Below are 56543 nucleotides of genomic sequence, written 5' to 3' on the forward strand. Positions count from 1 at the left end.
CGCCGTGCAACCGGCGCTCGTTAACAGCCCTGGTCTGCACGCCAATCCCGTAGCAGAGTCAGATGCAAGGCAAAAACTCGCATACCGCCCTCTCAGTTGTCGTCCGGTGTCCGCATGACCTGGGGCTTCTGAGTGTTGTCCAGGTTTCTTGTCGGGGGTTCGTCCGGGCGAGCTATCGGATTCTTCAGGAAGTTGATGTCGCCGAGGGCGTCCGTGGTTCAGACGCGCCAGCCACCGGTGGGCTGTGAAGGGTTCGCGTAGCGAGTCTTGGGACCAAGGCGGACATTCGGTACGCGGGCTGTCTCGTTCGCTGCGCAGGTAGTAACTGCGAGCTGAGTGCGGTTTCAGCCAAGAGGTGAGGAGGCGAGCCCCCGGCGATGGCGGGTGCGGTGTAGCTCGCAAGTTGATGACAAGTCACTTGGAAAACGACATCTCTATTCGGAACCTACAGGTGCCGTTCAGACGACTCGGCGGGCCGCGAGAATCTGCGACTTCCAGGACGCGAGCGTCGCGATACGCACCACGTCACCGGTGTGCGGGGCGTTGACGATCAGGCCCTGGCCGATGAACATTCCGACGTGCTCGGGGACTTCGGCCGTTCCCTCGGTGAAGACGAGGTCACCCGGCTTGAGGGCATCGGCCGACGTCGCCTTGCCCTCCTTGACCTGCGTGTACGTGGTGCGCGTCAGGGTGACTCCGGCGGCCTTGTACGCCTGCTGCATGAGAGAGGAGCAGTCGCACCGGCCCATGGGGCCGGGCCCATGGGAGTCGGTGCAGCTCCCGCCCCACTGGTACGGCGTCTTGAGCTGGCCGAGGGCCCAGCGAATCGCCGTCTGGACCTTCGCCGGGGCATCCGCTGGGATCTTGTACTCCGCCGGCACCGCGCGCGGCGGGATTGTTCCGAAGTCGGTTCCGTCCCCGCCGGCCGTACAACCGCCCGCGATATCGGATGGAGCGGTCTCGGTGTCAGCAGAGCCAGACGGAGACGGGCTCGGCGACCCGCCGCCGGACTTCGACAGCAGGGGCGCGATGGCCTTCTGCAGGGCGGTGGCCAGCGGCTCCCACTTGGCATACGCCTCCGGGAACCCCGACCGCTGTACGGCCTGAGCAGCCTGGGTGACGGACAGGGACTCCCAGCCCGAGACCTTCTGCAGCCCCTCGTAGAACTTGGTCGAGGAGTGCACCGGATCGAGGATCTCGTTCGCCGTGCCCCATCCCTGCGACGGCCGCTGCTGGAACAGTCCCAGCGAATCACGGTCGCCGTAGGTCAGGTTCCGCAGGCCACTTTCCTGCAGCGCGGTAGCCAGGGCCACGACTTGCCCACGGGCCGGAATGTTCATCGCGACGCCGGTGGCCTGGATCGTCTTGGCGTTGGGGACCTGGTCGGCAGGGTCATCAAGCCCCGCGACGGAGACCGCGCCCTTGTCGCCACCGTCCAGGATGGCCTTCACCTGTGAAGCAACGGCAGCGGTATCCACAGACTGTGCACCGCCGGTCGAGCAGGAGGCCGAAGCCGAACCCGCACCGATGGCGAGGATGGGAACGGCCAGCAGCAGCGGGCCGGATGCGAAGAGACCGACGACGGCTCCGGTGGTCTTCTTCATCGCCGCTGCCGTTCACCGGTTCGGCGGTGGCCGACGGACAGCGGTGTTGGGTCGGGGCGTGGGGGTGTCAGGGCATGCTGCATCGCAGCGGCTCCTCGTGGTTCGTAGGAGGCGCGGTGCCGACTTCTCGTGCAAAGCCGTCGGCACCGCGCCGATGTGAATCCGCCTCTCAGGGCGAGCCCGGTGCAGGGAGTTCGTAGCTCCCGGACACCGGTTTTGGGCCATGCGCGGCAGCCAGCCGCGCTCGTAATCTCAGGCGGTACACCGGATCTCCTCACGGCTGTTCGGACGGGGCGCGAATGTTCCTATCGCGCCGGTCATTTGGACGAGACAGCACGGATAAACACAGCTCAGCAGGGGTGGAGCGCTGCTCTGCCCCGGTGATATGGCGAGATAGTAAACCGGGAATCCGGCCGCACCAAACGACCTCGGCAGCGGCCTCGGCCAGCGACACGGGTCGTTAGGTGCGGCCGGAATTCGCCGTTAACGTCCGGCCCAACCCTGCGCGACGTGACCGCTGTTGAGTGACGTCCGGAACGGGTCCAGTCCCGCCGTGCCCTGAAAGAGGCCCCGCACATGAGCTACACGCTGCACCGAGGCGATGCCCTCACCGTGCTGAAGACCCTGCCGGACGAGAGCGTCAACGCCGTGATTACCGACCCGCCGTACAACTCGGGCGGACGTACCAGCTCGGACCGCACTGGTCGTACTGCACGAGCCAAGTACGTCACCAGCAACTCGGCACACGACCTGCAGAACTTCCCCGGAGAGAACCGCGACCAGAGGAGCTATCGGAGCTGGCTGACGGCGCTGCTTACCGAGGCGTACCGGGCTTCCACCGAGCACTCGGTCGCCATCGTCTTCTCCGACTGGCGCCAGGAGCCGACTACCTCCGACGCCCTGCAGATGGCGGGCTGGACCTGGAGCGGCACGATCCCGTGGATCAAGCCCGCCAGCCGGCCCCGCAAGGGAGGATTCAAGCAGTCGGCCGAGTTCATCGCCTGGGGCGTCAAGGGAAGCCTGGCGAAGGACCGGGACCTTTACCTGCCCGGCCATTTCATCGCCTCGCAGCCGCGCAAGGATCGGGTGCACATCACACAGAAGCCGGTCGAGATCATGCAGCAGCTCGTGCAGATCTGCCCCGAGGGCGGGACCGTCCTCGACCCCTTCACCGGCAGCGGTTCCACTGGGATTGCGGCCCTCCGCGAGGGACGCCGGTTCGTAGGGGTCGAGCTGTCCTCGCACTACGCCGACGTGGCGGAGCAGCGGCTCCGTGCGGAGCTGAGGCAGGACGACTTCGTCCTGGCGGGACCGGAGGAGTGATCATGAGAGCGGAGAGCCCGGGGCCCGGGGACCACAGACGCCAAAGGGCGGCTGGCGCATCGAGTAACCGATGCACCAGCCGCCCTTCTGCCTGCGTCAGGCCGCCTCGAACGCTCGCCTGATTAGAGGGGCCGCCTTCTCCAGGTCGGCCGCCGAGGCGAGGCGGACCTCCAGGTCTCCGGTCCCGAGGTGCCCGATGCCGCGCATGTCGCGGGTGAAGCCTTGCTCCAGGGCGACCGTGTCCGGGTCGAGTCTGAGGTAGACGAGGATCGCCGCGTGCTTCGGACGGAAGATCACGGAGGCGACATTCACCAGCAGCCGGTAGGCGATGTAGTGCCTGAGCAGCGCCACCTCGACCTCGCCCCACGCCGTGAGTGCGTCGTCCAACTCCGAGTACAGGTCCCGCAAGCACGCCGGGACGAGACCCGCGCCCGACGGTGTGGAAGGCACCGGGACTGACGGCACGCTGACGGCCGCCGTGTCCCGCTCCCGGTTTCGCCGAGACGAAGCGGCATTCGCCGAGCCGGGCGAGGAGTCCACGAGCAACAGGCTCAGCAGATCACCATCGAAGACGCGGTAGCGCACCAGGTCGATCCGCTCGGGGAGCCGCTGGACGGCCACACGGTCGTGGTAGGAGAAGCCGGCCGCGATGCAGACCATCCGCGGTCGACGCCAGTCGACCGACTCGGCGGCCTCCGCGCCCAGCACTCCCCGCACGAGCGCCTCGAACTCGTGGTGCGCCGACTCCAGCCAGGAGAGGTAGGAGACGGCCTGCGACAGCACCCCGCTGTCGTAGCCCTTCTTGAACTCGATCACTACCGGGGTGCCGTTCTCGTCTAGCCCGAGCGTGTCGATCCGGCCCCGGTGCCACGGACCGGTCGGGTACTCCGTCGCCAAGAACCGGATGCCGAGCATCGCGTCCAGGCCGGCCTCCACCCGCCGCTGCAGTTCGACCTCCAGCGCCACCGTCGAACCGGGCAGCTCGACGTCCCGCCCGCCTGCCTCTCGCCGGAACAACATCAGCTCGGCCATCACCGTCCCCCTCCCGTGATCGGTACAGGAGAAGCAAGCGAAACGGGCGGATGGAAATTCCAGACGGGGAGGAGCCGCCTGTCAATCCCCTGGTTTCGTAGAGTCCTCTTCCTATGCGGCCTGGCAACTCTGGCCGCTCTGGTTGCGTGCTTCGGTGATGATCCGTTCGAACTCTTCCGGCGGGAGTCCGTCGGCCGCGCTGTGCCTTCGTCTTGGGTTGTAGAACCCGGTGATCCAGGTGGCGATCTTCAGTCGGGCCTCGGTCCGGGTGGCGAACCAGTGGCGGTGGATGTACTCGACCTTGGTCAGCGAGTTGAACGATTCCGCGGCGGCGTTGTCCAAGGCCGATCCCACCCGCCCCATGGACTGCACCACGCCCAGGCGGTCACACAGGGTGTTGTACGCCTCTGATGTGTACTCACTTCCCCTGTCGCTGTGGAAGATCGTCCCGTCGACCTGGCCGCCCCGTGTCGCCGCCGCCATCTTCAACGACGCTCCGACCAGGACCGCGTCATGATGCTCGCCCATGGCGTAGCCGAGGCAGCGGCGTGAGAACGCGTCGATGACCGTGGCCAGGAAAATCTTGCCTTCGCCGGTCTCGATCTCCGTCATGTCGCCGTACCAGAGCAGGTCCGGAGCGACCGCGTCGAACCGGCGATGCACCAGGTCAGGCGCGGCCTTCCGCTTGCCCTGCCGGGTCAGCGACCGGCGCCTCTTCGGCGGCTTGCGGCCCTGCAGGCCGAGCTCGGCCATGACCTCCGCGACCGTGTTCACCGACACCTGCCAGCCCTCCGCCCACAGATCCTGCGTGATCCTCGGCGAGCCGTAAGTGCGACCGGACTCACCGAAGAAATGCAGGATCCGCTCCTCCAGCCGAGCCCGCCTGACCTCGCGTTTCGTCGGCTCGTCCGGACGCCGGCGCCACTTGTAGAACCACGCCTCGCTCACTCCGACCACCCGGCAGGACAACCGGTGCGGGACGCCGTGCTCGACCCTCTGGTTACCGATGAAGACGACCACCGCCTCCGGAGCGTTCTCGGTCACTTCACCCAGAGGGCCATGCATCGCTTGAAGACATCACGCTCCATCTCCAGCTCCCGGATCCCCTTGTTCTTCTCGCCCATCTCCCGCCGCAACCGCTCCAGCTCGGCCCGCTCGGCCTCCCGCACCCGCCCGCCGCCACCGGCAGCAGCAGCCGGTTGTACGGGCCGGTCCGAGGACGTCGTCCCGTTACGGCGCCACCGCGACACCCAGCTGTGGAGCGTGCCCGGGTTGAAGCCGAGCTCCTCGGCCACGTCCCCGACCTGCTTCCCGGTCTCGACCACGATGCGCACGGCGCCCTCACGGAACTCGGCATCGTACGGCGGCTTCTTCTTCGACCCCATGAAACCCAACTTCCCCTGCAATCACGGACTCCACGCTACGAGGGGATAGTCAGTGACGATCCGCGAGGTCAAGGCGGTGCCGGACCAAGCCGGTCGATTCCAATTCGTCAAGGACGAGGACGAGCTTGCACTTGTCGACCGAGACAGCTTGGGCGAGGACGAGCTTGCTCCTCGTGAGCGCGTCGACGATCGCCATCAGGACCTGTAGCCCCGCAGGGACAAGGCGTGCTCACGCATGGCCGAGGTCTCTGCGGCGGCGAGGCCCTGCTTGAGCCGGGCGAACAGCCCGTGCAGATAGCTGCCTGTGCACTTGAGCCGGACCACGACTGGCGGCATGCGACAGCGGGTATCTGCTGGCATGTCCCTTACCACTCCCGCCGACAACCAAGCGTCGGGCAGCCGGGACGCACGGCCGGCACGGCCACGGCACGTTCCTCTGGCGGGGCCAGTGCCCGCTTAGTCGACCGTTCCCGCTATTCGACGTGTTCAAAGGCACGTTGAAACACACGTCACGGCTCATGTAGCGTGTGAGAAATGCTAGATGGCGCGTGTCACTCACACCATTCGGCCGAAATGACCAACAACCGCATCGAGCCCGACGAGCGCTTCCGCCGAGTCTCCCCGGTTCGTTCGCTTGACCTGGGTGAGCACCGCCTGACCTATCTCCCAGATGGCTTCGTGCAGCTAATCCCACGCGCCTGGTTCCCGAAGACCACCGCCGAGACCTGGAAGCGACATTCCGGCCATCTCGACGATGCGGGCTACCTTGTGGCGTCCGTCGGCGGACTGCTCGTTGAGTACCGAGACCGGGCCTTGCTGATCGACACCGGCTACGGGGAGCGCCAGACTGCTCCGGCTGACAGTTACCCCTTCCTCGGTGCTGAGGAAGGGGGTCTGTTCCCCGCCAATCTCGCTGCGCACGGCGTGACTCCCGACGCAATTGACACCGTCGCCTTCACTCACCTGCACGAGGACCACGTGGGCTGGGCCTTCAGCTCGGCGCGCAACCTGCCACAGCCTTTCTTTGCGAACGCACGCCTCGTCACATCCGCCATCGAATGGGCGGGTTGGCGCGAGGGCGGCTCGCCTGCGGCCGCTCGGGTACTTCAGGATCGGACCGTCGACGCCGCGGATGGCCAGGAGGTGTTCCCAGGCGTCACCGCTTGGATCACTCCGGGCCATACAGCCGGTCACACCTCGTATACCATCACTTCTGGGGGCCGCCGACTGGTAGTCATCGGCGACGCCATGCACAGTGCCGTCCAGGTCGAGCACCCGGAATGGCAGGTGCTCGTCGACTCCCGCCAGGACATGGCCGTAAAGACTCGGCTGCGGATTATCGATGAGCTGGCCAGGCCGGACACCTTGGGATTCAGCGGCCACTTCGCTGACGTCCTCTTCGGACAGGTTTCCACGGAGGGTTGCCGGCATCGCTGGGAGCCCCTCACACTGGGCGATGGCGCTTCCAGCTCCTGACATTATCTCTGGTTAATCTCGCGCAGCGCCGCGCAAAGTCCGTAGCAGACCTGGATGTGATCCGGTCGATCACGTTTACGGGTCGGGGACTCAACGACGCGACCCCGCTCTGACGCTCTGACGAGCATGCCTCTTCGGCCAGGCGGAGGCATGCCTGATGAACGTTCATGCCCTGATCGGTCATCACCGCCGCAGGTCACAGCGACCCAGTGGTAACCAGAGGTTCAAAAATCACTTAACTAGTGGACACATGCACGCATATAATTGAGCGCGCGACGATCGAGATGCGGAGGGCGGAACGCCCTGTAACCCGCTGGACCGGAGCTCGTAGGTACAAAAGGGGGACAAGTCAGGCCATGAAAATACCAATATGCAGTGTTTGCTCACCAGAGATCACAAACGGAATTATCGCCACATACTCCGACGCACTTCGGGCGTCGGGAAACATGCTGACCCTCGACGAGACCGTCTGGTCGGAGTGCGAACAGCAGGCACGGAACATTGTGGCGGACTGTCAGCGTGCCATCCACGAGGCCTGCACGGAGCTCCCGGCAAGCCAACTGGACGCGGAGTTCGCGTCGATGGAGCTGGGGGCGCGGCGCGCGCTCGCTCACATCCCTGCGGCTGATTCGCTCCGGGCGGCCCGCATCTTGAAAAACGTGGTGCTCGATGCGGTGCCGGGAATGCTCGCCGGTATGCCCGCCGAGCTTGCACTTCCTCGCATGTACGCCGCAGTCAAGGCCTTACACCACGCCATCGACACCAGGGTAGAAGCAGCGGTGATCGGGTATGACGCCTTCCTGATGCGTGGGGTCAACAGGATCACAACCGCTCAGGGCAGCCGCCTGGCTCGCGATATCCACGATCGGATCGGCAGCAGCCTCAGTCTGGCGCTGCGATACCTGGAACTCCATGAGCTGGAACAGGGACGACCGGAGCACGCCCCGGACCGAGTGGCCTCCGCCCGGAGCTCCCTCTTCGACACCTTCGGATTCGTCCGGGACCTCGTCAGCGGGCTGCGGGCGCCCCAGATGACCGCCAGTCTTCATGCCCAGCTTGAGGACTACACGGCGGTATGCTGCCCTGCCGGAACCGAGGTGGACATTCAGGTGCGTGGAGATATAAAGCGGCTGACGTCGTTCCACCGTGACGAGGTCTTCCTGGTGGCCCGGGAATGCCTGCGCAACGCCTTCACCCATGCCAACGCCTCGGCCGTCCGTGTACTCGTCACCGTTGCCACTCACGTCCTGGATGTCCGCATTACTGACAACGGCAAGGGCATCTGTGGCTCGAAAGCGGGCCTGCCCCAGGGCAACGGTCTGACAGCGATGCGCGAGCGGATCGATGCGCTGGGTGGCACGCTGGCGATCACAAGCCCAGGCGGCCGGGGCACATCCGTGCGGTTTCGCATCCCTCTCAGTACCGCCGGGTATGCGGCCAGGGTCGGCGTGTGAGCGACGCACCCATAAGGATTCTCGCCGCCGACGATCACACCCTGCTTCGTTCCGCCCTGTGCACCATGCTCGCCAAGGAATCCGACCTGGCGATCGTAGGTCAGGCAGTTGATGGGCCCAGCACCGTGCGCTTGGCCAGTGACATCCAGCCCGACGTTATCTTGCTCGACCTGGAGATGCCGGGCCCAGGCCCGTTGGCCACCCTTCGGCAGATACGGGCCCTAGCACCCGGAGCCCGCGTCGTCGTGCTGACCATGCACGACGACAACGATTTGATCCAATCCCTACTGGCTGAGGGTGCGTTTGGCTACCTCCACAAGTCGGCCAGCCGCGAAATGCTCCTCTCCGCCATTCACAGCACGGTCGCGGGGGGCACCACGGTGTTTACCTCTCAGCGTCCTGCCACCAGAGCTGATGTACGCGTCAGCCCGGAACCTCCAATTTCCCTCACCTCGCGAGAACGCGAAGTGCTCGAATGTGTTGCCGAGGCCTTGAGTAACCGACAAATCGGCCGACGGCTCGGCATTACGGAAGGCACGGTAAAACGCCACCTGCGCAATATCTTCGCCAAACTGGAGGCGTCCACCCGGCTCGACGCTGTCAACAAGGCGCTGGCCGCCCGCGTGATCGGCAGGTAATTGGCAGTCCCGCATCAGTTCGCCAGCAGGCCGAGCGCAAGGCCCGCGTTGGCCGAATACTGCGTGATCATGAACGCGTGATACGGAGCACGAACCCTGCTCGGGGAAGGCCGTAGGCACCGTAGCGCCACCCACCCGGCACCCAGTGCCAGCGGCACAGCCCCCGTGAGCACCACTGAGTCGCCCAGTAGCGCAAGACCGAGCCCGGCTGCTCCCAAGACTGGGGCAGAGACAGCCACGAAGAGTCTGGCGGCCCGCTCACCGCGTACCACGGCGAAAGTACGACGGCCGGCCGCCTCGTCGCCGTGGGTGTCGCTGAGGTCTTTGGTGACGGCGCCGACGAACCCCATCCACAGTGCCAGCACGGCGCAGAAGAGGAGAGGCACGGTCGCCGCGCCGCCTCCGGCCGCAGCGACACCCGCCAGGTAGGTGACGAACCCCGTACACATCACCACGGCGGCGCTGGCTGTCGTCCAGCGCTTGGCGGCCACCGGCGGCACCGAGTAGACGCAACCCAGCAGCAGGATGAGACCGACGAGCCAGATCCCGACGGGGACGAAAGAGGCAGTCAGGAGTGCAATGACGGCAAGCACTCCCGCCACCTTCATAGCCGCCCGGGCCGACAGCACCCCGCTCGCGATGGGGCGCTGCGAGCCGTTGATCCGGTCCTCGGCAACATCCATCACGCCGTTGACCAGATACGAGGCCATCACCGCGCAGAGCAACGACACACTTCCAAGCATCACGTCCCGTGCTGATCCGCTGCGGCTGCTGGCCTCGACGCACAAGACGCCGACCAAGAACCGCAGCAGGAAAACCAGCTGGACCACGGGCCGGGACTCGGCGAGGCAGTGGCAGGCAAGAGAGAAGATGACGCGAGCGCGTGAGCGCCATGAGACTCCGACGCCAGTCATGCGCCGGCGGACACTGCGCGGGGCACTGTTTCGGCGCTCTTCTTTCCAAGTCCCACGGCCGTCAGCCGTGAGGCTCCGGACTTCGCAGCTCATCCAACAGGCCCTACGGTCCAGGTGTCGTTGCCCGTGAGCAGGGAGCTGAGGTCGCCCTTGCCGTTCTGCTCGATGGCGGTGTCCAGCTGGTCGGACATCAGGGTGTCGTAGACCGGCCTGACGACGCTGCGCAGCACCCCGATGGGGGTGTGGTGCAGGGTGTCGGCGTCGGCGAGCCGGGAGAGGGCGAAGGCCGTGGCCGGTGGCGCGGCGTGCGCGTCGTGGACCAGGACCTGCGACTTGTTCTCCTCGGTGACCGCGACCACTTCGAGCTCGCCGGTGACCGAGTCCCGCACGACGCCCTTGGAACCCTCGGCGCCGAAGAGGATCTGCTCGCCGTGCTCCAGCCGTATCACGGCCTCCTGCGCCTGGTCCTTGTCCTTCAGGACCTCGAACGCGCCGTCGTTGAAGATGTTGCAGTTCTGGTAGATCTCCACCAGCGCCGTGCCCGGGTGGTCGGCCGCCGCGCGCAGCACGCTCGTGAGGTGCTTGCGGTCGGAGTCGACGGTGCGCGCGACGAAGGACGCCTCCGCGCCGATCGCCAGCGACACCGGGTTGAAGGGCGCGTCGAGCGAGCCCATCGGCGTCGACTTGGTGATCTTGCCGACCTCGGACGTGGGGCTGTACTGGCCCTTCGTCAGCCCGTAGATCCGGTTGTTGAACAGCAGGATCTTGAGGTTGACGTTGCGCCGCAGCGCGTGGATCAGGTGGTTGCCGCCGATGGACAGCGCGTCGCCGTCACCGGTGACGACCCAGACCGACAGGTCGCGCCGCGAGGTGGCGAGCCCGGTCGCGATGGACGGGGCGCGGCCGTGGATGGAGTGCATCCCGTACGTGTTCATGTAGTACGGGAAGCGGGAGGAGCAGCCGATGCCGGAGACGAAGGTGATGTTCTCCTTCGCCAGGCCCAGCTCGGGCATGAAGCCCTGGACGGCGGCGAGGACCGCGTAGTCACCGCAGCCCGGGCACCAGCGCACTTCCTGGTCGGACTTGAAGTCCTTCATGGACTGCTTCGCCTCGGCCTTGGGCACCAGCTGGATAAGCTCGTTGGTGTCAGGCATCGATGGCCTCCTTGAGAGCTGTGGCGAGCTGCTCGGCCTTGAACGGCATTCCGTTGACCTGGTTGAAACTCTGGGCGTCGACCAGGTACTTCGCCCGGAGCAGCATCGCCAGCTGACCGAGGTTCATCTCCGGGACGACGACCTTGTCGTACCGCTTCAGCACCTCGCCGAGGTTCTTCGGGAAGGGGTTGAGGTGACGTAGGTGGGCCTGGGCGATCGGCGCCCCGGCCGCCCGCAGCCGGCGTACGGCGGCGGTGATCGGGCCGTACGTCGAACCCCAGCCGAGCACCAGGGTCCTGGCGCCCGCGGGGTCGTCGACCTCCAGGTCGGGGACCTCGATGCCGTCGATCTTGGCCTGGCGGGTGCGGACCATGAAGTCGTGGTTGGCCGGGTCGTAGGAGATGTTGCCCGTGCCGTCCTGCTTCTCGATGCCGCCGATGCGGTGTTCGAGACCGGGCATGCCGGGTACGGCCCAGGGGCGGGCCAGGGTCTCCGGGTCGCGCTTGTACGGCCAGAACACCTCGGTGCCGTCGGCGAGTTCGTGGTTGGGCCCGGCGGCGAACTGCACCCGCAGGTCGGGGAGCTGGTCGGTCTCGGGGATGCGCCACGGCTCGGAACCGTTGGCGAGGTAGCCGTCGGAGAGCAGGAAGACCGGGGTGCGGTAGCGCAATGCGATCCGCGCCGCGTCGATCACGGCGTCGAAGCAGTCGGCCGGGGTCATCGGCGCCACGATCGGCACCGGGGCCTCGCCGTTGCGGCCGAACATGGCCTGGAGCAGGTCGGCCTGCTCGGTCTTGGTGGGCAGCCCCGTGGAGGGGCCACCGCGCTGGATGTCGATGATGAGCAGCGGCAGTTCGAGCGAGACCGCGAGCCCGATGGCCTCGGACTTGAGCGCCACACCCGGACCGGACGTGGTCGTCACCGCGAGCGAACCGCCGAACGCGGCGCCGATCGCGGCGCCGATGCCCGCGATCTCGTCCTCGGCCTGGAAGGTTCGCACGCCGAAGTTCTTGTGCTTGCTCAGCTCGTGCAGGATGTCCGAGGCCGGGGTGATCGGGTACGACCCCAGATACAGCGGCAGATCGGCCTGCTTACCTGCGGCGACGAGCCCGTAGGAGAGGGCGAGGTTGCCGGAGATGTTGCGGTACGTGCCCGTGGGGAACGCCTCCGACGCGGGTGCCACCTCGTAGCTCACCGCGAAGTCCTCGGTGGTCTCACCGAAGTTCCACCCGGCCCGGAAGGCTGCCACGTTCGCTTCGGCGATCTGCGGCTTCTTCGCGAACTTCTGCCGCAGGAACTTCTCGGTCCCCTCGGTCGGCCGGTGGTACATCCACGACAGCAGCCCGAGCGCGAACATGTTCTTCGAGCGCTCGGCCTCCTTGCGGGAGAGGCCGTACTCCTTGAGCGCCTCGACGGTCAGCGTGGTGAGCGGCACCGGATGGACGTTGTACGCCTCAAGCGACCCGTCCTCCAGCGGACTCGTCTCGTAACCGACCTTCGCCATCGGCCGCTTGGTGAACTCGTCGGTGTTGACGATGATGTCGGCGCCGCGCGGCACGTCCTCGATGTTCGCCTTGAGGGCGGCCGGGTTCATCGCGACCAGCACGTTCGGCGCGTCACCCGGCGTGAGGATGTCGTGGTCGGCGAAGTGCAGCTGGAAGGAGGAGACGCCCGGCAGAGTGCCTGCGGGGGCCCGGATCTCGGCAGGGAAGTTGGGCAGCGTCGAGAGGTCGTTCCCGAAGGACGCCGTCTCGGAGGTGAACCGGTCACCGGTGAGCTGCATACCGTCGCCGGAGTCGCCCGCGAACCGGATGATCACCCGGTCCAGCCGGCGGACTTCCTTCTCACCCGCGCGGGCGGCTGTCGTGCCCTGTGTCGCTATGCCGGTCACGGCTTTCTCCGTATTTCGCCGAACTGCGAGGCCGCGGGACGAGCCCCATTGGGGGCATTCGGCGAGAGGCACCCCTGCCATTCAGAGGCGCCTCTCATCACGTGTCAGCCGCGCGAGAGACCGTTCCTTGGGAACGGCCTGGGGTCATTTTGAGCTGGCCACAGCGGCATGTCGGCCGCGGAGCATGAAAACGATAACCGCGAGAAGCACCAGGCAAGTCCCGGCAAGTACCCACAGAACGTTGTGAAAGGCACCATCGTAGGCGTTGATCAGGAAGTCGGTGAAGCTTCCGCGCTGCGATTCCGAGACCGCCTCGGCCGGGCCGCTCACATTGCCGCTGGCAGCTGTTCCGGCCACGGTGGCGGGGTCGCCTGCCCCCGGAAAGGCTCCGATTCCTTCGCGGGTGCGGCCCATGATGAGAGTGGCGAGCAGCGATCCGTAGACAGCCACCGCGATGGCCTCACTGCCCAGGCGCAGGGTGTTGAGAAAGCCTGCGGCCATACCAGCCCGCTCGGGTGCCACCAGGCTCAGGGCCTCACCGTCGACCAGGCCCGCAGCAAGGGCATACCCGGCCCCAGTGATAAGCATCGGCAGAGCGACCAGTGCGATGTTGACGTCGGGCGAGAAGAGGGACAGACCCGCGACACCGACCACCAGGCAGATCAGGCTGACGAAGATGATGCTCATCGCAGACACGCCCTTGGCCACGAGCTTCGCAGCGACCAGCGGGAAGACCAGCATGGGGGAGGTGAGCAGCACCATGATCGCGCCGGCCGCGCCGCTGGAGTAGCCGCTGGCGGCAGTGAGGTAGCTGGGCAGGTAAGTCAGCATGGTGACGAACCCGAACGATCCGGCGACCGGCACAAGGCACAGAGCGAGGAAGCGAGGATTGGCCACAACGCTCAGGTCGAGCATCGGGTGCGCGTGACGCTTCTCAACGGCGGCGAAGAGGACCAAGGCGACAATTGTGCCGACGAACAGGCCCAGCACACCCGGGCTCGCCCAGCCCCACTGGGAACCTTGCGCGATGCCAGTGGTAAGCAGCAGCATCGCGACGACGAACAAGGCGGTGCCTGGCACGTCGATGCGTGCGGCCGGGTTCCTTGTCTCCGTGACGCCCTTGCTCATGGCAGGGATGGCGAGCAGCACCAGGCCGAGCACAATGGCGTGGACGGCGAAGACCCAGCGCCATCCCGCACCCGCAATCAGCAGGCCGGACAGGGAGGGGCCGAAGGACACGCCGAGGCCCGCCACGGTCCCGAAGAGGGCGAACGCCCGCCCTCGGGCGGGACCTTCGAAGACAGTGGACAGTAGAGCGGCACCACAGGCGAAGATAGCGGCACCGCCGATGCCGGCCAGTGCGCGGGCGCCGTCAAGCACGTAGACGTTGCTGGCGAAGACGCTGACGAGCGAGGCGACGGCATAGATCGCGGCGCCGACGGTGAAGGCCCGGACACGGCCGATGATGTCGGCGATCGATCCCCAGGCAAGCGTGAAGCAGGCAAAGGCCACATTGAAGGCGTTGACCACCCACTGCAATGGCACCAGGCTGGCGCCCGTGTCGGCGCCGATGTATGGCAGCGCCACACCAGTGCCGGAGATTGAGGTGGGTACGACGAAGATCGCCAGCAGGACAGCACCCAGGATCAGCGTCTTCCGCTGAGGCGCTCCTTGTGCCAACTCCGCGGATCCGGCCTCTTCCCCGGAGGGGGCGGACTCGGTTTGTGTCATTGGAAGAAGCTCCCGTTCCAGCGGTATCCGACCCATTTAGGTTCGGAATTTGTCGAACCTAAGGTTTGCATGAAGTGGAGGTACGATGCAAGTGAAACCTTCAATCCCAAGAGCTCATCGACCGAAGGAGCCGAAGCGATGCCCGACGCAGAAGGTCACCCGGACCGGAGCGAGATGGATCTCTTGACGATTTTGAACGCCCTGTCGGATCCACTGCGTTACCAGGTGATCCGGACATTCGCCTCGCTTCCCAAAGGCACCGAGCGCACCTGCCTTTCCTTCGGGTTCCCGGTGTCCAAGTCGACGCTCAGCCACCACTTCAAGACACTGCGCGAGTCTGGCCTGGTGCAGCAGGTCGATCGCGGCAACAGTCGTAAGGCGCATTTGCGCAGGGAGGACCTGGAGGCTCGGTTCCCGGGTCTACTCGAGCTGGTCGTACAGAACCCGGTCGCTCCCGCTCGTACCGAGCGGGAGGCAAGCTCGACAGTGACCGCCACATCACCATCGCGGTCACGATGAGACCGTCCCTCGCCAGCCACCGGCCATTGAGCCGGAACGACTGAACTTCCCGGCCGCTACGCCTGGGCACTAGGACATGCGCACGGAAAGTACGCGCCGACGGATCGACCATGATCAGAGCGTCGCCGAAACCCAGCGCCCCAACCACGGGGAAACAGGTCTTGTAGACGCACTCCTTCGCACTGAAAAGAAGCCGGTCCCAGTTCACCTCCGGCCTCTGGGCTCGCAGCCTCGCCACCCACGTTCGCTCCGCCGTGAGCGATATCCGCGGCAGCATGCCCTGGTGACGTAGTGGCTTGTCGGGTTCGGCATCAACACCGATCGACAAGACCTCGTGGCAGCGGGCAACCGCCGCGGCGTAGTAGCCGACGGTGTGGGTCATGCTGCCGGTCAGCCCCGTCGGCCAAACAGGCTCCCCCGCCGGGCCGCGAGGGATGGCAGCCGGAGCAACCTCCAGCCGCCGCATGCCCTGCCGGGCACAGTCACGAATCGCTGCGAACTTCATGCGCCGGGCGTCAGTCATCCCAGCCGCCGTCGCCTCCTCCTCGAGAAAGAGGGCGATGCTGTCCGGGACGTGGAAGGCGTCGACGGCGACGACCGGGACTGGCAACAGGTCTTCGATCATGCGCGCGACGCGTTTCTCGCGGCGGCAGTCACACGACTCCCTTGAGGATCTGGTCCTGCAACCGCTGCACCTCGCTGGACGGTTCGACGCCCAGCTCGCGTTTGAGCAGCGTCCGCAGCGACCGATAGGCCACGAGTGCCTCGGCACGCCGGCCCGACTGGTTTAGTGCATTGATCAGTTGTGTGTGCATCCACTCGTTGAACGGCTGCGCGGCAACCAAAGCCCGCAGTTCGTCCACGATCTCCCGGTGCCTGCCGCGCCGTATGTCCGCCTCCAGGCGGCTCTCCAAAACTTGATCCCGCAACCCCGAAAGGGCGGCGGCCAGCGGCTCGAGCACCGGTCCCTGCTGTACGTCGGCGAGCACCGGGCCGCGCCACAGTGCCAGCGCCTGGTGAAACGTGTCGGCCGCATCCTCCATCTGCCTCGCCCGGAGCTGGCCGCGGCCCCGCAGGTGGAGCAGCCGAAACACGTCAGCGTCGACGCATTGCTCCGGGGCCTCAAGCAGATATCCGTTCGGACGGCTGTCGATGTACGGCCGGGACGCGTCGTCGGCCGGCAGGGCAGCAAGCCACTTTCGCAGGTGGTACACGTGCGTACGGACCGTGGTGACCGCGCTGCCGGGCGGTTCTCCCGCCCACAGCTCATCAATGAGGGCATCGAGACAGACGACCTCATTTATACGGAGGGCCAACAGCGCCAGCACTTTTCTCAGTTTCGGGCCTCGCAGTATGAAAACCTGCTCAGCCAGTCGTACTTCGAGCGCGCCCAGAACTCCGAAATTCATCGTGCCAGCCATGAGCTGCCCTCCCCCCGATCCCCTGATCCTGGATCTCGTTTCCCCCGATCGCGCGATCACCCTTAGCCTGAAGTTATCGAGCTGCGGTTCGCTGCTCAATGTGACTGCTTCGCAGGAAGCACAGGGATGCGTCCAAAGAAACATGTCGCCGGTTGGCGGGGCGTGGACAGGTAGGGAGGTACGGATGCCCCGCGCCTCCGGGACCTCGTTGGTGGGCCCCAGAGACGTCGTTCGGGTCGCTACCAGCGCACCGGCAAGGTGGTAGGCCGACGCAGCAGTGAACCTTCGTCCCAGGGAAGCAAGGCCGGGTTGGCATCGAGGGTCAGGCCCGGGAACTCGCGTGCGAGACGAGTGAGGATCTCGGTGATCTCCAATCGCGCCAGGGCAGCACCCAGGCAGTGGTGCATGCCGTAGCCGAACTGAAGGTGCCGCTTCCCCTTACGGTCCGGGTCGAACACCAGCGGCCGCTCGAACACGGAGGGGTCACGATTCGCCTCGAAAGCGTCTGCGTAGACTATGTCGCCCTCGTGGATGGTTCCCTCACTGGTCGCCACCTCTCGGTGTGCCACTCGGGGGAACGTGGACATGCTCCCCAACGGGATGAGCCGGATCAGTTCCTCGACCAGCTGGGGCACGCTGTCCGGGTCTGCGACAGCTCGCTGCCAGAGGGACGGTGCGCTGAGCAGCACGTGGGCTGACTTGGCCAGGACCGACAGCACGTTCTGGTCGACCGCCACCATGGCCGCGAAGATTAGACCGACCAGTTCCTTGTCCTCGAGTGGCGGGGTGGTTTGGCCGCGGGTGGCAATGAACTGTTCGATCAGCCCGCCGGCCACCACGGGACGGTCTCCGGTCACCAGGTCGGTAACATAGTTGTAGGCCTTGAAGAACTCCTCCATCAGGCGAGGGACGTCGTCGTGGAGTGCCATCTGAATCGTCCGAGAGTGCGGGCGGAAGTAGGCCGCATCCTCCTCCACGATACCGAGGAACCGGCACGTCACCTCGATCGGCACCGGATCGAGCACAGCGGCGTACAGGTCTGGCCGCTCCTGAGCGCGCAGGGCGTCGAACCGCCGCGTGATGATCTCGTCGAGGTACGGTTGCAGCTTGGCGATCGCGTTGGCGCTGTAGTCCGCCGTGACAAATCGGCGCATCCGCGAGTGGTCCGGGCCGTCCAGGTTGATCAGCATCTCGGGCGGCAAGGTCGTCGGGAAGAATGTCGGCCCTCCCTCGACGTTGGTCTCGGCCCGGCCGAAGGTCGAGTCGGTAAGCACCTTGTGTACGTCGGCGTAGCGGGTCAGGTGCACCACGGTGTGCCCGCTGGGCAGCGCAACCTGAGGCAGGCCACCCGACGAGCGCTCCTCCACAGAAGTGTAGGGCGGCGCGGGTTCGAGGCCGGGGATGTCCGCGACGGTGACTTCTGTTTCCAGTGAGATAGTCATGCTCATATCTCCTTCAGGGGGTCCGAATGGGGCCGGGTCACAGGAGATCGGACAAGCCTGGCAGGCCGGTCATGGTGCGCAGGTCAGCCACCGTCTGCTCGTCGTCGCGGAACAGCACCGTCTGCCATCCGTGGACGCGGGCCGCCACGAGGTTTTCTTCGACATCGTCGATCAGCAGACATCCGACCGGGTCGACGCTAGCCGTCTTAGCGGCAATCTCGAAGATCTCCGGGTCGGGCTTGCGATAGCCCACTGCGGAGGAGTCGATGAGGCAGTCCACCTCACCGACAGGGGCGATGATCGCCTTCCAGTACGGCCCCCACTCGATGACGTTGTTCGACAGGATGCCCGTGCGGAAGCCGTTCTCCTGGAGGTAGCGATACACCCGCACCATCACGGGGTTGGCCTCGACACCGTCGAACCATTGCGATCCGAATACCTCCAGCCGGGCCCGCGAGATATCGATCCCGGGGTTCTGCGCGGCCAGCACCCGGGCCAGTCGGCGGCCCCACTCAGGCTCGGTGATCGCGGCGATCTCGACCGGGGCCATGGTGGGCATGCCCATTTCGTCCGCCACGCCCTTGATCGCGGCCTTCAACTGCGCGGGTGTGATACCGGTCTTGACCTCGTACGCTTCGTAGATGCGCTCCAGGGGCGGAGACAGAACGCCGCCGAAGTCGAACCAGATCATGGAGGGCTGAGTCATCTGTGTGCCTTTCATGCGGAAAACTGGGTGATGTGGCGCCTGACCGGCCAGGCGGTGCTCGGGAATGTCAGCCGAGCGTGAGGGAGACGGACGCCACGGCCTCTTCGCCCTGCATCGCTCGCATCAGGCAGGAACCTGCTTCGCCGCCAGGGTCGGGTCCGGCCGACAACAGCACCGTCTGGTCCAGCTCGGCGAACCGGTCGAAAGAACCGTCCAGCCGCAGCACTCGGGCCGGGCCCTCGATCCCCCTCGCCATGAGGAGCCCGCACTGGCGGGCTGCTTCGCTGAAAACCATGGCGGGTACGTGATCGTAGGGGTGGTCGTACATGCTTCGGTTGCGGAAGGTTCGAGGACTCAGGACAGCTGTCAGCGCCCCGTCGGACTGACGGACGTCGTCGAGTACAGCATTCACCGGGTCCAGGCGGCCAACCTCGTGCGGGATGACGGGGTCGCCCAGCGGCTCTCCCGCCAGCCCGAAGGCGTTGGGCACCTCGCCCCCGCGCTGCATATACCGCAAGGAGTGGTACTGGTCGGTGGGCGTCGACCGGACGTCCATGGTCAGACGGCCCAACGGCACACCGTCAAGAACCAGCTCCATCGCGAACTCCAGCCGTCGCAGGCGACCGCCGCGCTCATGCCTTCCGGTGACTTCGCCCGCGATGGCTAGCTCTCCCGGCCGGGCGTCACAGCGCAGCGCGTTCGGTTGGGTGACCTCCAGGGACCACGCGGTCACCATGAAGGTGGTGGCGGACGGAACACCCTGGTGGAGATGTGCCGCGCAGGTGACGGACTGCCGACAGGCCTCCAGCACCAGCAGCACATCGTGGTGCTCCAACCGGCCCGGATGATCGCGGAAATAGGCGTGGGACAAAGGAAGCTGTGCCGCTGCCTCGAACCGCCGACTGTCCAGGGCCCGCGATCCGGTCAGGAAGACCTCCGAGAGCGACCAGCGGTGTACCAGACTTCGCGGCACGGTCTGCTCGTACGCCAGCGGGATTTGCTCCACGGCCTCCCCGCCCTGAGGGATGAGCAAAGACGAACTTTCCATGTTTGTTTCTCCAGTCGGTGCGGGGTGGTACCCGGGTGGTGGGGCAGCTCAGTGAGCGGTGGGCCGGGCAACGACCAGCGCCCCGACGGACCCGTCAGGGCCCACGGTGGTGACCAGGGCGGCGCGTTCGTTGTCCGGGGTGGTAACCCCGTCCTGCCAGCGGGCTAGCACGGCCGCCAGCTGCAGCGCTACCCCCGCCGCGTACGTTTCACCGAACACATCGTCGATCCGCACCAGGCGGGACTGCGGTACGGAACCGATGGCCGAACGCAGAGCACGCCTCTCGATGCCCCCCCAGCCGCGTCGGGCGCCGGCACCGGGTGCGACGGCCACTGGTTCCGTGGCAGGCAGCCCACTCCGCATTAGCGCGGAACGCACACAGTCGGCGAGACGCCGGGCCACGCCGAGCGGTCCCTGGGTGGCTGGATCCGCAAAGCCGATTTCGCAGGCCAGCAGTTTGCCAAGACGACGGTCGCCCCCATCGTCCGTGGAACCATGCAGGTCTTCCCGCTGCAGCACGAAGACCGCGCAGCCCTCACCCAGCGCGGACCCCGGGCGCAGCGCGCCACTTCGGTGCCAGGCCCAGGCGCTGGGCTCGGAAGCCTCTTCGACACCACCCACGAGGAGCCGGTCTGCATGGCCGTTCACCAGCGCGTTGCGGGCATAGCGCAGGGCGTGCAGGGAAGCGAGTGAGCCGCCGGAAACGGTCGCGTTCATCCCGGTGACGCCAAGCCGGATCGCGGTCCTCCCTGCCGCCGAGTTCATCAACGTGCCTGGGAAGGCAGACGGGTTGACAAGGTATGGACGCTCCTGCACGAACGAGTCACGGAAGAATGCCTCCTGCGCGCCGGCGCTGCCGACGTTGACACCGAGCACGATCCCGGTTCGCTCGGAGGCCGGCCCCGTGGCCGATGGGCCGACGGCACTCAGGCACGCCGCCATGGCCAGTTGATCGGTGCGCGACATCCGGCTCAGCCCCTTACGGCCGAGAACGGCCATGGGGTCGAAGTCCGCCACTGTGCGTACGGGCAGCCGAGGCCAGGACTCGTCGGGTGGCTGCTGGGCCACCGCCCGTCCGGCACCTGCCAGTGCGGCGGCGATCGGGGGGAGCCCTTGGCCCGCGGGGCTGAACACGCCGTGGCCGACGATGTCCAGCGCTACGACCGTGCGCCTCAAGGTTTCATCTATGGAGGGCAGTTCGAGGTTCGCTGATCCGAGGACTGCGAGGGTGGTCATGCGTCAGCCTTCCCGAAGAGCACGACGGAGTTGTTGCCGCCGAAGGCGAAGCCGTGGTTCTGCACAACCCGGGGACTCGCCGCCCGGGCGGTACCCGGGACGCAGTCCACCTCACCGAATTCCGGATCCACAGTGCGCAGCGTCGCGCTCGGCGGCAGGAACCCCTCGTACAGGGCCGCGCAGGACACCAGGGCCCCGAAGGCTGCAGCCGCACCCATGGTGTGCCCGAGCATCGACTTGATGGAGCTGATAGGCGGCAAAGTGTCACCGAACACTTCCCGTACGGCCGTGACTTCTGTGATGTCATTGGCCCTCGTACCGGTGCCGTGCGCACAGATGTAGTCGACATCGACGGGGCGGATCCCGGCGCGCTCGTGCGCGGTCCGCACGCACGCGGCGATCGTCCCGGCATTGGGGTTGGTCATGTGCTTGGCGTCACACGTCATGCCGTGACCGAGCACCTCGGCGTAAATGCGGGCACCGCGCTGCAACGCCGCGTCAAGTGGCTCCAAAACCAGTGCTGCACCGCCCTCCGCCGTGACGATGCCGTCACGGTGCTCGTCGAACGGGCGCGGCACGTCCTCGGCAAGGGCCCCCAGGGCGTGGAAACCGGCATGGGTCGCACGGTTGGAGGCGTCGGCGCCACCGCAGACGGCGAGATCGGCCTCACCGGAGCGGATCAAGTCGTACGCGTATCCGACCGCATAGTTGCCGGCCGCACAGGCGGTTCCGAAGGTCATCGCTTCGCCAGTGAGGCCCAGTTCCGCCGAGACCGCACTAGCGATGTTGCCAGGAGAAACCCTGCCGATCAGCTCTGACTCAAGGCTGTCCGGTCCTTGGGTGACCCACTGAGCGACGGCCTGCTCGACCACCTGGGACTCACCGTTGGTTGTGCCGAAGCAACTGACACCCCGGCCGACGGCCAGAGCTTCCGAGTTGAGGCCGGCGTCCTGAGCGGCCATCCGCGCAGAGGCGGCGGCGAGCTGGCTACTGCGACCCCACCGCTCCGGGGCCGTGCGGAGAAGGTAGTCCGTCGGCTCGAACCCGTGGACCTCGCCGGCGAGCCGGTGCTCGAAGCCGACGGAGTCGAACTGCTGGATCGGGCCGATCCCGGACCGGCCGTGGCGGATCGCTTCGATCACCTCGGCGGCGCCGTACCCCAGGCTGCTCACGGCCCCGAGTCCCGTGACGACGACCCGCTGCGCGCCCTGACTACGCACCAACGACCTCCGGGACATAATGCTTCGCCACGAGCTCGTACGCCTCCAGAAGCGTGTCCAGCTCGGAAAGGTCGTCCTTCGGAACCCTGATCTTCAGGTCGCGCTCGAAGCGGGAGATGATCTCGATCACCAGCAGCGAATCGCTGTCGAAGTCATTCACGAAGCTGCTTTCCTCGGTGAGCGCCGCGGAGTCCACCTCGAGCACCTCGGCGACAATTTCCCGAACTTCTACTCGCAGGTTCTCTGGAAGCTGATTGCTGCTCATTTTCTACCCCTCGAACTAATCCTCGCCAGCGGATTTGCGGCCGGCTCATTGGTACCTTCAGTACGGAATAGAAGCCTTGAAGCAGACGGATGAGCAACGCGTCGATAGTGGTAGCCCGCCATGTATCGAAGGTGGCACCGCCTCGCCCCCACCTGCCCCGATGAACAACGCCCTCGCCCTTTCGCTCCATCTTTCAACTCACTTCTATGTGAGACCGCGCATACTCAATCTCGAACCACACAAGAGAGGCGGTGCGGGGGATGAGACTGGCGGAGCCGGTGGGAATTGCAGCCGCAGCGCTGTGGCTTCCCGAGGGGCGAGACCGGGCCGACCGGGCGGTACAGGAAGGCCGACTGAACGAACGTCATGCCAGAGACCTGGGCCATGTGGACCTGCCCGCAGCCGTGAACGAGGCGGCACCCGACATGGCCGTGTACGCCGCTCTCGAGGCTCTGGATGCGGCTGGGATCGGTTCCAAAGAACTCGATCTGACGTTCCACGCAAGCATGTACTACCAGGGTCATGACCTGTGGTCGCCCGCGCACTACATCGCCCACCAGATCGGCGCCGAGCGGGCCCTGCCCATTGGCATCCAGCAGGTCTGCAACGGGGGCAGCAGCGCCGTGCAGCTGGCAGCGTCCTATCTCACTGCGTCCCTCGCCTCCAGCTCTGCTCGCCCGCACTGCGTCCTGGTGACCACCGCAGACCGGTTCACCGCGCCGGGCTTCGACCGCTGGGCCAGCGACTACGGCGTGGCTTACGGCGATGGCGGGACGGCGGTCGTGCTGACCGCACCGGCCGGCGACGAGGAGTTGCTGCTGCTTTCGATAGCCAGCACCGCCTCTGCGGAGCTGGAGGAGATGCACCGGGGAGCCGACCCCTTCGCTCCGGTTTCCCGTGGCGTACGAGAGCGGGTGGACATGCGAGTCACCAAGCGTGCTTACCTGCGCACGCATGGCGGCGAGAAGTTCGTCGCCGCCAATCTCCGCGGCATCCGCACGGTCGTCAGCGAGGCTCTCGTGGATGCCGGCATGCACCCGCACGACCTCCGCCTGCGGTATGCGGTGCTGCCCCGCTTCGGTCACAAGACCCTGCGGGACTCGTGGCTGGCCGTGCTGAGCGAGCACACCTCCGCCGAACCGCTGGACTACGGGCGCGCCACCGGCCATCTGGGTGCGGGGGACGCTGTAGCGAGCCTGGCCGATTTGCTGCGCACCAAGGCACTCGCCCCGGGCGAGGCAGCTCTCGTGTTCAGCGCCGGCGCTGGTTTCACATGGTCCTGCCTGGTGGTCCAGGCCCCGGATCGCTGAACCCTGGCGGCGAGCGCATGACATCGACTCCCAAGCACCCATGCGAAATGACAGGACCAAGGAAAGGACGGGCGGACAACGTGTCACGATCGGTGTTCATCACAGGAGCGAATCGAGGAATCGGTCTCGCCGTGGCCCGCATTATGGCGGCGGACGGCGACCGGGTCGCCATCGGCCATCGTGGTGGCGATGTCCCCGAGGGGCTGTTGGGGGTGCGCTGCGAAGTCACTGACCAATCCTCAGTGGACGCGGCATTCGAGACCGTCGCCCGCGAACAGGGTCCGGTCGAGGTCCTTGTAGCCAACGCCGGGATCACCCATGACACGCTGCTGCTGCGGATGAGTGACGAGGCGTTCGACGAGGTGGTGGACACCAACCTGCGTGGAGTGTTCCGCACCGTGCGGGCGGCGTCCGCGGCCATGCTGGCGCAGCGGCGCGGCCGGATCGTGCTCCTCTCCTCCGCTCTCGGCTTCCTCGGCTCGCCCGGCCAGACCAACTACGCGGCCACCAAGACCGCTCTGCTGGGCTTCGGCCGCTCGCTGGCCTGGGAGCTAGGATCGCGCGGCATTACCGTGAATCTCGTGGCGCCAGGCATCATCGAGACAGACATGACCAAGGGCCTTACCGACCGCCGGTTGAAGGACACCATGAGAATGACGCCTCTCGGCCGCCCGGGCACCGACCGGGAGGTAGCCGCCGCGGTGCGCTTCTTGGCCAGCGAGGAAGCAAGCTACGTCACGGGCGCGGTGCTGCCCGTCGGCGGCGGCATCGGCATGGGCATCTGACCTCTCGGGCTCTGGCTACTCGGGGCTCCGGCCTCCTACCTGCCGACGTCGTCGCACCAACCCACCACACTCCCGGTCCAGGCAGCGGCCGGGGCAGGCACCCCCCTGCCCCGAGTCAGTGCCCACCTGCGGCGCCTGGGCCGGGCACTGAACCTTTTCCATCTTGATCAGCCGGCGAGTTCGAAGGCGACGACGGCTCGGACGATGGTTGCGATAAAGAGCGGGAGCCGCCATAGCCCTCGAAAACCCTGGGCGGCCAATCCTGCTGTCAGCACCGCCGTGCTGACACGTCAGCACGGAAAGCCCGGACAAAAGAACCCTCCGACCGCGTTTAGGCAGGTCAGGGGGGTGCCTATAAGTGGAGCCTAGGAGATTCGAAACCCCTGGCATCTGCCGTGCGAAGTACGTCTGCGTAACGGAGGCGGGGCTCTGTCAACCGCTTGGCCTGCCTCTCGGAGGGGATGGATACGGTGGGCGGGATCTGCGCCGAAGGCCACGTGGATGTGTACCACGAGCCGTGAGAGGCTGATCCGGGCGGAAGTGTTGTCGGGACCCTACAGATGAGGCTCTCCGCCCGCCGAATGCGACTCGTGAGGTTCGGCGGTGGCCGATGGGTGGCCGGACGCCTTTGGACGGCGCAGCACGAGGTGTCGGCGTCCAGCACAGCGCAGGTGCTCTGATCAGGTACAACAGTATCCCGCAGCATCAGCCGTCACCACGCAACACGAACGCTCACGGTCTCGTAATGCGTAGGTCTCGCTACCCGACGCGTGTACCGGTTGCACTCCGTACTCGACAACGGTTAGGGCGCATGGTCGTCCTGGAGGCACCGCGCATTCCTCAAGAACGCGGCAAAGCAGGGACATCCCAGGGACTTTTCAGGGACTTTCACGTCTGTCCCAGGGAGGTTCCAGGGACTTTCCGCCGCGTAAGCAGGGAAGGCCCTGACAGCGCTGAAAGACCAAACGCGCTGGTCAGGGCCCATCTTCCTAGCACTCGATGATGTTCACCGCGAGCCCGCCCCGCGCCGTCTCCTTGTACTTGACGCTCATGTCGGCGCCGGTCTCCTTCATCGTCTTGATGACCTTGTCGAGGGAGACCTTGTGGCTGCCGTCGCCGCGCAGCGCCATCTTCGCCGCCGTGACGGCCTTGACCGCCGCCATGCCGTTGCGCTCGATGCACGGGATCTGGACGAGGCCGCCGACCGGGTCACAGGTCAGGCCCAGATTGTGCTCCATGCCGATCTCGGCGGCGTTCTCGACCTGCTCGGGGGTGCCGCCCAGCACCTCGGCGAGCGCGCCCGCGGCCATGGAGCAGGCGGAGCCCACCTCGCCCTGGCAGCCGACCTCCGCGCCGGAGATGGAGGCGTTCTCCTTGAACAGCATGCCGATGGCACCGGCGGCCAGGAGGAAGCGGACGATGCTGTCGTCCTTCTCCGCCTCGGTGGCGCCGCCGGCCGCGAAGTTCACGTAGTAGTGCAGCACCGCCGGGATGATGCCGGCCGCACCGTTGGTCGGGGCGGTGACGACGCGGCCGCCCGCGGCGTTCTCCTCGTTGACCGCCATCGCGTAGAGGGTGATCCACTCCATCGCGTGGGTCTGCGGGTCGCCCTCGGCGCGCAGCTGGCGGGCGGTGTTCGCGGCGCGGCGGCGGACCTTGAGGCCGCCGGGCAGGATGCCCTCGCGGGACATGCCGCGGGACACGCACGCCTGCATGGAGCGCCAGATGTCCAGCAGGCCCGAGCGGATCTCGTCCTCGGTGCGCCAGGCCCGCTCGTTCTCCAGCATCAGGGAGGAGATCGACAGGCCGGTGTCCTGGGCGAGCCGCAGCAGCTCGTCGCCGGTGCGGAACGGGTTCTTCAGCACGGTGTCGTCGAGGACGATCCGGTCCTCGCCCACCGCGTCCTCGTCGACGACGAAGCCGCCGCCGACCGAGTAGTACGTCTTCTCCAGGAGCGGGGCGCCCTCGTGGTCGTACGCGAAGACCGTCATGCCGTTGGCGTGGTACGGCAGGGCCTTGCGGCGGTGCAGGATCAGCTGCTCGTCGGCGTCGAAGGCGATCTCGTGCATGCCGAGGAGGTTGAGCCGGCCGGTGGAGCGGATCTCGGCGACCCGGTCGTCGGCCGTTTCGACGTCCACGGTACGGGGGGACTCGCCCTCCAGGCCGAGCAGGACGGCCTTGGGGGTGCCGTGGCCGTGGCCGGTGGCACCGAGCGAGCCGAAGAGCTCGGCGCGTATCGAGACGGTGTGGGCGAGCAGGCCCTCGTTCTTGAGGCGGCGCGCGAACATGCGGGCCGCGCGCATCGGGCCGACCGTATGGGAGCTGGACGGGCCGATGCCGATCGAGAACAGGTCGAAGACCGAGATGGCCACGGGTGACTCCTCAAAAGCGCTGGTAGACGCCGTTGTCTGCCGGGTGGTGCGGTACGGGCCGGGTCGGCCCGAAGAGCGGGGGACAAGGGATGGGGCACCACGCTCACTGTTCAGTGTGCGTGGTGCCCCGCCCCGACGTGCAAACGCGCAGGTCCGGACTACAGACCGGGGTACAGCGGGAACTTCTCGGCGAGCGCGACGACGCGGGCCTTCAGGTCGTCCGCGTCGTAGGACGGCTTGAGGGCGGACGCGATGATCTCCGCGACCTCCGCGAAGTCCTCCGTCCGGAAACCGCGGGTCGCCAGCGCCGGGGTGCCGATCCGCAGACCCGAGGTGACCATCGGCGGCCGCGGGTCGTTGGGGATGGCGTTCCGGTTGACCGTGATGCCCAGCTCGTGGAGCCGGTCCTCGGCCTGCTGGCCGTCCAGCTCGGAGTTGCGCAGGTCCACCAGGACCAGGTGCACGTCCGTGCCGCCGGACAGGACGGAGACGCCGACCTCGGTGACGTCCGGCTGCACCAGACGCTCGGCGAGGATGCGGGCGCCGTCCAGGGTGCGCTGCTGGCGCTCCTTGAACTCCTCGGTCGCCGCGACCTTGAACGAGACCGCCTTGGCCGCGATCACGTGCTCCAGCGGGCCGCCCTGCTGACCCGGGAAGACCGCCGAGTTGATCTTCTTGGCGAGCTCCTGCGTCGACAGGATGACGCCACCGCGCGGACCGCCGAGGGTCTTGTGCGTGGTGGTCGTGACGACATGGGCGTGCGGCACCGGGCTGGGGTGCAGACCCGCGGCGACCAGACCGGCGAAGTGCGCCATGTCGACCATCAGGTACGCGCCGACCTCGTCCGCGATCCGGCGGAAGGCGGCGAAGTCCAGCTGACGCGGGTACGCGGACCAGCCGGCCACGATCAGCTTCGGCTTGGACTCCTTGGCGAGGCGCTCGACCTCGGCCATGTCCACGACGCCGGTCTCGTCCACGTGGTACGGGACCACGTTGTACAGCTTGCCCGAGAAGTTGATCTTCATGCCGTGGGTCAGGTGACCGCCGTGGGCCAGGTTCAGGCCCATGATCGTGTCGCCCGGCTTCAGCAGCGCGAACATCGCGGCGGCGTTGGCCTGTGCGCCGGAGTGCGGCTGCACGTTCGCGGCCTCGGCCCCGAAGAGCGCCTTGATGCGGTCGATCGCGATCTGCTCGATCACGTCGACGTGCTCGCAGCCGCCGTAGTAGCGGCGGCCGGGGTAGCCCTCGGCGTACTTGTTGGTCAGGACGGAGCCCTGGGCCTCCATGACCGCGACCGGAGCGAAGTTCTCCGAGGCGATCATTTCGAGGGTGGACTGCTGACGGTGGAGCTCGGCGTCGACAGCGGCGGCGACGTCCGGGTCCAGCTCGTGGAGGGAGGAGTTGAGAAGCGACATCAGGTGGTCCCTTGGGGTCTCAGTTACCGGAGAACGCGGTGTACTCGTCGGCGGAGAGCAGGTCCCCCGGCTCCTGTGCGACGCGTACCTTGAACAGCCAGCCGCCTTCGAACGGTGCGGAGTTCACCAGCGAAGGGTCGTCCACCACGTCCTGGTTCGCGGCCGTGATCTCGCCGGTCACCGGCGAGTACAGGTCGCTGACCGACTTGGTCGACTCCAGCTCACCGCAGGTCTCGCCCGCGGTCACCGTGTCGCCGACCTCGGGGAGCTGGGCGTAGACGACGTCACCGAGCGCGTTGGCCGCGTACTCCGTGATGCCGATCGTGGCCACACCGTCCTCGACGGCCGACAGCCACTCGTGCTCCTTGCTGTACCGCAGCTGCTGGGGGTTGCTCATGACCTGAATTCTCCTGTACGCGGGGGAGTGCTGATGAACGATGGTCTTACGGTGTGAGACAGGACCGCGTCACGTACGCGGTGCCCTGTTCCGCCTGCGGACTACTTCTGGCGCTTGTAGAACGGCAGCGCCACGACCTCGTACGGCTCGTGGCTGCCCCGGATGTCCACCGCGACGCCCTCGGTGCCGGGCGTGGCGTGCGCGGCGTCGACGTACGCCATGGCGATCGGCTTGCCGAGGGTGGGCGACGGGGCGCCGGAGGTGACCTCGCCGATGACCTGGCCGCCGGCGACGACGGGGAACCCGGCGCGCGGCACCCGGCGGCCCTCGGCGACCAGGCCGACGAGCTTGCGGGGCGGGGCGGTCTCGGCGCGCTCGGCGGCGGCCTCCAGGGCCTTGCGGCCGACGAAGTCGCCCTCCTTCTCGAACTTCACGACCCGGCCGAGCCCGGCGTCGAACGGGGTCAGCCCGGTCGTCAGCTCGTGCCCGTACAGCGGCATGCCCGCCTCCAGGCGCAGCGTGTCGCGGCAGGAGAGCCCGCAGGGGATCAGGCCGCGGGAGGCGCCGGCCTCGGTCAGCGCCCGCCACAGCTGCTCGGCGTGCCCGGGGGCGACGAACAGCTCGAAGCCGTCCTCGCCGGTGTAGCCGGTACGGGCGATCAGCGCGGGGACCCCGGCGACCGTGCCGGGCAGACCGGCGTAGTACTTCAGGCCGTCCAGGTCGGCGTCGGTGACGGCGGCCAGGACGGCGGGGGACTCGGGGCCCTGGACGGCCAGCAGCGCGTACGCGTCGCGGTCGTCGCGCACCTCGGCGTCGAAGCCCTCACCGCGGGCGGTCAGCGCGTCCAGCACGATCTGGGCGTTGCCGGCGTTGGCGACCACCATGTACTCGGTCGCCGCGAGCCGGTACACGATCAGGTCGTCCAGGATGCCGCCGTCCTCGGCGCAGATCATCGTGTAGCGGGCCCGGCCCACCGACACGGTGCCGATGTTGCCGACCAGGGCGAAGTTCAGCAGATCCACGGCGGCCGGGCCGGTGACGGTGATCTCGCCCATGTGGGAGAGGTCGAAGAGGCCGGCCTTCGTGCGCACGGCGATGTGCTCGTCGCGCTCACTGGCGTACCGCAGGGGCATGTCCCAGCCCGCGAAGTCGGTCATCGTGGCGCCCAGCGAACGGTGCAGGGCATCGAGGGCGGTGAGACGGGGGGCGGTGCTCATGGATATGGCTCCCAGGGCATGACGACGAGGACGATCCCTCCCCATCTGTCATCGGAACCTGAGAGGTTCGCCGAGAGGCCCCGGAGGGGTTCGGCTTGCACCTTGGGTGGAGCCGCTGGGCGACTCGCTTTTCAGATCTGCCTCATCCACGCGGTACGGGGCCTGAGAGATTCAAGGGAGGATCTTGCTCCTTCGGCGCCCGGCCCGGAGGCCGGAACTCTCCCGCGCGGATTCAAGCGGCCTTTATGCAGTTGGCCGGGCCATCATCGCACGCATCGCCCGGCAGTGGGGCGCCGGTACCCCACCGGATCCGGCGGGTCGCAAGCTTGTGTCGCATTACCTTTTCTTTACACTTCTTGGCAGGTGTGGGTCGGCCGACAGGGGGATGGCGATGACGTTGCAGCGGTACGCGGCGACCGCGGGGGCCACGCGGGGCGCACTGCCCGCACAGCCGGGTGCGCCGGCCCGGGAGACGCGGGGCCCGCACGGACCCGTCGTACGGGATCTGCGGGGCCGGTCCGGGCGCAGCCCGCGCGCCCTGCACTTCGTGGCGGGCGATGTCGTGGTGGTCTCCGGGCTGCCGGGCAGCGGCAAGTCGACCCTGATCAGGCGGGCCGTGTCCGCCCGCGTCATCGACTCCCAGGACACCAGGGACCGCTGGGCCGGTCTGCTGCCGGGCTTAGTCCCGTACGCCCTCTACCGCCCGTTCGTCCGCGTCGCCCACTACTGGGGGCTGTGGCAGGTGCTGCGCTCCGGCGCCTCCGTCGTCGTCCACGACTGCGGCACCCAGGCCTGGGTGCGCGGCTGGCTGGCGCGTGAGGTCCGGCGGCGCGGCAGCGTCCTGCACCTCGTCCTGCTCGACGTCACCCCGCAGACGGCGCGGGCGGGTCAACTGGAGCGCGGGCGCGGCGTCTCCGGATACGCGTTCGCACGGCACCGCAAGGCTCTGCGGCGGCTGCTGCGGGACACCGAGACGGGCACACTGCCGCTCGGCTGCGTCTCGGCGGTGCTGCTGGACCGCGAGGCGGCGGCGCTGCTGACCCGGATCACCTTCGCGGACGCCGGGGGCGAGAACCCGTAGCGCGCCGTCCGATGCCCGGGCAACCGGCGCCCGGCGCTAACCTCTTGCTGCACGGCACGGGGCGAGAGAGGGAAGCAGTGGACATTCCGGCACAGGGTCACATCATCCCGCAGGGCGGATGGCCGGCCAACGAGCTCGAAGAAGTACTGGGCGCCTCGCTCGGCAGCCCGGAAGCGGGCGGCCGGCTCGTGGAGGTGCTCGGCCGCAGCCACCTCTGGGTGCCGCTGCCCAACGGCGGCGGACCGGACGCCGCCGATCTGGACCTGCCGACACTGGAGATCGACGGCGCCGCGTACGTCCCCGTGTTCAGCTCCGAGCAGCAGTTCCACAGCTGCGTCGGCGCCCCCATGTCCTTCGCCGTGGCGCCCGCCGTCGAGTTCGCCCGCGGACTGCCCCCGCAGCTCGGCATGGCGGTGAACCCGGGCGGCGCGGTCGGCATGCCGCTCCCGCCGCCCGCCGTCGCCGCACTCTGCCGGGCCGGACGCACCCTCCTCGACGGACCGTCCGGCGGCGGCCGGGTCCGGCTGTACGAGCCGGACTGGAAGGAGGAGCCCGTCGACTTCCTCGCCGCCGCGGCCGCTGAGTTCGAGGAGAGCGGGGTCGTGCTCAGCGCCCGCAGGGCCCTGGCCAGCATCGAGGGCGGCGACCCCGTCCTCTTCGTCGGCGTCGAGTTCTCGACCTGGGACGGTGCCGGGCGCAACGCCCCCATGGACGCGCTCGGCCGCGCGCTCGGCCGCGTCGAGCTGCCGTGGCCGGTCAACCTGGTGCTGCTCGACGTGACGCAGGACCCGGTCGCCGACTGGATGCGGGAGAAGGTCCGGCCGTTCTTTCAGCGCGCCGGCGCGTAGCGCCGCCCCTCGCACCGCACGGAGACGGCTGCGGCCCATGACGTCAAGTCGGTGTCAGGACCGGCGCCTAAGCTGGTTTGATGGCTGGTGCCTCGGCACCGCGCCGTACCCGTGTGCCCCGGGAGCGGCAGGCCGACACAGTGGATCGAAGAGGGGCGGGACCCAGGGTGAGTGCGTCAGGCACGGGGGCGGCCGATGGGGTGTCCCCCGGTCGAGCGGAGCCGAGGGCTCGGGGAAGCGTCGAGCACATGCTGAGCCAGGTGACACCCGGGCGCTACGACGCGTACGAGGCCCTGCTCCAGGCCCTGGCCGCCGACCGGATCTGGATGCTGCTCTGGCACGGCCGGGCCGGTTCGCCCGACGCCCAGTACGGCAACATGGAGATCGACGGCCTCGGCTACGCCCCCTGCGTCACCTCCGCCCAGGAGCTCGCCGCCAGCGGCTGGAACCGCGCCCATGAGGTGGTGGGCGGCCGTGACATCGCCCGCGCCCTGTTCCCCGACCGCTGGGGCATCTGGCTGAACCCGCACGCCCCCGGCGGCGGTGTGGGCATCCCCTGGCTCGACCTGCGCCGGATCGCCACCGGCCTCGACCGGATGCCCGCCGGTCCGCTGCGGATCAGCGACCCCGCCGTCGAGACCCCGCAGTTCTACGCCCAGCTGACGCAGAACGCCCACCACACCCCGGCGATCCGCTCGCTGCGCCGTGCCTGGGTGCAGCCGGCGCTCGGCGTCCCGTACCTCGCCATCGGCCTCGATCTGTACGACACCAGCCAGCCGTCGGTCGACGCGGTGCGCGCGATGATGCAGCAGTCGATCGGCACGGTCCCGGAGGGGCTGCCGGTCTCCACCGTCGCCATGTCCGACGAGTACGACCCGGTCGCGATGTGGCTGCGGGGCAACTCCCGCCCGTTCTACGACCGCGAGTCGCACGCCCCGGCCGGGCGGAGCGGCGTCGTCGCTCCGGGTTACGGCTACCCGCAGGCGCCCGGCCCCGCCCCGCACGCCTACTAGGCCCGTCGGGCCCGCTCAGCGGAGCGGACAAAGGTCCCTCCGGCGGACAAGACAACCGCTGCGGTCACCCAAATAGCCACTCAATACGGCCTGTTGGGTGGCATGTCCGTTCTGGTGGATTAGCGGCCGAGTAGTCCGCTCACTCGATCAAGCTGTCCGGATAACGGAAGCTCACTGACCGCATCACGTTTGAGCAAACATTCCCCGTCAGGTCTGGCGGGTGATCGCAACCGCGTTGAAGACTCCCGGCTAGTGGGGATCGTCGGCCCTTTGTACGAGGTTGCCCCGGCGGACATTCCGTGGACGCTTCAGACACACCAGACGCATCAGACGCTTTCAGCACTCAGGACATCAGCCGCACGGACGTGCGCGGCTGGTGCGCGCCAGGCCGTTACCGCGGCGAGCAAGGGCCGGCCACCGCCGGCGGGAGGGGTCAAAGGCACTGTGACCGCACCGATCGAGACCACCGGATCGGCTGCCGAGGCTCAGCCGGAGGCAGTACTCACGGGGGTCAAACAGAGCCAGATCGAGGGCCGTTCGCTCGGGCAGATCGCCTGGACGCGCTTCAAGCGCGACAAGGTGGCCGTTGCCGGCGGCATCGTTGTCATCCTGCTGATCCTGCTCGCCGTGCTCTCCAAGCCGATCCAGGCCGTCTTCGGTCTGGACCCCAACGCCTTCCACCAGGAACTCATCGACCCCGCGCTGCTCGCCCCCAAGGGCGACTGGGGCGGCATGAGCTGGAGCCATCCGCTCGGCGTCGAACCGCAGTACGGGCGCGACATCATGACCCGGATCATCGAGGGCTCCTGGGTCTCCCTCGTCGTCGCCGTCGGCGCCACCCTGCTCTCCGTGGTGATCGGCGTCTTCTTCGGTGTGGTCTCGGGCTTCTACGGCGGCTGGGTCGACACGATCATCAGCCGCATGATGGACACCTTCCTGGCCTTCCCGCTGCTGCTGTTCGCGATCTCCATCTCGGCGGCGCTCCAGGACGGCGCGTTCGGCCTGACGGGCCTGCCGCTGCGGATCGCGGTACTGATCTTCGTGATCGGCTTCTTCAGCTGGCCGTACATGGGACGTATCGTCCGCGCCCAGACGATGAGCCTGCGCAACCGTGAATTCGTCGAAGCGGCCCGGTCGCTGGGCGCCCGCGGACCCTTCATCCTCTTCCGGGAGCTGCTGCCGAACCTGGTGGCACCCGTTCTGGTCTACTCCACGCTGCTGATCCCCTCGAACATCCTCTTCGAGGCCGGTCTCAGCTACCTCGGGGTCGGTATCGCCCCGCCACAGGCCTCCTGGGGCGGGATGCTCACCAACGCGATCGACTTCTACCAGAACGACCCGATGTACATGATCGTGCCGGGCGTGGCCATCTTCGTCACGGTCCTGGCGTTCAACCTGCTGGGAGACGGGCTGCGCGATGCCCTCGACCCCCGCAGCAAGTAGTGCCCAAGGTGCGCGTCACAACGACGTGCGACATGCCATGGCAACCATCGATTGAGGGGAATTTCCTCAGGTGAAGACCAGAAAAACGACAGCGGTGGTTGCCACGGCTGTGGTCCTGATGCTGGGCGCCTCCGCGTGCAACGGCTCCAAGGACGACAACGGCGGCGGCGGCGACAAGGGCGGCTCCGGCACCACTGACGCCGCGCTGACCTCGATCGTCAACAAGTCGGAGAAGAAGGGCGGGACGCTCAAGCTCGAACTGTCCGACGAGCCCGACTCCCTCGACCCCGGCAACACGTACTACGGCTGGGTGCAGAACTTCTCCCGCCTGTACGGCCGTTCGCTCACGTCGTTCAAGCCGGCCGCCGGCAAGGACGGCCTGGAGGTCGTCCCGGACCTCGCCGAGGGCCTCGGCAAGGCGAGCGCGGACGCGAAGACCTGGACGTACAAGCTCAAGAAGGGGCTCAAGTACGAAGACGGGTCCCTGATCACCTCGAAGGACGTCAAGTACGCCGTCGAGCGCTCCAACTTCGCGCCGGAGGCCATGTCCAACGGCCCGACGTACTTCAAGTCCCACCTCATCGGCGGCGACAAGTACAAGGGCCCGTACAAGGACAAGAACCCGGACGGCATCGCCTCGATCGAGACGCCGGACGACAGCACGATCATCTTCAAGCTGAAGGACGCCTTCGCGGACTTCGACTACCTGGCGACCTTCACGCAGACGGCCCCCGTGCCGGCCGCGAAGGACAAGGGCGCCGACTACGTGAAGCACATCATCTCCTCGGGCCCGTACAAGTTCGAGTCCTACGAGGAGGGCCGCAGCGCGACCCTCGTCCGCAACCCGAACTGGGACCCGAAGACCGACCCGCTGCGCCCGGCCCTGCCGGACAAGGTGACGATCCGGTTCAAGGTCAAGCAGGAGACGGTCGACAACAACCTGCTCGCGGACAACATCACCGCTGACGCCGCCGGTACGGGCGTCGCCCCGGCGACCCAGCCGAAGGTGCTGACCAAGGCCGACCTGAAGAAGCAGACCGACAACCCGTACGCGGGTGCCACCTCGTACATCGGTCTCAACGTCAACGTGAAGCCGTTCGACAACATCCACTGCCGCAAGGCCGTGCAGTGGGGCATCGACAAGGCGTCGGTCCAGGCCGCCCAGGGTGGCGACCCCAAGGGTGATGTCGCGACGACGCTGCTGCCGCCGACCGTCAACGGCTACTCGAAGTTCGACCTGTACGAGACCGCCGGCCACAAGGGCGACGAGGCCAAGGCCAAGGACGAGCTGAAGCAGTGCGGCAAGCCGAACGGCTTCGACACCAAGATCTCGGCCCGCTCCGACCGCCCCGCCGAGATGTCCATGGTCACCGCGGTGCAGGCCTCGCTCAAGAAGATCGGCGTCAACGCCGAGATCAAGAGCTTCCCCACCGGTAAGTACTTCTCGAACTTCGCGGGCAACCCGAGCTACGTGCACGCCAACAAGCTCGGCATGATCATGAGCGCCTGGGGTGCCGACTGGCCGACCGGCTTCGGCTTCCTGGACCAGATCATCAACGGCGCGTCCATCAAGCCGTCCGGTGGCAACAACGTTCAGGAACTGAACGACCCGAAGATCAACAAGCTGCTCAACGAGGGCATCGCCAACACCGACACCGCCGCCCGTGAGAAGGCGTGGGGCGACGTCGACAAGGCCGTGGCCGAAGGCGCGACCGCCGTGCCGCTGATCTACCGCAAGAACCTGCTGCTCCGGCCGAAGTCCGCGACGAACGTCACGGTCACCCAGGCCTACCTCGGCATTTACGACTACCTGCTGATGGGTTCCGCCAAGTAGGAACGGCCCCGCTCCCCGGGCCGCGCACGCGCGGCCCGGGGAGCGGGCACCCGGGCCCGAGAATTGTCCTGAAAGGCAGGTGAAGGCACGGTGTCCGACCGGACGGGTTCCCCCCGGCAGACAGATACCGGCGCCGGATAGCTGTGGCTGCGTACATCATCCGACGCGTCTTCGGCGCGGTGCTGCTGCTGTTGATCGTCAGCGCAGTCACCTTCGCGATCTTCTTCCTCGTCCCCCGGATCGCCGGGCAGACGATGGACCAACTGGCAGCCCAGTACGTGGGCAAGGATGCCAATCCGCAGTCCATCCTCGCGGTCAAACAGAATCTCGGCCTCGACCAGCCGCTTTACATCCAGTACTGGCACTTCATCAAGCAGCTCTTCGTCGGCGCCGACTTCCAGTTCGGCCCCGAGGCCACGCACTGTGGTGTGCCCTGCTTCGGCTACTCGTTCAAGCGACACGTCGAGGTGTGGCCCGAGCTGACCGCACGCATCCCGGTCACGTTCTCCCTGGCGATCGGCGCCGCGGTGATCTGGCTGATCAGCGGTGTGGCGATCGGTGTCGTCTCCGCGCTCAAGCGGGGTTCGATCCTCGACCGCTTCTTCATGGCCATCGCGCTCGCCGGTGTCTCCCTGCCGATCTTCTTCACCGGCATGCTCGCGCTCGGTGTGTTCACCGTGCAGTGGCCGATCTGGGAGGGCGGCGTCAACTACGTCCCGTTCACGGACAATCCGCTGGACTGGGCGTGGAACCTGCTGATCCCGTGGTGTTCGCTGGCCTTCCTCTACTCCGCGCTCTACGCCCGCATCACCAGAGCCGGGATGCTGGAGACGATGGGCGAGGACTACATCCGAACGGCCCGCGCCAAGGGCCTCCGGGAGAGCCAGGTCATCGGCAAGCACGGTCTGCGGGCCGCGCTCACCCCCATCGTCACCATCTTCGGCATGGACTTCGGCCTGCTGGTCGGCGGCGCGGTCATCACCGAGACCGTGTTCTCCTTCCCCGGACTCGGCCAGTTCGCCATCAAGAGCGTGCAGGAGAGCGACCTGCCCATCGTGATGGGCGTGACGCTCGTCGCGGCCTTCTTCATCGTCATCTGCAATCTGCTGGTGGACCTGGTGTACGCCGCCATCGACCCCAGGGTGAGGTACTCGTGACCGAGGTTTCCAAGGCACAGACCGCGGCGGCCGGCGAGCCCGCCGCCGCGCGGGCCGGCGGCGACGAGGCCTTCCTCTCCGTACGGGACCTGCGCATCCACTTCAAGACCGACGACGGCCTGGTCAAGTCCGTCGACGGCGTCAGCTTCGACGTGAAGCCCGGACAGACCCTCGGCATCGTGGGCGAGTCCGGCTCCGGGAAGTCCGTCACCTCGCTCGGCGTGATGGGCCTGCACCGCACGGCCGCCAACGCCCGCATCTCGGGCGAGGTCTGGCTGGACGGCGAGGAGCTGATCGGCGCCTCCGACGCCCGGGTGCGCGAGCTGCGCGGCCGCAAGATGGCCATGATCTTCCAGGACCCGCTCTCCGCGATGCACCCGTACTTCAAGGTCGGCGCGCAGATCGTGGAGGCCTACCGGATCCACAACAAGGTCAACAAGAAGACCGCCCGCACCCGGGCCATCGAGATGCTCGACCGCGTCGGCATCCCCGAGCCGCACAAGCGGGTCGACGCCTACGCGCACGAGTTCTCCGGCGGTATGCGCCAGCGCGCCATGATCGCGATGGCGCTGGTCAACAACCCGGAACTGCTCATCGCCGACGAGCCGACCACCGCCCTGGACGTCACCGTCCAGGCGCAGATCCTGGACCTGATCCGGGACCTGCAGAAGGAGTTCGGCTCCGCCGTCATCATGATCACGCACGACCTCGGGGTCGTCGCCGAGATGGCCGACGAACTCCTGGTGATGTACGGCGGCCGGTGCATCGAGCGCGGGCCGGCGGAGAAGGTCTTCTACGAGGCCCAGCACCCGTACACCTGGGGCCTGCTCACCTCGATGCCGCGCATCGACCGTGAGCAGACCGAGCGGCTGATCCCCGTCAAGGGCCAGCCGCCGTCGCTGATCAACGTCCCGAGCGGCTGCGCCTTCAACCCGCGCTGCCCGTACGCGGACATCCCCAAGGACGACCTCACCCGCACGACGCGTCCCGAGCTGCGGCAGGTCGGCGACGGGCACTTCTCCGCCTGCCACATGTCGCCGGAGGAGCGGACCCGGATCTGGACCGAAGAGATTGCGCCGAAGCTGTGAGCGAGGCGAGTGATGTGAGCGACGTGAGCGAGAAGAAGGATCCCCCGGTGCTGGAGAAGGACGTGACGATCCCGGAGCAGGCCACCGCCTCGCGCGAGCCGCTGCTCAGGGTCGAGGGCCTGGCCAAGCACTTCCCGATCCGCAAGGGACTGTTCGGCCGGCAGAGCGCCGCGGTCAAGGCCGTCGACGGCATCGACTTCGAGGTGTACCCGGGGGAGACCCTGGGTGTCGTCGGCGAGTCCGGCTGCGGCAAGTCGACGATGGGCCGGCTGATCACCCGGCTGATCGAACCGAGCGCCGGCAAGGTCGAGTTCGACGGCCGCGACATCACGCACCTGTCCATGGGCAAGATGCGGCCGATGCGGCGCGACGTCCAGATGATCTTCCAGGACCCGTACTCCTCGCTGAACCCGCGGCACACGATCGGCACGATCGTCAGCGCGCCGTTCAGGCTCCAGGGCGTCGAGCCCGAGGGCGGTCTCAAGCGCCACGTCCAGGAGCTGCTGCAGCTGGTCGGGCTCAGCCCCGAGCACTACAACCGCTACCCGCACGAGTTCTCCGGCGGCCAGCGCCAGCGCATCGGCATCGCCCGCGCGCTCGCCCTGCGCCCCAAGCTCGTTGTGGCCGACGAGCCGGTCTCCGCGCTGGACGTGTCGATCCAGGCACAGGTGGTCAACCTGCTGGACGACCTCCAGGACGAGCTCGGCCTCACGTACGTGATCATCGCGCACGACCTCTCGGTCATCCGCCATGTGTCGGACCGGATCGCGGTCATGTACCTGGGCAAGATCGTCGAGCTGGCGGACCGCAAGTCGCTGTACTCGGCGCCCATGCACCCGTACACCAAGGCCCTGATGTCCGCGGTGCCGGTGCCCGACCCCCGGCGGCGCGGGGTGAAGAGCGAGCGCATCCTGCTCACGGGCGATGTGCCCTCGCCGATCTCGCCGCCCAGCGGCTGCCGGTTCCACACCCGGTGCTGGAAGGCGACGGAGATCTGCAAGACGCAGGAACCGCCGCTGATCGCGCTGAAGACCGGCCACCAGGTCGCCTGCCACCACCCGGAGAACGCACCGGACCAGGCACCCGGCCAGCCGGTTCTGGCCGAGGCCCGGGAAGCGGTCGAGCTGATCACGAAGGCAGGGTCGCAGCCCGCGGAGGCCGAGGCGTCCGAGGCCCCCGCCGAGGGCGGTGCCTCGCTCACCAGGAGCGACGCGGCCACCCCCGCAGAGGCAGCGGAGGACAGCCCCGAGCAGTAGTACCGGCACAATTGCCCGGTGCTCAACGAACTGTTCACCCCCTCCGTCCAGCATGCGCTCGACATCGTCGGGATCTTCGTCTTCGCGATCTCCGGCGCTCTGCTCGCCGTACGCAAGAACTTCGATGTCTTCGGCATCGCGGTTCTCGCCGAGGTCACCGCGCTGGGCGGGGGGCTGTTCCGCGATGTCATCATCGGGGCGGTGCCGCCCGCGGCCTTCACGGACCTCGGCTACTTCACCACCCCGCTGCTCGCCGCCGTCCTGGTCTTCTTCCTGCATCCGCACGTCGAGCGGATCCAGGTCGGCGTCAACGTCTTCGACGCGGCCGGGCTCGGGCTCTTCTGCGTCACCGGAACGGTCAAGGCGTACGACTACGGCCTCGGCCTGACCGCGTCGGCGGCGCTCGGGCTGGCCACCGCGGTCGGTGGCGGTGTGCTGCGGGACGTACTCGCCAACGAGGTTCCCTCGCTGCTGCGCTGGGACCGTGACCTGTACGCGGTGCCCGCGATCGTCGGGGCCGCGATGATCGTGCTCTGCATCCGCTTCGACGCGCTCAACGCCTTCACCAGCGGGGCCGCGGTGATCACGGCGTTCGTACTGCGGCTGCTGGCGCTGCGCTTCCACTGGCGGGCCCCGCGCGCCTACAACCGGCGCTCGGCCACGGCCGACGAGGGGTAGCGCGGACGCTCACCGTCTCACCGAGCCGTTCACCGAGCCGTTCACCGAGCCGTCTCACCGAGGCATCTCGCCGAGCGAGAAAAGCTACCGCTCAGTAATGGGATCGGTGTACCGTGCCTTCCATGGCACAGGCAGCAACGCAGGCGGCAGAGACCGCGCAGGCGACCATCGGCGACAGCGAGTTCGACCGGGACACCGCCGTCACCCTTCGCGAAGAAGGCGTCTACGACGCCGAGCTCTCCGCCGGCTGGACGATCATCCACGCCGTCAACGGCGGCTACCTGCTCGCGATGCTCGGCCGCGCGCTCGGCGAGGCGCTCCCGCACGCGGACCCCTTCTCGGTCTCCGCGCACTACCTCACCGCTTCCGTCCCGGGGCCCGCGGTGATCCGCACCCAGGTCGTCCGGACCGGCCGCACCCTCTCCACCGGCGAGGCCTCCCTCTTCCAGTACGCGGAGGACGGCACCGAGGTCGAGCGCATCCGGGTCCTCGCCACCTACGGCGACCTGGGCGCCCTGACCGACGACATCCGTACGTCGGCGAAGCCGCCCGCCATCCCGCCCCGCGAGCACTGCCTGGGGCCGGGCGACGGCCCGGCCCCGATCCCCGGCAGCTCCGCCATCACCGAGCGGCTCGACATCAGGCTCGACCCGGCGACGGTCGGCTGGGCCGTGGGGCAGCCGTCCGGCAAGGGCGAGATGCGCGGCTGGTTCGGCCTCGCGGACGGCCGCGACGCCGACCCGCTCTCGCTGCTGCTCACCGTCGACGCACTGCCGCCGACCTCGTTCGAGCTGGGGCTCAAGGGCTGGACCCCGACCATCGAGCTCACCACCCACATCCGCTGCCGCCCGGCCCCCGGACCCCTCCGCGTCTCCATCACCACCCGCAACCTCGCGGGCGGCTTCCTGGAGGAGGACGCGGACGTCTGGGACAGCGCGGACCGGCTGGTCGCCCAGTCCCGCCAGCTCGCCAGGGCGCCGCGCAGCTGACACCCGCGCAGGCCGGAACCGGGGGATGCTGGTGCGGTGAAGTCCGACCGGTTGCTCTCGATCCTGCTGCTGCTCCAGACCCGCGGCCCGGTCCCCGCGCCCGAGCTCGCCGAGCGCCTCGACGTCTCCGTACGCACCATCTACCGGGACGTGGAGGCGCTCTCCGCGTCCGGCGTCCCCGTCTACGCGGAACGCGGCAGGCACGGCGGGATCGCCCTGCTGCCCGGGTTCCGCACCGACGTCACGGGGCTGACCGCCGACGAGGCGCGCGCCCTGTTCGTCCTGGCCGCGGACGGCGCCCACGCGGCGCTCGGGCTCGACACGGCCATCGGCTCCGCGCTGCGCAAGGTGATGGCGGCGCTGCCCGCCCCGCACCGGCCCGCCGCCGAGCTGACCAGCCGCCGGATCCTCGTCGACCCGGTGCGCTGGATGAGCGGCCCGCGCGCCGCCGTCGACATCGCCGAACTGCACGACGCCGTGTTCACCGACCGGCGGCTTCGGCTGCACTACCGGCACAGCGGTACGCGGACCGGGCGCGCCTACACCGTCGATCCGTACGGCCTGGTGGTGAAGGCGGGCGTCTGGTACCTGGTCGCGGACCGCGACGGCGAGCCCCGGCTCTTCCGCGCGGACCGGGTGCGGCGGGCCGTCCTCACCCCGGAAGCGGTGGTGCGCAGGCCGGGGGTGGAGCTGGCGCAGGTGTGGGAGCTGCTGCGCCGCCAGGTCGAGGAACGGCAGGGCGGCGTGGTCCTGCTGGTCCGGGTGCACCGCTCGCGGCTCGATCTCTTCCTGCGGCTGAACGCGGGGGCGCTCACCGGGGAGCCGAGCCCCGAGGAGGGGGACGGCGAGTGGCTGCGGGCCGAACTGGCTGTGGAATCGGTGGAGTGGGCGCGCTCCCTGCTCTCCTTCGGCCCGAACGTCGAGGTCCTCGCACCACCCGCGGCGCGCTCCGTGGTCGCCGCGCACGCGGCCGCGGTCACGGCGCTGTACGCGGGTCCGGAGCCGGGGGAGTCCGCAGGAAGCGGGTGAGCGCCGCGGTCAGCTCGGCCGGGGCGTCCTCCTGTACGAGGTGGCCGGAGCCCTCGATGAGCCGCAGCTCGGAACCCGGCACGAGGGACGCCGGCTCATGGCCCCGGGCGACCGGGATCCAGGTGTCCTACTCCCGTACCGGCGCCCGGTGCAGATCGGGCGGCAACCGCCCGAAGACCTCCGGGTGTTCGCCGAGCAGCCGGTAGGCGGGCGAGCCCCAGGGCGCCAGCGCCACCGGGTCGGCCAGGGCGAGCCCGCGGTAGCGGGCGCCGTGCAGCAGATGGGCGCGCAGGGCGACGCAGCCGCCGAAGTCATGGGCGGCCACGGCGGGTTCGGACAGCTCCCAGTGGCCGAGGAGCTCGGTGAGCACCCGGGCCTGGGAGCCGAGCGAGACGTCCTGGCCCTCGAACCGGGCGGAGGCGCCGTACCCGGGCAGGGTCCCAGACGAACACCCGGTGGTCCTGGGCCAGCGCCCGCGCCACCCCGCGCCACCCCGCGCCAGACGTACGAGGAGAAGGGCGTGCCGTGCACGAGGACGACGGGCGGCGCGCCGGCCGGCCCCAGGACGGCCCAGCGGACCTCCCCGGCGGAGCTGTGGAAGGTACGGTCCAGGACCCGGTCGTCGGCGTTCATGGGCGCCACCCTGGGGGCCGCCCGGGGGCCGGGGCGCTTGGGCCGCACGGGCCGCTCGGGGTCAGGGGGCGTCGTCCAGCCAGTGCAGCCGGCCGAGCGTGACCAGGCGGAGCCGGCGCCGGGCGACCTCGGCCACCGTCCGTCCGCCGTCCGGGCCCGCGTCCAGCATCGCCGACGCGGTGATCACCATGTGGTCGACGTAGAGGCCGCCCAGCATCAGCAGGTCCTCCTCGCTCCAGCCCCGCGACTCCGGCTCCCCGGCGAGCGCCGCCGCCACCTCCTCGGCGAACAGCCGGAGCTGGGCGGCGATGGCCTCGCGGACCGGGCCGACCCCGCCGTGCTGCTCACGGGCGATGAACCGGAAGTGGGCGGGCTGCTCGCGGACATGGCGCGTTATCAGGCCGACGCTGCGGTCCAGCCGGACCTCGGTGTCGCCGGTCTCGGCGAGGATCGCGCCGATCATTCCGTGCAGGCTGCCCAGCGTCTGCTCGACGAGGGCCACCCCGAGTCCGGCGATGTCGTCGAAGTGCCGGTAGAAGGCCGTGGGGGTGACACCGGCGGCGCGGGTCACCTCGCGCAGTCCCAGGCTGCTCAGGCTCTGGTGCTCCAGCAGCCCGAGAGCGGCGTCCAGCAGGGCCTGGCGCGTCTTCAGCTTCTGGGTCTGGCGGATGCCGGCGGTGTGACTCATGCCATTCAGTAAACAACTGTTCTCCGGAACGCGGAAGCGAAGCGCGGGTCTAGACTGACAAGTCAGTGAACACTCGTGCTCTCAACTGTGGAAAGGCTGACCATGATCGTCCTCGTCGTCGCCCTGCTCCTGCTGGGGATCGTGCTGGGCGCGGTGACGCAGATCCCGCTGCCGCTGACCCTCGTCCTCGGCGCCCTGATCGGCTGCTGGCTGCTGGTCTTCGCTTTGCGCGAGCGGACGGGCGCGCGGCGCCGGTCCCGGTGACGGACGCCGCCCTCCGCCGTCCGGCCGCCCCCACCGCATCCAGCCACGAAGGAGTCCGCACCATGACACTCACCACACTCACCCGCCGCTCCGGAACGACGGACGCCGCCGCCCCGGGCGCCCCCGCCGACGCGCCGCGGGACGGCACCCGGCGCCCCGCCGGCCGCGCCTCCGTCCGCTCCACCCGGGACGCCGACGCCCTCGCCGTCGCCTCGTTCGTCGTAGGACTCGTCGGTCTGCTGGTGATGAACATCCTGCTGGGCCCGGCGGCCGTCGTCATGGCGGTCATCGCCCTGGCCCGCTCCACCGCCCGCCGCGGCCGCGCCCTGCTGGGCCTCGCGCTCGGCATCGCCGACCTGGTGATCCTGGCCTTCCTCGTCACCGGGAACGGCGTCGTCGCCTGGAACTTCGGCGGCTGACGGAGCGCGATTCCCGCCGCTCTCCCCACTGGATCGGGCTCCGGACCGGGGCGGGCGAGAGGCACCTTCCGCGGTGCGCGGGCACCGGGACGCCATGCGCCCGCCGTACGCCCCGCCGCAGGCTCGTAGAATCGAGCCCACCATGGCTTACCTCGACCACGCCGCGACCACGCCGATGCTTCCGGAAGCGATCGCGGCGATGACCGCCCAGCTCGCCGTCACCGGCAACGCGTCCTCCCTGCACGCCGCCGGGCGCCGGGCCCGCCGTACCGTCGAGGAGTCCAGAGAGACCCTCGCCGACGCCCTCGGCGCACGCCCCAGCGAGGTGGTCCTCACCTCCGGCGGCACCGAATCGGACAACCTCGCGGTGAAGGGCCTGTACTGGGCCCGCCGCGACGCCGACCCCCGCCGCACCCGGGTGCTGGCCAGTCCGGTCGAGCACCACGCGGTGCTCGACGCCGTGGACTGGCTCGCCGAGCACGAGGGCGCGACCGTCGAGTACCTCCCCGTCGACCGGTACGGGCGCGTCCACCCGGACGTGCTGCGCGAGGCGCTGGTCCGCGACCCCGACGACGTGGCGATGATCACCGTGATGTGGGCCAACAACGAGATCGGCACCGTCATGCCGATCCGGGAACTGGCCTCAGTAGCCCGCGAGTTCGACGTGCCCATGCATGCCGACGCGGTACAGGCCTTCGGGCAGCTGGAAGTCGACTTCGCCCGCTCCGGACTGGCCGCGATGACCGTCAGCGCGCACAAGATCGGCGGCCCGTTCGGCGTCGGCGCGCTGCTGCTCGGTCGCGAGTACACCCCCGTCCCCGTGCTGCACGGCGGCGGTCAGGAGCGCCATGTGCGCTCCGGCACCCTGGACGTGCCCGGCGTCGCGGCGTTCGCCGTCGCGGGCCGGCTCGCCGCCGACGGGCGCGAGGACTTCGCCCGGGAGATCGGCGGCCTCCGCGACGAACTGGCCGCGGCCGTGCTGGCGCAGGTCCCGGACGCCCTCCTGGGCGGCGACCCGGCCCCCGGCGGCCGGCTCCCGGCGAACGCGCACTTCACCTTCCCCGGCTGCGAGGGCGACTCGCTCCTGCTGCTGCTGGACGCCCAGGGCATCGAGTGCTCGACCGGCTCCGCCTGCACGGCGGGGATCGCCCAGCCCAGTCACGTCCTGCTCGCCACCGGTACCGACCCGGACCTGGCGCGCGGCACCCTGCGCTTCTCGCTCGGCCACACCACGACCAAGCAGGACATCGACGACGTGGCACGGGCGATCGGCCCTGCGGTGGAACGGGCACGCACGGCGGGGCTCAGCTAAGGGCTGTCCCGCAATTCCTTCCGCGTGCGGAGCCACCGGTCAGCAGGTCATGCTGAGGGTCGGCCTCACCGACTCCCACCACAACGCGGTCACGCAGACCCTCACCCGCGCCTACGACGTGCGGTAACCGCACCACACCCCCGGCCGGGCGGTCCCCACGACAGGGGACCGTCCGGCTCTTCCGCGTGCGGCCGCGGGAGCGGTCCGGGCGCCACCCGTACGGGCGCACTTCCGCGGGGTGGCGGCCAGCCTCCCCGCGGACCCCCGGCGGGAATGGACGATCGATGCCCCGGGTCCGCTGCCGTGGGCGGCACGTGCATGCGCGACCACATCGCCGCTGGAGGATGCCCGCATGTTCCGTCCGCTGCGTGCGGCGATGTCCTCGGCACAGGGCCCGACCGACCACGACGACACCACCGCCATCCGCACACCTGCCACCCGCGATGTCGTCCTGGCGACCTTGGCGACGACGGCCGTGGTGATCGTCCTCGGTCTGCTGACCGGGACCGCGGTGCTCCTTCTCGGGCTGCTGGTGTTCCTGCCGGCGTTCGCCGCTGCCCTGTGCAGCCCGTGCCAGACGGCGCTGGTCTCCGCCTGGGTGAGCCTCGTCGTCGTCGCGCCGGTGGTCTTCCAGCCCGGGGAGCGGGTCCTCAACCGGGTGATCCTGACGCTGTTCGCCGTCGGCTTCGGCGCGCTGGCCGTCTACGGCGCCCGGGTGCGCGTCACGCGTGAGGGCGCCCTGGTGCGGCTGCGGTCCACTGCCGCGGCGATGCAGAGGCAGATCCTGCGGCCGTTGCCGCTGCTCACCGACGATGTCCTGGTGGACGGCGTGTACGAGCCCTTGCAGGAGGACAAGCTGGTCGGGGGCGACATCTACGACGTGACGGCCACTCCGTGGGGCACCCGGGTCCTCATCGGTGATGTCCAGGGGAAGGGGCTGGCCGCCATCGGGATGGCCATCGACGTGGTGGGGGCGTTCCGGGAGGCCGCCCACCGGGAGCCGACGATGACGGCGCTCGTCGACGCGATGGAAGCGGCGGTCGTCCGGCACAACGACTACGCCGGACGGCGCGGTGAGCCCGAACGGTTCGTCACCGCCCTCGTGCTGGGGGTGGACGCGCGTACCGACACCCAGGTCGTCGGCTGCGGCCACATCCCGCCCTACCTGCTGCACGAGGGGGCCGTCACCGCCCTCGGCGCAGGGGAGGAACACGTACCGCTGGGCCTGGCCGATCTGGTCGACGAACCACGCACCGTGGCATGGTTCGCCTTCCCCGCCGGGGCCACGTTGCTGCTGTGCACCGACGGCCTGACCGAGGCCCGTTCGCGCGACGGCGCCTTCTATCCGCTGGAGGCGCGGCTCAGCGGCCGCGTCGACATCACCGCCGGCCGGCTGATCGGTTCACTCGTCGACGACGTGCGGAACTTCACCGCCGGAGTGCAACAGGACGACCTGGCGGTTCTCGCGGTACGCCGTGCCCCGCAGCAGGCACTGTAGGGACCGGCCCCGTCGGCACGCCGTCGGTCGACGCGCTGCCCACACGCTCTCGATCCGCACGCCCACCCTCCACTCTCAGCGAGCTGCTCCCACTGTTCAGACGGTTTGGATCCGTGTGAAGAAGCGAGCTATCAGCTCCTGGCCTGGGCCTAGGTCCTGTTCCGGCCCTCGGCCGCCGCCCGGACCAGCTTCATGTACCGGTCCCAGTCCCAGTGCTTCCCCGGGTCCGTGTGATCGGCGCCCGGCACTTCCACGTGCCCGATGATGTGCTCGCGGTCCACCGGTATCCCGTACCGCCCGCATATCGCCGCGGTCAGCCGGGCGGACGCCCCGTACATCGCCGCCGTGAAGTCCTGCGGGCGGTCCACGAAGCCCTCGTGCTCGATGCCCACACTGCGCTCGTTGTACGAGCGGTTCCCCGCGTGGAACGCCACGTCCAGCTCGCGGATCATCTGCGCCACATGACCGTCCTTGCGCACCACGTAGTGCGCCGCCGCACCGTGGCCCGGGTCCTGGAAGACCTTGACCGCGCTCTGGAAACTTCCCTGGGTGACATGGATGACGACCCGGTCGATGCCGTAGTCGTCGGGCCGGTCCGCCCTCCGCCAGTTCGACGGGGACGCCGCCGTCCACTCGGCCCGCGCGTAGTCCACCGCGCCCGGCGTACGGGGCTTCTCCACCCCCGGCAGCCGCCACCAGGCACGTTTCAGCCGGTCCCGGGCCAGCGCCGCCGTGCCGACCGCGGTGACGGCACCGCCGATCAGCACCGAACGCCGGCTGATGCCGGAGCCGGATCCCTCGGCGCCCGTCGTGCCCTTGGTACCCATGTGGTCGACAACGCATATCCATGAGCATTCGGTTCCCGCCGCCCCGTACCCTGGTGGAGCTATGACTCAGACTTCCCAGCGCCCCCTCCGTGTCCTCGCCGCCATGTCGGGCGGTGTCGACTCCGCCGTCGCCGCCGCTCGCGCCGCCGAGGCGGGACACGACGTGACCGGTGTGCACCTCGCCCTCTCCGCGAACCCGCAGTCCTTCCGGACCGGAGCCCGAGGCTGTTGCACGATCGAGGACTCCCGCGACGCCCGCCGCGCCGCGGACGTCATCGGTATCCCCTTCTACGTCTGGGACCTGGCGGAACGCTTCCGCGAGGACGTCGTGGAGGACTTCGTCGCGGAGTACGAGGCCGGCCGCACACCCAACCCGTGCCTGCGCTGCAACGAGAAGATCAAGTTCGCGGCGCTGCTCGACAAGGCCCTCGCCCTGGGCTTCGACGCGGTCTGCACCGGCCACTACGCCACCGTGGTCCTGGCCGACGACGGCACCCGTGAGCTGCACCGCGCCTCCGACATGGCCAAGGACCAGAGCTACGTGCTGGGCGTCCTGGACGAGCGCCAGCTCGCCCACGCCATGTTCCCGCTCGGCGACACCCTCACGACCAAGGACGAGATCCGCGCCGAGGCCGAGCGCCGGGGCCTGGCCGTCGCCAAGAAGCCCGACAGCCACGACATCTGCTTCATCGCCGACGGCGACACCCAGGGCTTCCTCGCGGGCCGCCTCGGCGGCACGGCGGAGGGCGACATCCTCGACGAGTCCGGCACCAAGCTCGGCACCCACGAGGGCGCCTTCGGCTTCACCATCGGCCAGCGCAAGGGCCTGCGCATCGGCCACCCCGCGGCCGACGGCAAGCCGCGCTACGTCCTGGACATCTCCCCGGTGAACAACACGGTCACCGTCGGCCCCGTCGAGGCCCTGGACGTGACCGCGCTGACCGCGATCAAGCCCCGCTGGTGCGGCACCCCGCCGGCCGGCACGGGCACGTACACCGCCCAGCTGCGCGCCCACGGCGGTGAGACCGAGGTGACGGCCGAACTGCTCGACGGGACCCTCAGCGTCTCCTTCACCGAGCCGGTACGGGGCGTGGCCCCGGGCCAGGCGGTCGTGCTGTACGACGGCACCCGGGTGGTCGGCTCCGCGACGATCGCGACGACGGTGCGCCGCGAGACGGCCGCCGCGGGCTGAACCGCCGCACCGCTCGTACTCCGCGCGGAAACGCCCGACCCCTGTACGGGCGTGGCCGCGCGGAGTGCTTTCGTGCCCCCTCAGGACGCCTGGCCCACGTACACGTTCCGGGTGAAGAACTCCTCCAGCACCGGAGCGATCACCTGCGGGGCCGGCTCCTGGGTCTGGCCCGTCAGCGTGCGGTGGCGGCCCCGGGGGAGAGTTTCCGCCAGCAGCCGGGTCGCCGCCCGTGCCGAGGCCGGGGCGAAGCCGCCGCTGAGCACCAGGGTCCGCGCCCGCACGGAGCCGAACCGCGCGGCCGGCACCGAGCCGTCACCGAGCAGCGCGTCGTCGTAGGCCAGGGTGTGCGCCACGGACACCAGGCTCTGCCACAGCGGCGCACTCCGCATCCTGGCGATCAGATCGGCCGGCACGCCCGTCACCGACAGGAACAGCTCCACCGCCCCGTCCCGGTCCCCGGCGGACAGCAGCCGGTGCAGCCGGGCCGTACAGCCCGCCCTGAAGCGCAGACCGGCGGCGCCGGGGGTGTACGGCGGCTCGTGGACCGCGAGCAGGTCCACGGGGAGCCCGGCGGCCTGCGCCTCCAGGGCCAGCGCGCCGCCGGTCCCGACGCCGAACACCGAGGGGCGGCCGCCCACCGTCCCGGCGACCGCGGTCAGGTCCTCGATCTCGCGCTCCACCGCGTAGGGAGCGCTGTCACCGCTGTCGCCACGGCCGCGCCTGTCGTACGTGACGACCTGGAAGCGCGGCGCCAGCAGACGGGCCAGCGGAGCCTCGGTCGCGGCCGTGCCGAGTGCCCCGCCCACCAGGATCACCGGCGGTCCTTCGCCCCGGCACCGGTACGCGATCAGAGTGCCGTCGCGGGAGAGAGTCTTGTCCATGTGAAGGTGGACTGCGGGGCGCCCGGAAACTCATCGCCCGGCGCGAAGAAGTTTTGGAATTTCTCTTCTCCGCAGCTCAGGGCGGTGCGTGACGGCCGCTCAACTGGCTTCGTCCGATGGTCAGGACGCGACGGCCTCGGTGTCGTAGAAGCAGAAGTGGTCCTTGATCGCGGCGACTTCCTCCTTCGGCTCCGGGTACGCCCAGACCAGATCCGCGGCGTCCGGCAGTGACCAGTAGGAGGCGTCTCCCTTGAACGGGCAGTGGGTGCGGGTGTCCGACGCCGTCAGCAGCTCGGTCCTGACGTCCTCGGGAGGCAGGTAGTACCGGACCGGACAGCCGGTCTCGCGCAGGACGAGCGGGCGCCGGCTCTCGGCGAGCAGCACGCCCTCGCGGACCACACGCACATGCTCGGTGCCGGGCTCGACGGTGATGAGGTGTCCTCTGGTGGCAGTCATGTGTTCCTCAGCGGCACAGCACGCGCGTTTCTTCCCCGGCGGCACGGCTGTCGGTGGTGCGTTCTACCGTGGAGGCCATGAAGATCTGCGTATTCCTCTCCGCCGCCGACCTCGACGAGCGCTACACCCGGCCCGCGCGCGAATTCGCCGAACTGCTCGGCCGCGGCGGGCACACCCTGGTCTGGGGCGGTTCGGAGAGCGGGCTGATGAAGGTCGTGGCCGACGGCGTGCAGGAGTCGGGCGGGAAGCTGGTCGGGGTGTCGGTGGACTTCCTGGCCGCGAAGGCCCGTACCAACGCCGACGAGATGGTGATCGCCCGCGATCTCGCCGAGCGCAAGGCGCTCCTCCTGGAGAAGGCCGACGCCGTCGTGATCATGGTGGGCGGCACCGGCACGCTCGACGAGGCCACCGAGATCCTGGAGCTGAAGAAGCACGGCAAGCACACCAAGCCGGTCGTGCTGCTCAACACGGCGGGCTTCTACGACGGCCTGCGCCAGCAGTTCCAGCGCATGGAGGACGAGGGCTTCCTGCCGCTCCCGCTGACCGACCTGGTGTTCTTCGCGAAGGACGGGGTGGGCGCCCTCGCCTACCTGGAGGAGTGGTCCGGCCTGCAGTGATGTGCCGGCGCCGGGGTAGGCGGGTGCGACGATGGGGGTATGTCCACTCACCTCATCACCGGTGCCGGTTCCGGCATCGGCGCAGCAGTCGCCCGCCGTCTCACCGAGCGCGGGGACGATCTCGTACTCCTGGCCCGTGACGCGGGCCGCGCCAAGGAGCTCGCCGCGCTGCACCCCGGCGCCCGCACGATCGTCGGCGACCTCTCCAACCCGGACCGGCTCTCCTGGGCCTTCGCCCAGCAGCCGATGCCGGAGCGGCTCGACTCACTGATGCACATCGCGGGCGTCGTCGAGCTCGGCCGGGTCGGCGAGCTCACGCCCAAGGCCTGGCACCTCCAGCTCAACGCGAACCTCGTCGCCCCGGCCGAGATGACCCGGCTCTTCCTGCCGCAGCTGCGCGTCGCCCAGGGGCACGTCCTCTTCGTCAACTCCGGTGCCGGGCTCGCCGCCCACGCCGAGTGGAGCGCCTACGCGGCGAGCAAGCACGGGCTGAAGGCACTGGCCGACTCGCTGCGCCACGAGGAGCACGGCAACGGGGTCCGGGTGACCTCCGTCTACCCCGGGCGCACCGCGAGCCCCATGCAGGCCAAGGTGCACCAGCAGGAGGGCAAGGAGTACGACGCCGAGCGCTGGATCGACCCGGATTCCGTCGCCACCACGATCCTGATGGCGGTCGACCTGCCGCGCGACGCCGAGGTCAACGACCTCACGGTCCGCCCCGGCCGCTGACGGCACGGGCGGAGAACCGCCGTAGGCTTCCCGCGTGAGCGAGAAGAGCAAGTTCAGCGGGTGCCCGGCCACCGGAATCGGTTCGATGCCCGGAGGGGACGCACGGGAGGCGGCGAAGACCGTCACCGGCTCCTTCGCGGACGGCCAGGGCGTGCCGTACCTGGCGGAACTGCCCGCACGCGGACCGGGCGCGGACATGATCGGGCGGACCATCGGGCTGCTCGTCGAGATGTACGGGCACGTCGAGCCGAGCGGCTGGCGGATCAGCGACCGGCCGGGCCGCGACACCCGCCGGGCCCGCTCCTGGCTCGGCGAGGACCTCGACGCGCTGGAGGAGTTCACCCAGGGCTACGAGGGCCCGCTCAAGGTGCAGGCCGTCGGGCCCTGGACGCTGGCCGCCGCGCTGGAGCGCCGGGGCGGCGAGGCGGTGCTCGGCGACCCGGGCGCCTGCCGCGACCTGGCGGACTCGCTGGCGGAGGGGCTGCGCAACCACCTCGCCGAGGTGCGGCGGCGGATGCCCGGCGCCCGGGTGATCCTCCAGCTCGACGAACCGTCCCTGACCGGGGTCCTCCTCGGGCGGGTCAGGACGGCGAGCGGCTACCGCACCTACCGGGCGGTCGACCGTCAGCTCGTCGAGTCCACTCTGCGTGAGGTGCTGGGCGTGGCGGGCGAGGACGCCTCGGTCGTCCACACCTGCGCGCCCGAGGTGCCGTTCGCGCTGCTGCGCCGGGCCGGGGCGGACGGTATCTCGTTCGACTTCTCCTTGCTCACCGAGCGTGAGGAGGAGGCGATCGGGGAAGCCGTCGAGGGCGGGACCCAGTTGTTCCTCGGGGTGGTGCCGGGTACCGACCCGGCCTCGGGCGGATTGTCGGACCCGGGCGGTAGCGTCATGGGTGTCAGGACGCTGTGGCGCAGGCTGGGGCTGAATCCGGGGACTCTGACCGAGTCCGTGGTCATCACGCCCTCGTGCGGCCTCGCGGGTGCGTCGCCCGCGTACGCACGGGCCGCGCTCGCCCACTGCGGCCGGGCGGCGAGATCGCTCGCAGACAACCCTGAGTAACGGGGCACTGGGTAACGGGAGGACGGGACGATGGCCGGCGAAGAGCAGACGGCAGTGCCAGCGGAGGCACGGGAGCGGCACGCGCTCCTCGCCGAGCAGATCGAGGAGCACCGCTTCCGCTATTACGTGAACGACCAGCCGGTCGTCAGCGACGCCGAGTTCGACCGGCTGATGCGTGAGCTGGAGGGCCTGGAGGACACCTACCCGCCGTTGCGCACGCCCGACTCGCCGTCGCAGAAGGTCGCGGGGCCCTACCGGACGGAATTCACCTCCGTCGAGCACCGCGAGCGGATGCTGTCCCTGGACAACGCCTTCGACGACGAGGAACTGGCCACCTGGGGCGAGCGGGTCGCCCGGGACGTCGGCGCCACCGGCTACCACTTCCTGTGCGAGCTCAAGATCGACGGCCTCGCGGTCAACCTCACCTACGAGAACGGCCTGCTGACCCGGGCCGCGACCCGCGGCGACGGCCGCACCGGTGAGGACATCACGCCCAACGTCCGGACGATCGCGGAGATCCCGCACCGGCTGAAGGGCGACCGTATCCCGGCGCTCGTCGAGATCCGCGGCGAGGTCTTCTTCCCGATGGAGGGATTCGAGGCGCTCAACGCCCGCTTGGTGGAGGCGGACGACAAGCCCTTCGCCAACCCGCGCAACGCGGCGGCCGGTTCGCTGCGCCAGAAGGACCCCAAGGTCACCGCCGGCCGGCCGCTGCACATGGTGGTGCACGGCATCGGGGCCCGCGAGGGCTTCGACATCGACCGCCTCTCGCACGCCTACGAGCTGCTGCACGAGTGGGGACTGCCCACCGCCAAGTACAACAAGGTGGTGGATTCCCTGGACGGAGTACGGGAGTTCATCGCCTACTTCGGTGAGCACCGGCACTCGGTGGAGCACGAGATCGACGGTGTCGTCGTCAAGCTCGACGAGATCCCCCTCCAGGGCCGGCTCGGCTCGACCTCACGCGCGCCGCGCTGGGCGATCGCCTGGAAGTACGCGCCGGAGGAGGTCAACACCAAGCTCCTCAACATCCGGGTCGGCGTCGGCCGCACCGGCCGCGTCACCCCGTACGCCCAGGTGGAACCCGTCGAAGTCGCCGGTTCCGAGGTCGAGTTCGCCACCCTGCACAACCAGAACGTGGTCCGGGCGAAGGGCGTCCTGATCGGCGACACGGTGGTGCTCCGCAAGGCCGGCGATGTGATTCCGGAGATCCTCGGCCCGGTCGTCGACCTCAGGGACGGCACGGAGCAGGCGTTCGTCATGCCCACCGAGTGCCCCGAGTGCGGGACGGAGCTGCGGCCCATGAAGGAGGCCGACATCGACGTCCGGTGCCCCAACGCCCGCACCTGCCCCGCGCAACTGCGGGAGCGCGTCGCCTATCTGGCGGGCCGCAAGTGCCTGGACATCGACCACTTCGGCTATGTCGCGGCCGCCGCCCTGACCCGTCCGCTGGAGCCCGCGGATCCGCCGCTGCGCGACGAGGGCGACCTGTTCGGGCTGACCGTCGAGCAGCTGCTGCCCATCCGGGCCTATGTCCTCGACATGGACAGCGGACTGCCCAAGCGCGACCCGAAGACCGGGGAGGAGAAGACCGCGCTGGTCTTCGCCAACCAGCAGGGCGAACCGAAGAAGAACGCCGTCGCGATGCTGGACGCCATCGCCGAGGCGAAGGAAGCGCCGCTGGCCCGGATCCTCACCGGGCTCTCGATCCGCCATGTCGGTCCCGTCGCCGCGCAGGAGCTGGCCCGTCAGTTCCGCTCCATCGAACGGATCGACGAGGCCACCGAGCAGGAGCTGTCCGACGCCGACGGGGTCGGACCGATCATCGCGGCCTCGGTCAAGGCGTGGTTCGCCGAGGAGTGGCACCGGGAGATCCTGCGCAAGTGGCGGGAGGCCGGGGTCCGGATGGAGGACGAGGGGGCCGGTGAGGAGGAGGGGCCGAGGCCGCTCGAAGGGCTCACCGTCGTCGTCACCGGCACGCTGGCCTCGCACACCAGGGATGGCGCGAAAGAGGCCCTCCAGAGCCGTGGAGCGAAGGTGACGGGTTCCGTTTCGAAGAAGACCTCCTTCGTGGTGGTCGGCGACAACCCCGGTTCGAAGTACGACAAGGCCATGCAGCTGAAGGTGCCCGTGCTGAACGAGGACGGCTTCGCCGTGCTGCTCGCGGACGGGCCGGACGCGGCGCGCGAGGCGGCTGTGCCCGCCGAGGCGGAGACCGGGGAAGGGACCGGCGGGGCGGCCGGGGAGTAGAGCCGGCCGAGGGGCGGGGAGACGTGCGTGTACGCCCCGGATTCACCCGGTCGGCGCATACCAGGTGCTGACGGGCGGTCGGTTCGCATTCGGGCAAGAGATGTAGACGGCTGCCCCTGGAAGCCCTCTGCGGCCTACTGTTGAGGGATGCGCCCGCGGCGCCCGGCCACCGGGTGTGCCTGGCCTGGTCGCAGGGAACGGAACCATCAGGTGACATCGGCACCGCCGGCTGTGAGAGGGACGGAATGAAACCGACCGAGAACGCCGCACCGGTGTCGCGGCTGCAGGGTTTCGCCGGACTCACGCCCAAGGTGGGCGCAGTCGTCGTGGCCCTCGCCACCGTCCAGCTCGCGACCGGTTTCTACCGGACCGTGAGCGGTGGACACGCGCTCTTCCCGGACGGCAGGGCCGGCTGGTCGCTCGCCGTGCTCACCGGGATCGTCGTCGGTCATCTGGTGGCGCTCGGCCGCGACCGCTGGTGGGGCGGCACCGGCTCCGGGGCCGCCCTCACGCTCGCCGTGCTGCTGCTCTACGGCTGGGTGCCCGCCGGACTGGTCAGCCTCGTCGTGGTCGTACTCGTCGGGATGGCCCGCAGGCACCGCTGGTGGCAGGGGCTGCTGCACGGAGCGGTGGACATCCTGGGAGTGGGCGCGGCGGCGCTGGTCATGGCCGCGTTCGGTGAGGTGCAGACCGTCGAGTCGCCCTGGCAGCCACTCGACTGGAGCATCGACGTCGTCCCGGAAGTCCTCCTCGCCGCCTCCACCTACCTGCTCGTCACCCGGGTGCTGCTCTGGTACGCCCGGTCCCCCCAGGGCGGCGGGCTGCCGACCGTCGCCCGCACCGCACTGCTGCGGCAGGGCCTCGTCGCCGTCGCCCTGCTCGGCATCGCACCGCTGATCTGCGTCGTCGCCATGGCCATGCCGGTACTGCTGCCGCTCTTCGCGGTCCCGCTGATCGCGCTCGACTCCACGCTCTGGATCGCCCGCGCCAGGGCCGAGGAGCAGCTGCGGGACCCACTGACCGGGCTGCCGAACCGCCAGTGGCTGCTGGAACGCACCTGGACGGCCCTGGAGGAGGCCGAGAGCGTCGGCACCCGGGTCGGCCTGGTCCTGATCGACCTCGACCGCTTCCGGGCGGTCAACGACACCCTGGGCCATCTGGCGGGGGACCGGCTGCTGCTGCAGATAGCGGAACGCCTGCGCCTGGCCCTGCCGCGCGGGGCGGAGGCGGCCAGGCTCGGCGGTGACGAGTTCGCCGTCCTGCTGCCGACCGCGGACTCCGCCACCAGCGCCCAGCGGATCGCCCGTCACCTGGTCGCAGAGCTCTCCTCCCCGCTCGACCTCGAC

The 56543-nt window shown here is 68.9% G+C and carries 53 protein-coding genes, 2 pseudogenes and 1 riboswitch (1 of these 56 running past the window's edge); of the genes and pseudogenes, 29 read left to right on the forward strand and 26 right to left on the reverse strand.

The window, feature by feature from the left end:
- Window positions 1-458: 458 nt before the first annotated feature.
- Entirely contained in the window at window positions 459-1604 is a 1146-nt protein-coding gene (locus ACIQM0_RS33055) for a C40 family peptidase (RefSeq protein WP_401293887.1), read from the reverse strand.
- Between the two features lie 576 nt (window positions 1605-2180).
- Here ACIQM0_RS33055 and ACIQM0_RS33060 point away from each other — a divergent pair.
- Window positions 2181-2927: a DNA-methyltransferase gene (locus ACIQM0_RS33060; RefSeq protein ID WP_401293890.1), complete on the forward strand. Its 747-nt coding sequence runs from the start codon at window positions 2181-2183 to the stop codon at window positions 2925-2927.
- A 96-nt stretch (window positions 2928-3023) separates the two neighbouring features.
- Here ACIQM0_RS33060 and ACIQM0_RS33065 read toward each other — a convergent pair whose 3' ends face one another.
- The 3 genes from ACIQM0_RS33065 to ACIQM0_RS33075 form a co-directional block, all read right to left on the reverse strand.
- Entirely contained in the window at window positions 3024-3959 is a 936-nt protein-coding gene (locus tag ACIQM0_RS33065; RefSeq protein WP_401293891.1) for a hypothetical protein, read from the reverse strand.
- 111 nt (window positions 3960-4070) lie between these two features.
- Window positions 4071-5003, reverse strand: coding sequence for an IS3 family transposase (locus ACIQM0_RS33070; protein ID WP_401293893.1), 933 nt, complete (start codon window positions 5001-5003; stop codon window positions 4071-4073).
- Window positions 5000-5344, reverse strand: coding sequence for a transposase (locus tag ACIQM0_RS33075; RefSeq protein ID WP_401293895.1), 345 nt, complete (start codon window positions 5342-5344; stop codon window positions 5000-5002). Before ACIQM0_RS33075 ends, ACIQM0_RS33070 begins: the two co-directional genes overlap by 4 nt.
- 52 nt (window positions 5345-5396) lie before the next feature.
- Here ACIQM0_RS33075 and ACIQM0_RS33080 point away from each other — a divergent pair, with 52 nt between their 5' ends.
- On the forward strand, window positions 5397-5552 hold the full coding sequence (locus ACIQM0_RS33080; protein ID WP_401293898.1) for a hypothetical protein: 156 nt from the start codon (window positions 5397-5399) through the stop codon (window positions 5550-5552).
- Here ACIQM0_RS33080 and ACIQM0_RS33085 read toward each other — a convergent pair.
- On the reverse strand, window positions 5540-5680 hold the full coding sequence (locus tag ACIQM0_RS33085; protein WP_401293901.1) for a hypothetical protein: 141 nt from the start codon (window positions 5678-5680) through the stop codon (window positions 5540-5542). The two genes, ACIQM0_RS33080 and ACIQM0_RS33085, sit on opposite strands and share 13 nt — an antisense overlap.
- Window positions 5681-5917: 237 nt before the next feature.
- Here ACIQM0_RS33085 and ACIQM0_RS33090 point away from each other — a divergent pair, with 237 nt between their 5' ends.
- The 3 genes from ACIQM0_RS33090 (at window position 5918) to ACIQM0_RS33100 (ending at window position 8912) form a co-directional block, all read left to right on the forward strand.
- Window positions 5918-6820: an MBL fold metallo-hydrolase gene (locus ACIQM0_RS33090; protein ID WP_401293903.1), complete on the forward strand. Its 903-nt coding sequence runs from the start codon at window positions 5918-5920 to the stop codon at window positions 6818-6820.
- 446 nt (window positions 6821-7266) lie between these two features.
- Window positions 7267-8274, forward strand: coding sequence for a sensor histidine kinase (locus ACIQM0_RS33095; RefSeq protein ID WP_401293906.1), 1008 nt, complete (start codon window positions 7267-7269; stop codon window positions 8272-8274).
- The gene (locus ACIQM0_RS33100; protein ID WP_401293909.1) at window positions 8271-8912 is read left to right on the forward strand and encodes a response regulator; all 642 of its coding nucleotides are present in this window, start codon (window positions 8271-8273) and stop codon (window positions 8910-8912) included. Before ACIQM0_RS33095 ends, ACIQM0_RS33100 begins: the two co-directional genes overlap by 4 nt.
- A 14-nt stretch (window positions 8913-8926) precedes the next feature.
- On the opposite strand, the gene ACIQM0_RS33105 is transcribed toward ACIQM0_RS33100, so the two are convergent.
- From ACIQM0_RS33105 to ACIQM0_RS33120, 4 genes are all read right to left on the reverse strand, one after another.
- Complete coding sequence (locus ACIQM0_RS33105; RefSeq protein ID WP_401293912.1) at window positions 8927-9742, reverse strand: UbiA family prenyltransferase; 816 nt, start codon at window positions 9740-9742, stop codon at window positions 8927-8929.
- Between the two features lie 173 nt (window positions 9743-9915).
- A complete protein-coding gene (locus ACIQM0_RS33110) occupies window positions 9916-10980 on the reverse strand; it encodes a 2-oxoacid:ferredoxin oxidoreductase subunit beta (RefSeq protein ID WP_401293915.1) in 1065 nt (354 codons plus the stop codon).
- Entirely contained in the window at window positions 10973-12952 is a 1980-nt protein-coding gene (locus ACIQM0_RS33115; protein WP_401293918.1) for a 2-oxoacid:acceptor oxidoreductase subunit alpha, read from the reverse strand. Before ACIQM0_RS33115 ends, ACIQM0_RS33110 begins: the two co-directional genes overlap by 8 nt.
- A 63-nt stretch (window positions 12953-13015) precedes the next feature.
- A complete protein-coding gene (locus ACIQM0_RS33120) occupies window positions 13016-14602 on the reverse strand; it encodes an MFS transporter (protein WP_401293920.1) in 1587 nt (528 codons plus the stop codon).
- A 138-nt stretch (window positions 14603-14740) separates the two neighbouring features.
- On the opposite strand from ACIQM0_RS33120, the gene ACIQM0_RS33125 reads away from it, so the two are divergent.
- Window positions 14741-15121, forward strand: coding sequence for an ArsR/SmtB family transcription factor (locus ACIQM0_RS33125; protein ID WP_401293923.1), 381 nt, complete (start codon window positions 14741-14743; stop codon window positions 15119-15121).
- Window positions 15122-15227: 106 nt separating this feature from the next.
- Here ACIQM0_RS33125 and ACIQM0_RS33130 read toward each other — a convergent pair.
- The 8 genes and pseudogenes from ACIQM0_RS33130 to ACIQM0_RS33165 all read right to left on the reverse strand — a co-directional run.
- Window positions 15228-15746 (reverse strand): annotated as a pseudogene (locus ACIQM0_RS33130) (4'-phosphopantetheinyl transferase); the annotation flags it as partial.
- Between the two features lie 28 nt (window positions 15747-15774).
- Entirely contained in the window at window positions 15775-16542 is a 768-nt protein-coding gene (locus tag ACIQM0_RS33135; RefSeq protein ID WP_401293925.1) for a BTAD domain-containing putative transcriptional regulator, read from the reverse strand.
- 239 nt (window positions 16543-16781) lie between these two features.
- A complete protein-coding gene (locus tag ACIQM0_RS33140) occupies window positions 16782-17984 on the reverse strand; it encodes a cytochrome P450 (RefSeq protein WP_401293928.1) in 1203 nt (400 codons plus the stop codon).
- 37 nt (window positions 17985-18021) lie between these two features.
- On the reverse strand, window positions 18022-18675 hold the full coding sequence (locus tag ACIQM0_RS33145; protein ID WP_401293930.1) for an HAD family hydrolase: 654 nt from the start codon (window positions 18673-18675) through the stop codon (window positions 18022-18024).
- Between the two features lie 82 nt (window positions 18676-18757).
- The gene (locus ACIQM0_RS33150) at window positions 18758-19696 is read right to left on the reverse strand and encodes an AfsA-related hotdog domain-containing protein (RefSeq protein WP_401293931.1); all 939 of its coding nucleotides are present in this window, start codon (window positions 19694-19696) and stop codon (window positions 18758-18760) included.
- Between the two features lie 90 nt (window positions 19697-19786).
- Window positions 19787-20974 carry a beta-ketoacyl synthase N-terminal-like domain-containing protein gene (locus tag ACIQM0_RS33155; RefSeq protein ID WP_401293933.1) on the reverse strand — a complete coding sequence of 396 codons (1188 nt, stop codon included), beginning with the start codon at window positions 20972-20974 and terminating at the stop codon, window positions 19787-19789.
- On the reverse strand, window positions 20971-22194 hold the full coding sequence (locus ACIQM0_RS33160) for a beta-ketoacyl-[acyl-carrier-protein] synthase family protein (RefSeq protein WP_401293935.1): 1224 nt from the start codon (window positions 22192-22194) through the stop codon (window positions 20971-20973). Before ACIQM0_RS33160 ends, ACIQM0_RS33155 begins: the two co-directional genes overlap by 4 nt.
- Window positions 22187-22459: an acyl carrier protein gene (locus ACIQM0_RS33165; protein ID WP_401293937.1), complete on the reverse strand. Its 273-nt coding sequence runs from the start codon at window positions 22457-22459 to the stop codon at window positions 22187-22189. The genes ACIQM0_RS33160 and ACIQM0_RS33165 overlap by 8 nt, the downstream gene beginning before the upstream one ends.
- A gap of 260 nt (window positions 22460-22719) precedes the next feature.
- Here ACIQM0_RS33165 and ACIQM0_RS33170 point away from each other — a divergent pair, with 260 nt between their 5' ends.
- A complete protein-coding gene (locus ACIQM0_RS33170) occupies window positions 22720-23769 on the forward strand; it encodes a ketoacyl-ACP synthase III family protein (RefSeq protein ID WP_401293940.1) in 1050 nt (349 codons plus the stop codon).
- An 80-nt stretch (window positions 23770-23849) separates the two neighbouring features.
- Complete coding sequence (locus ACIQM0_RS33175) at window positions 23850-24554, forward strand: SDR family oxidoreductase (protein ID WP_401293942.1); 705 nt, start codon at window positions 23850-23852, stop codon at window positions 24552-24554.
- A 989-nt stretch (window positions 24555-25543) separates the two neighbouring features.
- On the opposite strand, the gene ACIQM0_RS33180 is transcribed toward ACIQM0_RS33175, so the two are convergent.
- The 4 genes from ACIQM0_RS33180 to gcvT all read right to left on the reverse strand — a co-directional run bounded on the left by ACIQM0_RS33180 (window position 25544) and on the right by gcvT (window position 29955).
- Window positions 25544-26926 carry an L-serine ammonia-lyase gene (locus ACIQM0_RS33180; protein ID WP_385026486.1) on the reverse strand — a complete coding sequence of 461 codons (1383 nt, stop codon included), beginning with the start codon at window positions 26924-26926 and terminating at the stop codon, window positions 25544-25546.
- A 158-nt stretch (window positions 26927-27084) separates the two neighbouring features.
- On the reverse strand, window positions 27085-28341 hold the full coding sequence (gene glyA / locus ACIQM0_RS33185) for a serine hydroxymethyltransferase (RefSeq protein ID WP_363030449.1): 1257 nt from the start codon (window positions 28339-28341) through the stop codon (window positions 27085-27087).
- Between the two features lie 19 nt (window positions 28342-28360).
- On the reverse strand, window positions 28361-28738 hold the full coding sequence (gcvH, locus tag ACIQM0_RS33190; RefSeq protein ID WP_401293946.1) for a glycine cleavage system protein GcvH: 378 nt from the start codon (window positions 28736-28738) through the stop codon (window positions 28361-28363).
- A 101-nt stretch (window positions 28739-28839) separates the two neighbouring features.
- The gene (gene gcvT, locus ACIQM0_RS33195; RefSeq protein WP_401293948.1) at window positions 28840-29955 is read right to left on the reverse strand and encodes a glycine cleavage system aminomethyltransferase GcvT; all 1116 of its coding nucleotides are present in this window, start codon (window positions 29953-29955) and stop codon (window positions 28840-28842) included.
- A gap of 141 nt (window positions 29956-30096) precedes the next feature.
- A riboswitch (glycine riboswitch) is annotated at window positions 30097-30190 on the reverse strand.
- A gap of 156 nt (window positions 30191-30346) precedes the next feature.
- On the opposite strand from gcvT, the gene ACIQM0_RS33200 reads away from it, so the two are divergent.
- From ACIQM0_RS33200 to ACIQM0_RS33250, 11 genes are all read left to right on the forward strand, one after another.
- A complete protein-coding gene (locus ACIQM0_RS33200) occupies window positions 30347-31036 on the forward strand; it encodes an AAA family ATPase (protein ID WP_401293951.1) in 690 nt (229 codons plus the stop codon).
- 77 nt (window positions 31037-31113) lie between these two features.
- The gene (locus tag ACIQM0_RS33205; protein WP_401293953.1) at window positions 31114-31884 is read left to right on the forward strand and encodes an enhanced serine sensitivity protein SseB; all 771 of its coding nucleotides are present in this window, start codon (window positions 31114-31116) and stop codon (window positions 31882-31884) included.
- A gap of 167 nt (window positions 31885-32051) precedes the next feature.
- Complete coding sequence (locus ACIQM0_RS33210; protein WP_401293956.1) at window positions 32052-32897, forward strand: enhanced serine sensitivity protein SseB C-terminal domain-containing protein; 846 nt, start codon at window positions 32052-32054, stop codon at window positions 32895-32897.
- Window positions 32898-33341: 444 nt separating this feature from the next.
- Window positions 33342-34340, forward strand: coding sequence for an ABC transporter permease (locus tag ACIQM0_RS33215; protein WP_363030455.1), 999 nt, complete (start codon window positions 33342-33344; stop codon window positions 34338-34340).
- 118 nt (window positions 34341-34458) lie between these two features.
- A complete protein-coding gene (locus ACIQM0_RS33220; protein ID WP_385353352.1) occupies window positions 34459-36174 on the forward strand; it encodes an ABC transporter substrate-binding protein in 1716 nt (571 codons plus the stop codon).
- Window positions 36175-36317: 143 nt separating this feature from the next.
- On the forward strand, window positions 36318-37331 hold the full coding sequence (locus ACIQM0_RS33225) for an ABC transporter permease (protein WP_401293959.1): 1014 nt from the start codon (window positions 36318-36320) through the stop codon (window positions 37329-37331).
- Window positions 37328-38419, forward strand: a complete 1092-nt coding sequence (locus tag ACIQM0_RS33230) for an ABC transporter ATP-binding protein (RefSeq protein WP_401293962.1) — start codon at window positions 37328-37330, stop codon at window positions 38417-38419. The genes ACIQM0_RS33225 and ACIQM0_RS33230 overlap by 4 nt, the downstream gene beginning before the upstream one ends.
- A gap of 47 nt (window positions 38420-38466) precedes the next feature.
- Window positions 38467-39675, forward strand: a complete 1209-nt coding sequence (locus ACIQM0_RS33235) for an ABC transporter ATP-binding protein (protein ID WP_401294107.1) — start codon at window positions 38467-38469, stop codon at window positions 39673-39675.
- A gap of 18 nt (window positions 39676-39693) precedes the next feature.
- Window positions 39694-40353: a trimeric intracellular cation channel family protein gene (locus tag ACIQM0_RS33240; protein ID WP_401293965.1), complete on the forward strand. Its 660-nt coding sequence runs from the start codon at window positions 39694-39696 to the stop codon at window positions 40351-40353.
- A 122-nt stretch (window positions 40354-40475) separates the two neighbouring features.
- A complete protein-coding gene (locus ACIQM0_RS33245) occupies window positions 40476-41342 on the forward strand; it encodes a thioesterase family protein (protein ID WP_401293967.1) in 867 nt (288 codons plus the stop codon).
- Between the two features lie 36 nt (window positions 41343-41378).
- Window positions 41379-42371 carry a helix-turn-helix transcriptional regulator gene (locus ACIQM0_RS33250; RefSeq protein WP_401293969.1) on the forward strand — a complete coding sequence of 331 codons (993 nt, stop codon included), beginning with the start codon at window positions 41379-41381 and terminating at the stop codon, window positions 42369-42371.
- Here the strand turns inward: ACIQM0_RS33250 and ACIQM0_RS33255 are convergent.
- Window positions 42319-43004, reverse strand: a pseudogene (locus tag ACIQM0_RS33255) (alpha/beta fold hydrolase). The gene ACIQM0_RS33250 and the pseudogene ACIQM0_RS33255 overlap by 53 nt on opposite strands.
- Window positions 43005-43065: 61 nt before the next feature.
- A complete protein-coding gene (locus ACIQM0_RS33260) occupies window positions 43066-43692 on the reverse strand; it encodes a TetR family transcriptional regulator (protein ID WP_401293971.1) in 627 nt (208 codons plus the stop codon).
- Between the two features lie 75 nt (window positions 43693-43767).
- Here ACIQM0_RS33260 and ACIQM0_RS33265 point away from each other — a divergent pair, with 75 nt between their 5' ends.
- The 4 genes from ACIQM0_RS33265 to ACIQM0_RS33280 all read left to right on the forward strand — a co-directional run bounded on the left by ACIQM0_RS33265 (window position 43768) and on the right by ACIQM0_RS33280 (window position 47185).
- Window positions 43768-43956 (forward strand): hypothetical protein, encoded by a 189-nt coding sequence (locus ACIQM0_RS33265; protein WP_401294119.1) that lies wholly within the window; start codon window positions 43768-43770, stop codon window positions 43954-43956.
- A gap of 62 nt (window positions 43957-44018) precedes the next feature.
- Window positions 44019-44375 (forward strand): DUF4190 domain-containing protein, encoded by a 357-nt coding sequence (locus ACIQM0_RS33270; RefSeq protein WP_401293974.1) that lies wholly within the window; start codon window positions 44019-44021, stop codon window positions 44373-44375.
- 142 nt (window positions 44376-44517) lie between these two features.
- Window positions 44518-45687 carry a cysteine desulfurase family protein gene (locus ACIQM0_RS33275; RefSeq protein ID WP_401293976.1) on the forward strand — a complete coding sequence of 390 codons (1170 nt, stop codon included), beginning with the start codon at window positions 44518-44520 and terminating at the stop codon, window positions 45685-45687.
- Window positions 45688-46039: 352 nt separating this feature from the next.
- Window positions 46040-47185: a PP2C family protein-serine/threonine phosphatase gene (locus tag ACIQM0_RS33280; RefSeq protein WP_401293979.1), complete on the forward strand. Its 1146-nt coding sequence runs from the start codon at window positions 46040-46042 to the stop codon at window positions 47183-47185.
- A gap of 149 nt (window positions 47186-47334) precedes the next feature.
- On the opposite strand, the gene ACIQM0_RS33285 is transcribed toward ACIQM0_RS33280, so the two are convergent.
- Complete coding sequence (locus tag ACIQM0_RS33285; protein WP_401293982.1) at window positions 47335-48012, reverse strand: N-acetylmuramoyl-L-alanine amidase; 678 nt, start codon at window positions 48010-48012, stop codon at window positions 47335-47337.
- 61 nt (window positions 48013-48073) lie between these two features.
- Here ACIQM0_RS33285 and mnmA point away from each other — a divergent pair, with 61 nt between their 5' ends.
- On the forward strand, window positions 48074-49204 hold the full coding sequence (gene mnmA, locus ACIQM0_RS33290; RefSeq protein ID WP_401293985.1) for a tRNA 2-thiouridine(34) synthase MnmA: 1131 nt from the start codon (window positions 48074-48076) through the stop codon (window positions 49202-49204).
- A gap of 80 nt (window positions 49205-49284) precedes the next feature.
- Here the strand turns inward: mnmA and ACIQM0_RS33295 are convergent, their stop codons facing one another.
- Together ACIQM0_RS33295 and ACIQM0_RS33300 are read right to left on the reverse strand one after the other, a co-directional pair.
- Window positions 49285-50085: an alpha/beta fold hydrolase gene (locus ACIQM0_RS33295; RefSeq protein ID WP_401293988.1), complete on the reverse strand. Its 801-nt coding sequence runs from the start codon at window positions 50083-50085 to the stop codon at window positions 49285-49287.
- A gap of 120 nt (window positions 50086-50205) precedes the next feature.
- A complete protein-coding gene (locus ACIQM0_RS33300) occupies window positions 50206-50541 on the reverse strand; it encodes a DUF427 domain-containing protein (protein ID WP_362962870.1) in 336 nt (111 codons plus the stop codon).
- 77 nt (window positions 50542-50618) lie between these two features.
- Between ACIQM0_RS33300 and ACIQM0_RS33305 the strand changes: the two genes are divergently transcribed.
- The 5 genes from ACIQM0_RS33305 to ACIQM0_RS33325 form a co-directional block, all read left to right on the forward strand.
- A complete protein-coding gene (locus ACIQM0_RS33305) occupies window positions 50619-51158 on the forward strand; it encodes a TIGR00730 family Rossman fold protein (protein WP_363030472.1) in 540 nt (179 codons plus the stop codon).
- 39 nt (window positions 51159-51197) lie between these two features.
- On the forward strand, window positions 51198-51887 hold the full coding sequence (locus ACIQM0_RS33310; RefSeq protein ID WP_401293992.1) for an SDR family oxidoreductase: 690 nt from the start codon (window positions 51198-51200) through the stop codon (window positions 51885-51887).
- A 34-nt stretch (window positions 51888-51921) separates the two neighbouring features.
- Window positions 51922-52947, forward strand: coding sequence for a methionine synthase (locus ACIQM0_RS33315; RefSeq protein WP_363030474.1), 1026 nt, complete (start codon window positions 51922-51924; stop codon window positions 52945-52947).
- A 30-nt stretch (window positions 52948-52977) separates the two neighbouring features.
- The gene (gene ligA, locus ACIQM0_RS33320; protein ID WP_401293995.1) at window positions 52978-55197 is read left to right on the forward strand and encodes an NAD-dependent DNA ligase LigA; all 2220 of its coding nucleotides are present in this window, start codon (window positions 52978-52980) and stop codon (window positions 55195-55197) included.
- A 245-nt stretch (window positions 55198-55442) separates the two neighbouring features.
- Window positions 55443-56543, forward strand: the 5' portion of a protein-coding gene (locus ACIQM0_RS33325; RefSeq protein WP_401293998.1) for a putative bifunctional diguanylate cyclase/phosphodiesterase. It continues 1056 nt past the right edge of the window; only the first 1101 of its 2157 coding nucleotides appear in the window; the start codon lies at window positions 55443-55445; its stop codon lies off the right edge, out of view.

It is taken from the genome of Streptomyces sp. NPDC091387 (genome assembly GCF_044756945.1).
Lineage (GTDB): Bacteria > Actinomycetota > Actinomycetes > Streptomycetales > Streptomycetaceae > Streptomyces.

Excerpts from the sequence above, each read along its gene's own strand:
- ACIQM0_RS33055 (WP_401293887.1), bottom strand. The coding sequence starts at position 1,604 with ATGAAGAAGACCACCGGAGCCGTCGTCGGTCTCTTCGCATCCGGCCCG.
- ACIQM0_RS33065 (WP_401293891.1), bottom strand. The coding sequence starts at position 3,959 with ATGGCCGAGCTGATGTTGTTCCGGCGAGAGGCAGGCGGGCGGGACGTC.
- ACIQM0_RS33310 (WP_401293992.1), top strand. The coding sequence starts at position 51,198 with ATGTCCACTCACCTCATCACCGGTGCCGGTTCCGGCATCGGCGCAGCA.
- ACIQM0_RS33245 (WP_401293967.1), top strand. The coding sequence starts at position 40,476 with ATGGCACAGGCAGCAACGCAGGCGGCAGAGACCGCGCAGGCGACCATC.
- ACIQM0_RS33275 (WP_401293976.1), top strand. The coding sequence starts at position 44,518 with ATGGCTTACCTCGACCACGCCGCGACCACGCCGATGCTTCCGGAAGCG.
- gcvH (WP_401293946.1), bottom strand. The coding sequence starts at position 28,738 with ATGAGCAACCCCCAGCAGCTGCGGTACAGCAAGGAGCACGAGTGGCTG.
- ACIQM0_RS33140 (WP_401293928.1), bottom strand. The coding sequence starts at position 17,984 with ATGACTATCTCACTGGAAACAGAAGTCACCGTCGCGGACATCCCCGGC.
- ACIQM0_RS33220 (WP_385353352.1), top strand. The coding sequence starts at position 34,459 with ATGCTGGGCGCCTCCGCGTGCAACGGCTCCAAGGACGACAACGGCGGC.
- ACIQM0_RS33260 (WP_401293971.1), bottom strand. The coding sequence starts at position 43,692 with ATGAGTCACACCGCCGGCATCCGCCAGACCCAGAAGCTGAAGACGCGC.
- ACIQM0_RS33120 (WP_401293920.1), bottom strand. The coding sequence starts at position 14,602 with ATGACACAAACCGAGTCCGCCCCCTCCGGGGAAGAGGCCGGATCCGCG.
- ACIQM0_RS33285 (WP_401293982.1), bottom strand. The coding sequence starts at position 48,012 with ATGGGTACCAAGGGCACGACGGGCGCCGAGGGATCCGGCTCCGGCATC.
- ACIQM0_RS33155 (WP_401293933.1), bottom strand. The coding sequence starts at position 20,974 with ATGACCACCCTCGCAGTCCTCGGATCAGCGAACCTCGAACTGCCCTCC.
- ACIQM0_RS33300 (WP_362962870.1), bottom strand. The coding sequence starts at position 50,541 with ATGACTGCCACCAGAGGACACCTCATCACCGTCGAGCCCGGCACCGAG.
- ACIQM0_RS33305 (WP_363030472.1), top strand. The coding sequence starts at position 50,619 with ATGAAGATCTGCGTATTCCTCTCCGCCGCCGACCTCGACGAGCGCTAC.
- ligA (WP_401293995.1), top strand. The coding sequence starts at position 52,978 with ATGGCCGGCGAAGAGCAGACGGCAGTGCCAGCGGAGGCACGGGAGCGG.
- ACIQM0_RS33200 (WP_401293951.1), top strand. The coding sequence starts at position 30,347 with ATGACGTTGCAGCGGTACGCGGCGACCGCGGGGGCCACGCGGGGCGCA.
- mnmA (WP_401293985.1), top strand. The coding sequence starts at position 48,074 with ATGACTCAGACTTCCCAGCGCCCCCTCCGTGTCCTCGCCGCCATGTCG.
- ACIQM0_RS33145 (WP_401293930.1), bottom strand. The coding sequence starts at position 18,675 with ATGATCTGGTTCGACTTCGGCGGCGTTCTGTCTCCGCCCCTGGAGCGC.
- ACIQM0_RS33135 (WP_401293925.1), bottom strand. The coding sequence starts at position 16,542 with ATGGCTGGCACGATGAATTTCGGAGTTCTGGGCGCGCTCGAAGTACGA.
- glyA (WP_363030449.1), bottom strand. The coding sequence starts at position 28,341 with ATGTCGCTTCTCAACTCCTCCCTCCACGAGCTGGACCCGGACGTCGCC.
- ACIQM0_RS33125 (WP_401293923.1), top strand. The coding sequence starts at position 14,741 with ATGCCCGACGCAGAAGGTCACCCGGACCGGAGCGAGATGGATCTCTTG.
- ACIQM0_RS33280 (WP_401293979.1), top strand. The coding sequence starts at position 46,040 with ATGTTCCGTCCGCTGCGTGCGGCGATGTCCTCGGCACAGGGCCCGACC.
- ACIQM0_RS33270 (WP_401293974.1), top strand. The coding sequence starts at position 44,019 with ATGACACTCACCACACTCACCCGCCGCTCCGGAACGACGGACGCCGCC.
- ACIQM0_RS33115 (WP_401293918.1), bottom strand. The coding sequence starts at position 12,952 with ATGGCAGGGGTGCCTCTCGCCGAATGCCCCCAATGGGGCTCGTCCCGC.
- ACIQM0_RS33295 (WP_401293988.1), bottom strand. The coding sequence starts at position 50,085 with ATGGACAAGACTCTCTCCCGCGACGGCACTCTGATCGCGTACCGGTGC.
- ACIQM0_RS33085 (WP_401293901.1), bottom strand. The coding sequence starts at position 5,680 with ATGCCGCCAGTCGTGGTCCGGCTCAAGTGCACAGGCAGCTATCTGCAC.
- ACIQM0_RS33060 (WP_401293890.1), top strand. The coding sequence starts at position 2,181 with ATGAGCTACACGCTGCACCGAGGCGATGCCCTCACCGTGCTGAAGACC.
- gcvT (WP_401293948.1), bottom strand. The coding sequence starts at position 29,955 with ATGAGCACCGCCCCCCGTCTCACCGCCCTCGATGCCCTGCACCGTTCG.
- ACIQM0_RS33110 (WP_401293915.1), bottom strand. The coding sequence starts at position 10,980 with ATGCCTGACACCAACGAGCTTATCCAGCTGGTGCCCAAGGCCGAGGCG.
- ACIQM0_RS33165 (WP_401293937.1), bottom strand. The coding sequence starts at position 22,459 with ATGAGCAGCAATCAGCTTCCAGAGAACCTGCGAGTAGAAGTTCGGGAA.
- ACIQM0_RS33075 (WP_401293895.1), bottom strand. The coding sequence starts at position 5,344 with ATGGGGTCGAAGAAGAAGCCGCCGTACGATGCCGAGTTCCGTGAGGGC.
- ACIQM0_RS33170 (WP_401293940.1), top strand. The coding sequence starts at position 22,720 with ATGAGACTGGCGGAGCCGGTGGGAATTGCAGCCGCAGCGCTGTGGCTT.
- ACIQM0_RS33090 (WP_401293903.1), top strand. The coding sequence starts at position 5,918 with ATGACCAACAACCGCATCGAGCCCGACGAGCGCTTCCGCCGAGTCTCC.
- ACIQM0_RS33095 (WP_401293906.1), top strand. The coding sequence starts at position 7,267 with ATGCTGACCCTCGACGAGACCGTCTGGTCGGAGTGCGAACAGCAGGCA.